The 40,899-nt window shown below is 71.1% G+C and carries 38 protein-coding genes (1 of these 38 running past the window's edge); 13 read left to right on the top strand and 25 right to left on the bottom strand.

Going from position 1 to position 40,899, the window contains the following annotated elements; all coding sequences use genetic code 11:
• Nucleotides 1-105 precede the first annotated feature (105 nt).
• The gene (locus ACFYE1_RS12350) at nucleotides 106-2,052 is read left to right on the top strand and encodes a BCCT family transporter (protein WP_387743151.1); all 1,947 of its coding nucleotides are present in this window, start codon (nucleotides 106-108) and stop codon (nucleotides 2,050-2,052) included.
• A gap of 117 nt (nucleotides 2,053-2,169) precedes the next feature.
• Nucleotides 2,170-3,015 carry an IclR family transcriptional regulator gene (locus tag ACFYE1_RS12345; RefSeq protein WP_387743149.1) on the top strand — a complete coding sequence of 282 codons (846 nt, stop codon included), beginning with the start codon at nucleotides 2,170-2,172 and terminating at the stop codon, nucleotides 3,013-3,015.
• A 127-nt stretch (nucleotides 3,016-3,142) separates the two neighbouring features.
• Here the strand turns inward: ACFYE1_RS12345 and ACFYE1_RS12340 are convergent, their stop codons facing one another.
• Nucleotides 3,143-4,015 carry a hypothetical protein gene (locus ACFYE1_RS12340; protein ID WP_387743147.1) on the bottom strand — a complete coding sequence of 291 codons (873 nt, stop codon included), beginning with the start codon at nucleotides 4,013-4,015 and terminating at the stop codon, nucleotides 3,143-3,145.
• A 220-nt stretch (nucleotides 4,016-4,235) separates the two neighbouring features.
• On the opposite strand from ACFYE1_RS12340, the gene ACFYE1_RS12335 reads away from it, so the two are divergent.
• Entirely contained in the window at nucleotides 4,236-4,910 is a 675-nt protein-coding gene (locus ACFYE1_RS12335) for an SDR family NAD(P)-dependent oxidoreductase (RefSeq protein WP_387743145.1), read from the top strand.
• A 106-nt stretch (nucleotides 4,911-5,016) separates the two neighbouring features.
• On the opposite strand, the gene ACFYE1_RS12330 is transcribed toward ACFYE1_RS12335, so the two are convergent.
• Both ACFYE1_RS12330 and ACFYE1_RS12325 read right to left on the bottom strand, forming a co-directional pair.
• Nucleotides 5,017-6,651 carry an ATP-binding cassette domain-containing protein gene (locus tag ACFYE1_RS12330; RefSeq protein ID WP_387743143.1) on the bottom strand — a complete coding sequence of 545 codons (1,635 nt, stop codon included), beginning with the start codon at nucleotides 6,649-6,651 and terminating at the stop codon, nucleotides 5,017-5,019.
• A 388-nt stretch (nucleotides 6,652-7,039) separates the two neighbouring features.
• On the bottom strand, nucleotides 7,040-8,335 hold the full coding sequence (locus ACFYE1_RS12325) for an MFS transporter (protein WP_387743141.1): 1,296 nt from the start codon (nucleotides 8,333-8,335) through the stop codon (nucleotides 7,040-7,042).
• Nucleotides 8,336-8,520: 185 nt separating this feature from the next.
• Here ACFYE1_RS12325 and ACFYE1_RS12320 point away from each other — a divergent pair, with 185 nt between their 5' ends.
• Nucleotides 8,521-8,676: a hypothetical protein gene (locus ACFYE1_RS12320; protein WP_387743154.1), complete on the top strand. Its 156-nt coding sequence runs from the start codon at nucleotides 8,521-8,523 to the stop codon at nucleotides 8,674-8,676.
• A gap of 27 nt (nucleotides 8,677-8,703) precedes the next feature.
• Here the strand turns inward: ACFYE1_RS12320 and ACFYE1_RS12315 are convergent, their stop codons facing one another.
• From ACFYE1_RS12315 to ACFYE1_RS12285, 7 genes are all read right to left on the bottom strand, one after another.
• Nucleotides 8,704-9,669, bottom strand: coding sequence for a C-terminal binding protein (locus ACFYE1_RS12315; protein ID WP_387743139.1), 966 nt, complete (start codon nucleotides 9,667-9,669; stop codon nucleotides 8,704-8,706).
• A 19-nt stretch (nucleotides 9,670-9,688) separates the two neighbouring features.
• Nucleotides 9,689-10,963 (bottom strand): TRAP transporter large permease, encoded by a 1,275-nt coding sequence (locus ACFYE1_RS12310; protein ID WP_387743137.1) that lies wholly within the window; start codon nucleotides 10,961-10,963, stop codon nucleotides 9,689-9,691.
• A 3-nt stretch (nucleotides 10,964-10,966) separates the two neighbouring features.
• Nucleotides 10,967-11,512, bottom strand: a complete 546-nt coding sequence (locus tag ACFYE1_RS12305) for a TRAP transporter small permease (protein ID WP_387743135.1) — start codon at nucleotides 11,510-11,512, stop codon at nucleotides 10,967-10,969.
• A complete protein-coding gene (locus ACFYE1_RS12300; RefSeq protein WP_387743133.1) occupies nucleotides 11,509-12,519 on the bottom strand; it encodes a TRAP transporter substrate-binding protein in 1,011 nt (336 codons plus the stop codon). Before ACFYE1_RS12300 ends, ACFYE1_RS12305 begins: the two co-directional genes overlap by 4 nt.
• Before the next feature lie 430 nt (nucleotides 12,520-12,949).
• Complete coding sequence (locus ACFYE1_RS12295; protein WP_387743152.1) at nucleotides 12,950-14,761, bottom strand: IlvD/Edd family dehydratase; 1,812 nt, start codon at nucleotides 14,759-14,761, stop codon at nucleotides 12,950-12,952.
• A 1,379-nt stretch (nucleotides 14,762-16,140) separates the two neighbouring features.
• Entirely contained in the window at nucleotides 16,141-16,803 is a 663-nt protein-coding gene (locus ACFYE1_RS12290) for a GntR family transcriptional regulator (RefSeq protein WP_387743131.1), read from the bottom strand.
• A gap of 18 nt (nucleotides 16,804-16,821) precedes the next feature.
• Entirely contained in the window at nucleotides 16,822-17,280 is a 459-nt protein-coding gene (locus ACFYE1_RS12285; RefSeq protein ID WP_387743130.1) for a WYL domain-containing protein, read from the bottom strand.
• Between the two features lie 27 nt (nucleotides 17,281-17,307).
• Here ACFYE1_RS12285 and ACFYE1_RS12280 point away from each other — a divergent pair, with 27 nt between their 5' ends.
• Together ACFYE1_RS12280 and ACFYE1_RS12275 are read left to right on the top strand one after the other, a co-directional pair.
• A complete protein-coding gene (locus tag ACFYE1_RS12280; RefSeq protein ID WP_387743128.1) occupies nucleotides 17,308-18,357 on the top strand; it encodes an ABC transporter ATP-binding protein in 1,050 nt (349 codons plus the stop codon).
• Nucleotides 18,354-19,175 carry an ABC transporter permease gene (locus ACFYE1_RS12275; protein ID WP_387743126.1) on the top strand — a complete coding sequence of 274 codons (822 nt, stop codon included), beginning with the start codon at nucleotides 18,354-18,356 and terminating at the stop codon, nucleotides 19,173-19,175. Before ACFYE1_RS12280 ends, ACFYE1_RS12275 begins: the two co-directional genes overlap by 4 nt.
• 31 nt (nucleotides 19,176-19,206) lie before the next feature.
• On the opposite strand, the gene ACFYE1_RS12270 is transcribed toward ACFYE1_RS12275, so the two are convergent.
• From ACFYE1_RS12270 to ACFYE1_RS12245, 6 genes are all read right to left on the bottom strand, one after another.
• Nucleotides 19,207-20,223, bottom strand: a complete 1,017-nt coding sequence (locus ACFYE1_RS12270) for a magnesium and cobalt transport protein CorA (RefSeq protein WP_387743124.1) — start codon at nucleotides 20,221-20,223, stop codon at nucleotides 19,207-19,209.
• 257 nt (nucleotides 20,224-20,480) lie between these two features.
• Nucleotides 20,481-22,043, bottom strand: a complete 1,563-nt coding sequence (locus ACFYE1_RS12265) for a molybdopterin-dependent oxidoreductase (protein WP_387743122.1) — start codon at nucleotides 22,041-22,043, stop codon at nucleotides 20,481-20,483.
• A gap of 13 nt (nucleotides 22,044-22,056) precedes the next feature.
• Entirely contained in the window at nucleotides 22,057-23,097 is a 1,041-nt protein-coding gene (locus ACFYE1_RS12260; RefSeq protein ID WP_387743120.1) for an ArsA family ATPase, read from the bottom strand.
• Complete coding sequence (locus ACFYE1_RS12255) at nucleotides 23,088-23,363, bottom strand: cory-CC-star protein (RefSeq protein ID WP_387743118.1); 276 nt, start codon at nucleotides 23,361-23,363, stop codon at nucleotides 23,088-23,090. The genes ACFYE1_RS12260 and ACFYE1_RS12255 overlap by 10 nt, the downstream gene beginning before the upstream one ends.
• Nucleotides 23,364-23,367: 4 nt before the next feature.
• Complete coding sequence (locus ACFYE1_RS12250) at nucleotides 23,368-25,074, bottom strand: carbon starvation CstA family protein (RefSeq protein WP_387743116.1); 1,707 nt, start codon at nucleotides 25,072-25,074, stop codon at nucleotides 23,368-23,370.
• Nucleotides 25,075-25,207: 133 nt separating this feature from the next.
• Nucleotides 25,208-26,005, bottom strand: a complete 798-nt coding sequence (locus tag ACFYE1_RS12245) for a VOC family protein (RefSeq protein WP_387743114.1) — start codon at nucleotides 26,003-26,005, stop codon at nucleotides 25,208-25,210.
• 257 nt (nucleotides 26,006-26,262) lie between these two features.
• Between ACFYE1_RS12245 and ACFYE1_RS12240 the strand changes: the two genes are divergently transcribed.
• Nucleotides 26,263-26,784 (top strand): glutathione peroxidase, encoded by a 522-nt coding sequence (locus ACFYE1_RS12240; RefSeq protein ID WP_387743112.1) that lies wholly within the window; start codon nucleotides 26,263-26,265, stop codon nucleotides 26,782-26,784.
• Nucleotides 26,785-26,790: 6 nt separating this feature from the next.
• Here the strand turns inward: ACFYE1_RS12240 and rocD are convergent, their stop codons facing one another.
• Complete coding sequence (gene rocD / locus ACFYE1_RS12235; RefSeq protein WP_387743110.1) at nucleotides 26,791-28,056, bottom strand: ornithine--oxo-acid transaminase; 1,266 nt, start codon at nucleotides 28,054-28,056, stop codon at nucleotides 26,791-26,793.
• Nucleotides 28,057-28,191: 135 nt separating this feature from the next.
• On the opposite strand from rocD, the gene ACFYE1_RS12230 reads away from it, so the two are divergent.
• Nucleotides 28,192-29,058, top strand: coding sequence for an alpha/beta fold hydrolase (locus tag ACFYE1_RS12230; RefSeq protein WP_387743108.1), 867 nt, complete (start codon nucleotides 28,192-28,194; stop codon nucleotides 29,056-29,058).
• A gap of 371 nt (nucleotides 29,059-29,429) precedes the next feature.
• Nucleotides 29,430-30,413: an aldo/keto reductase gene (locus ACFYE1_RS12225; protein ID WP_387743106.1), complete on the top strand. Its 984-nt coding sequence runs from the start codon at nucleotides 29,430-29,432 to the stop codon at nucleotides 30,411-30,413.
• Between the two features lie 152 nt (nucleotides 30,414-30,565).
• On the opposite strand, the gene ACFYE1_RS12220 is transcribed toward ACFYE1_RS12225, so the two are convergent.
• Nucleotides 30,566-31,342, bottom strand: coding sequence for an SDR family NAD(P)-dependent oxidoreductase (locus ACFYE1_RS12220; protein WP_387743105.1), 777 nt, complete (start codon nucleotides 31,340-31,342; stop codon nucleotides 30,566-30,568).
• Nucleotide 31,343: 1 nt separating this feature from the next.
• On the bottom strand, nucleotides 31,344-32,105 hold the full coding sequence (locus tag ACFYE1_RS12215; protein WP_387743103.1) for a FadR/GntR family transcriptional regulator: 762 nt from the start codon (nucleotides 32,103-32,105) through the stop codon (nucleotides 31,344-31,346).
• Between the two features lie 189 nt (nucleotides 32,106-32,294).
• Here ACFYE1_RS12215 and ACFYE1_RS12210 point away from each other — a divergent pair, with 189 nt between their 5' ends.
• Both ACFYE1_RS12210 and ACFYE1_RS12205 read left to right on the top strand, forming a co-directional pair.
• Nucleotides 32,295-33,800, top strand: coding sequence for a GntP family permease (locus tag ACFYE1_RS12210; RefSeq protein ID WP_387743102.1), 1,506 nt, complete (start codon nucleotides 32,295-32,297; stop codon nucleotides 33,798-33,800).
• A 123-nt stretch (nucleotides 33,801-33,923) separates the two neighbouring features.
• Entirely contained in the window at nucleotides 33,924-35,129 is a 1,206-nt protein-coding gene (locus ACFYE1_RS12205; protein WP_387743100.1) for an MFS transporter, read from the top strand.
• A gap of 99 nt (nucleotides 35,130-35,228) precedes the next feature.
• On the opposite strand, the gene ACFYE1_RS12200 is transcribed toward ACFYE1_RS12205, so the two are convergent.
• From ACFYE1_RS12200 to ACFYE1_RS12180, 5 genes are all read right to left on the bottom strand, one after another.
• Entirely contained in the window at nucleotides 35,229-35,798 is a 570-nt protein-coding gene (locus ACFYE1_RS12200; RefSeq protein ID WP_387743098.1) for a hypothetical protein, read from the bottom strand.
• Between the two features lie 186 nt (nucleotides 35,799-35,984).
• Entirely contained in the window at nucleotides 35,985-36,662 is a 678-nt protein-coding gene (locus tag ACFYE1_RS12195) for a class F sortase (RefSeq protein WP_387743096.1), read from the bottom strand.
• Nucleotides 36,663-36,690: 28 nt separating this feature from the next.
• Nucleotides 36,691-37,197 (bottom strand): excalibur calcium-binding domain-containing protein, encoded by a 507-nt coding sequence (locus ACFYE1_RS12190; RefSeq protein WP_387743095.1) that lies wholly within the window; start codon nucleotides 37,195-37,197, stop codon nucleotides 36,691-36,693.
• A 176-nt stretch (nucleotides 37,198-37,373) separates the two neighbouring features.
• Nucleotides 37,374-38,174 (bottom strand): glucosamine-6-phosphate deaminase, encoded by an 801-nt coding sequence (gene nagB / locus ACFYE1_RS12185; RefSeq protein WP_387743093.1) that lies wholly within the window; start codon nucleotides 38,172-38,174, stop codon nucleotides 37,374-37,376.
• Between the two features lie 67 nt (nucleotides 38,175-38,241).
• The gene (locus ACFYE1_RS12180; RefSeq protein WP_387743091.1) at nucleotides 38,242-39,153 is read right to left on the bottom strand and encodes an aminoglycoside phosphotransferase family protein; all 912 of its coding nucleotides are present in this window, start codon (nucleotides 39,151-39,153) and stop codon (nucleotides 38,242-38,244) included.
• 269 nt (nucleotides 39,154-39,422) lie between these two features.
• Here ACFYE1_RS12180 and ACFYE1_RS12175 point away from each other — a divergent pair, with 269 nt between their 5' ends.
• Nucleotides 39,423-39,848 (top strand): hypothetical protein, encoded by a 426-nt coding sequence (locus tag ACFYE1_RS12175; protein WP_387743089.1) that lies wholly within the window; start codon nucleotides 39,423-39,425, stop codon nucleotides 39,846-39,848.
• 199 nt (nucleotides 39,849-40,047) lie between these two features.
• On the opposite strand, the gene cspE is transcribed toward ACFYE1_RS12175, so the two are convergent.
• Nucleotides 40,048-40,254, bottom strand: coding sequence for a transcription antiterminator/RNA stability regulator CspE (gene cspE, locus ACFYE1_RS12170; RefSeq protein ID WP_035923571.1), 207 nt, complete (start codon nucleotides 40,252-40,254; stop codon nucleotides 40,048-40,050).
• 293 nt (nucleotides 40,255-40,547) lie between these two features.
• Here cspE and ACFYE1_RS12165 point away from each other — a divergent pair, with 293 nt between their 5' ends.
• Nucleotides 40,548-40,899, top strand: partial view of a 5-oxoprolinase subunit PxpA gene (locus ACFYE1_RS12165; RefSeq protein ID WP_387743087.1) — the beginning only. Its footprint extends 413 nt past the window's final position; only the first 352 of its 765 coding nucleotides appear in the window; the start codon lies at nucleotides 40,548-40,550; the stop codon falls past the right edge of the window.

Here is a 40,899-nt window from a genome sequence, read left to right as displayed (position 1 = left end):
CGTCCCCTCCGAACACCACATCGGCGCCTTCCACGACTGGATCACCGACACCCTCAGCGACACCACCCCGGGGCAGACCGGTCCGAAGAGCCAGGAGAAGATCCATTGAGCAACGACGGCTCCCACGTCGGCCCGGCGCCCGCCGAGGGGCCCACACCACCGCCCGCAACACCGCCCGTGGACGACACCACCCTGCTGCACGAGGCGGAGGCCGAGGAGGCCGCGATCCTCGACGAGCTGAAGGTCGGTGTCGCCGAGCGGCGCAAGTCGTTCCGCGCCGGCCTGGAAGGTCTCGACCGGACCATCTTCGTGGTCACCGGAGCTCTCGTGGTCGCATTCGTGCTCTGGGGGTTCCTCAACACGGAGAGCCTGTCCAACGCCTCGACGGCGGCGCTGGGCTGGGTGCTGCAGAGCACCGGATGGCTCTTCGTGCTGCTGGCCTCCCTGTTCGTGGTCTTCGTGCTCTGGCTGGCCGTCGGCCGGTTCGGCAACATCCCGCTGGGCCAGGACGGTGAGCGCCCGGAGTTCCGGACGGTGTCGTGGATCTCGATGATGTTCGCCTGCGGCATGGGCATCGGCCTGATGTTCTACGGCGTCGCCGAGCCGCTCTACCACTACATCGCGCCGCCACCGGCCACGGCCGACGCGCAGACGGCCGAGGCCATCGAGGCGGCGATGGCCACGTCCCTGTTCCACTGGACGCTGCACCCGTGGGCGATGTACGCGGTGGTCGGCATCGCCATCGCCTACGGCACCTTCCGCCTGGGCCGCAAGAACCTGCTCTCCGAGGCCTTCATCTCGATCTTCGGGCGCAAGGCCGTGGACGGAGTGGGCGGCAAGATCATCAACATGCTCGCCATCTTCGCGACCGTGTTCGGGACCGCCGCGTCGCTCGGCCTGGGCGCGCTGCAGATCGGCAGCGGCCTGCAGTTCAACGGCGTCATCGCCGAGGTGACCACCCCGATGCTGGTGGCCGTCATCGTCGTGCTGACGTTCTGCTTCGTGGCCTCGGCCGTCTCCGGCATCGCCCGCGGCATCCAGTTCCTCTCGAACACCAACATGGTGCTGGCCCTCCTGCTGGCGATCATCATCTTCGCGGTGGGTCCCACCGTCTTCATCCTCAACCTCGTTCCCTCCGCGGTCGGCTCCTACGCTCAGATGCTGCCGGAGATGTCCGCCCGCACGGAGGCCGTGGGCGACGAGGGGATGCGCGAGTGGCTCTCGGGATGGACCATCTTCTACTGGGCCTGGTGGGTCTCCTGGACTCCCTTCGTGGGCATGTTCGTCGCCCGGATCAGCCGGGGCCGGACCATCCGCCAGTTCGTGGTGGGAGTGCTCGTGGTGCCCTCGCTGGTGTCCCTGCTGTGGTTCGCCGTCTTCGGCGGCACGGCCATCGACATCCAGCGCCGGGCCGACGCCACGCCGGACCCGGGCGACGGCATCGCCACGGTCGTGGACGGGACCCCGACCATATCCTTCGACAGCGCGATCTACGACATGTTCACCGGCCTGGACCTGCCGCAGGCCGTCACCGTCGGCCTCGCCGTGCTGGCCATGGTGCTCACCGGAATCTTCTTCGTCACGGGGGCCGACTCGGCGTCCATCGTGACCGGCTCGCTCAGCTCCCGCGGCAGCCTGGAGCCCTCCCGACCCGTCGTCGTCTTCTGGGGTGTGCTCATGGGCGGCGTCGCCGCGGTGATGCTCCTGGCCGGCGGCGACGACCCCGCCGCCGCCCTGGGCGGCCTGCAAAGGATGACGATCGTCTCCGCTCTGCCGTTCATCCTGGTGATGTTCCTGCTGTGCTTCGCGCTGGCCCGGGACCTGCGCCAGGACCCGATGTGGCTGCGCAAGCGCCTGTCCGACTCCGTCATGAACCGTGCGGTGCGCAACGCGGTCGACGAGTACGGGCACCAGAAGTTCACCCTGGTCACCCGGGAGAGCACGGACCCGAACACGGCCGAGTTCCGGGCCGTGGACGCCACGGCCGCCGGTCAACCGATCTACGCCCAGGAGAACGGCCAGGTCCGGAAGAAGGGGGCGACTCGCTCATGACGGCCGTGCTGGGGCGGGGCGCGCCCGGCCCCAGCACGCACGTTCCCGGGCACCCGGCCTGCCGGACCCGCAGGCCTCGAACGGAGGGTGACAGTGACGAGTGACTACCATGGGGTCATGTCCCCAAACACCCCCAGATCTTCGCTCGCCCCCGACCCCGCAACGGAGCAGAACGGCTCCGACGGGGTCACCCCTGGCGGCGTCCAGTCCGTCGACCGGGCCATCACGGTGCTCGAGGTCCTCGCCCGGACCGGTGGTTCGACGGTGACCGAGGTGGCCGCCGAGCTGGGAGTGCACAAGTCCACTGCGTCGCGACTGCTCAGCGCCCTGGAGCTCCGGGGCCTGGTGCACCATCCGAGCGACGGCAGCAGGTACCAGCTCGGTTTCGGCATCCTGCGGCTGGCTCACGCGATCCCCGGCCGGCTGAGCGTGGTGGCCGAGGCCCGTGACGAGGTGCGCGGTCTGGCGCGGACCCACTCCGAGACGGTCAATCTGGCGGTCCTCCGAGAGGGCCACGCCGTCAACGTGGACCAGGAGATGGGCCCCTCCTCGGTCGCGACCCACGACTGGATCGGGAGCCTGACCCCCCTGCACGCCACCGCCAGCGGAAAGGTGCTGCTGGCGGGACTGCCGTCCGACGAGAGAGCCCAGATCCTCCGCACCCACGGCCTGCCGGCGCTCACCGGGCGCACGATCACGTCGAGGAAGCAGCTGGAACGCCAGCTGATCGATGTGGTCGCCCGGGGCTACGCCACCGTGTGCGAGGAGTTCGAGATCGGGCTGAACTCCGTCGCCGTGCCCGTGCGGGACCACCTCGGCACGGTCATCGCCTCGATCAGTGTCTCCGGACCGGCCTTCCGGTTCTCGGAGGAGACGATGGCCGACCTCGTCGAGGACCTCAAGGAGGCCGGCCTGCGGGTCAGCCGGCGCATGGGGTACGCCCCCCTCGACGACTCCGAGTAGGAGACTCCGCCCCCTCCCCCTTCTCCGCGAACTCGCCGGTTCCACCCGAGCCGACAGCACATGCCCTGTGTGTCAGCCATGCGATCGCCCGGCGCACCGGGGACCCCCGGTGGATTCCCGCGGACCTCTAGGCGCGGAAGGAGGCGATCATCGCCACGACCTGCCGGTGCTGCTCCGACCCGGCGTACTCCCGGGCGGCATCGAGCGTGGGGAAGTCGTGGACCGAGCTGAAGATCACCGTCCGGTAGGTGATGCCGTTGGGCGCGACCACCCCGGTCTCGACCATTCCCATCCCGTACAGGACGTGCGGCAGCATCGCGGTGGGCGGAGGGAAGTCCGCATCGGTCAGCGAGGTCACGAGACGCACGGCGTCCGGCCAGCCGTACGCGTTGCGCAGTTCGGGCGCGGACGTCAGATCCATGGCCACGGAGCGCACCACGAACTCCCCGCTGCTGGACAGTGGCACGCCCCCCGGGACGTCCCCGAGGTGGGCCACCGGCGGCATCGAGCAGTCGGGGCCGCACTCGGCGCCCCAGGCGATGAGGACCGACAGGTGGCCGACGGGCGCACCGTCCGGCCCCAGCACCGACACCGTGCCGCCGACGTCCGAGAACTCCCCGTCCACCCTCCACGTCGCCGGCAGCTCGAAGGCGAAGGCCGCGTCGGCGGCCGTGCCCGCGTACGTCACGAGCTCCACCGGAGCCGGGGTCGGACCCGAGGTCGGGCTCGCCGTGGGCGTGCCGGTGGTGGGTGTGCCGGACGGGTCCTCCGTCGGCCCGGTCGTCGAGCCCCCGGTGGGACCGGCGGTCGGCGACGGGGAGTCCGTGGCCGGTGCCGAGCCTGCCGGGGACTCCACCACCGTGGTGGCCGGTGCCGCGGCGGGGCTCGTACCCTCCCCGGAGGGGCCTCCGCCGTCCGGGGAGCCGCAGGAGGCCAGGAGGAGCAGGGCCGCGGCGGCCGCGCCCAGTGCCCGGGTCGACGGCGACGTGGTCGGTGACATGTGGACGGCCCCCGATCGCGGAGCACCAGCGCCACGGGCGTCCGCCCGGCCCGGCCCCGAGGACTGCAATCTACGCCTGCCGGTTCGCACTCGGCAACGGTGGGAGGCGGGCGCCCCACGATCGTTGTGGAACGGCACACCGCTGGGCGCTGTCGGAGAGCCTGGGTACGCTCGGAGCACGGCTTCGCTCCGGGGCCGCACCAGGGACAGGAGTGGGGCCATGGACCTGAACGGCGCGAGGATCCTCGTGGTGGGGGCGACCGGCGTGCTCGGGCGGCGGCTGTGCGAACGGCTGAGCGAGCGCACCACCGACATCGTGGTGACCGGCCGCTCCGCCGCGGGTGCCGAGGAGCTGCGGCGCGGGCTCGGCCTGCGGGCGGCCCACGCACTGGACCTCGTGGACCACGACCAGGCCGCGGCAGTGGTGCGCCGGGCCGTCGAGGAGCTCGGCGGGCTCGACGCCGTGGTCATCGCCACGGGGGTCGCCGCTTTCGGCCCGGCCGCCGACGAGGACGAGGCCGTCGTGGAGGAGCTGTTCGAGGTCAACGCGCTCGGCCCCATGGCCGTCATCCGGGCGGCCGTGCCGCACGTCGCGGACGGCGGCGCGATCGCCGTCCTCACCGGAGTGGTCGCGGAGCTGCCGCTGGCCGGGATGGCCGGCTACGCCGCCAGCAAGGCGGCCATGGCCTCGTGGCTCGGGTCGCTGCGGCGGGAGCTGCGCCGCCGTCGGATCGCGGTGATGGACGCGCGGCTGCCGCACATGGACACCGGGCTCGTGGACCGGGCGCTGACCGGTCTGCCACCCCGGCTGCCGCCCGGTCACAACGTGGACGACGTCATCGCCGCGGTGGAGCGCGGTCTCGAGCGCGGCGTGCACGAGCTCCGGATCGACTGAACCCTGTGAGCCGGGCCCGCCGCGCCCGGACCGGGACGGTGCTCACCCGACCTCTGCTCCGCGGTCCAGGGTCGGCTCCCGGCCTGCCCTCCGCCCAGTTCGGGGGTCACAGCCTCAGCCGCGGCCAGCCCTTCGTGTCCCGCAGGAGCTGCCGGTCGTGGGTGGTCAGCACCACGGCCGCGGCCGTCGCGGCGAGGGCCTCGGTGAGCTCGTCCACGAGGGTGATCGAGAGGTGGTTGGTCGGTTCGTCCAGCAGCAGCACGTGCGGCCGGGACGCCAGGACCACGGCGAGCTCGAGGCGCCGCCGCTGCCCGGCGGACAGCTCCGCCACCGGGCGCCCGCGGTCCCGCGCCGTCAGCAGACCCAGGGCCTCCAACGGAGCCACTTCGTGCTCGGCCAACCGGCCCGCGAGCACGAGCCGGACGAGCTCCTGCTCGTACACCTCCTGGGCGGAGCGCGCACCGTGCCGGACCCCCTCCTGCAGCAGGTGCCCGATTTGCACCCCGGGAGCGGCGGTGCACCGCCCTGTGCCGGGGTCCAGCGCACCGGCGAGCACCTGCAGCAGGGTGGACTTGCCCGCCCCGTTGGGGCCTCCGACCACCAGCCGCGCCCCGGACCCCAGCACCACGTCCACGGGCCGGAGCAGCCGACCCGTCACCGTGACGCCCTCGGCGCGCAGCAGCTCCACGCCGGGCAGCGCCGGCAGCTCCGGCACCGACAGCACCAGCGGGGGCTCGGGGACGTCCACGCGGTGCCGCTCGAGGTCCTCCTGCCGGCGGTGCACCGATCGGACGAGCCCCGGTGCGCGGGTGGCGCGGGTGTGCTTGCCGGTGCCCTTGTCCGGGCGCCATCCGTCGACCAGACGGGATCGTGCGCGGTCGAGGTCGCCGGCCAGCCGGGCGTGCTCGGCCTGCTGCTCCCGGTGGTCGTGGATCCACCGCGAGCGCTCGGCGGTCCGGCCGGCGCGCCAGCCCGCCACCCCGCCGCCGTACCACCGCGGGCGGCCGTCCCGGCTGGGGTCCAGGTCCAGGACGGTGTCGACCACCTGGCCCAGCAGCCGCCGGTCGTGGCTGACCAGGACCACCCCGCCGCGGAACTCGCGCAGTGCCGCGCCCAGGTGGGCCAGACCCGCGGCGTCGAGGTGGTTGGTGGGCTCGTCCAGCAGGAGGAGGTCGTGGACGGTGCCGAGCAGACAAGCCAGGCGCACCCGGTAGCGCTGGCCCACCGAGAGGGTGCCGAGCACCCGGGAGCGGTCGGTCACGGCGTGCAGGGCCTGCAGGGCCAGGTCCACCCGCCGGTCGGCGTCCCAGGCGTCGAGGGCCTGGGCGACCGTCAGGGCCTGGGCGTACTGCTCCGCGGCGCCCGGCTGCTCCGCCGCGAGAGCGCGCGCGGCGGCCTCGACCTGCGCCACCGCGGTGTGCTCGGCGGTGAGCTCGAGGTCCAGTAGGTCCCCCACGGTGCCCTCGGGCGGCACGGGCAGCTCCTGGTCGACCACGGCGAGCGTGCCGGTGCGGCGGACGGTGCCGGCGTCCGGGAGGAGCGCGCCCGAGAGCACCTCCAGCAGCGAGGTCTTGCCGCGGCCGTTCTCCCCCACCACGCCGAGACGGGTGGTGGGGGTGATCGTGAGGTCGAGCCCCTCCAGGACGGTGCGGGTCCCCCGGACCAGGCGGATTCCGGCGGCGGTCAGCTGGGCGTGCTCACCCGCGGGCACGGCGGGGCGGTGGGCGGGAACGGTGGACATGCTTCCTCCGGGTGCGGAGCGGCGGCGGGACGGCCGGGACTCCTGACGAGGGGACGGGTGGACAGGACGACGGACCGCCGCGGCGGATGTGCTGCGCGGCGGGATCCGGAACCCGTCAGAGGAAGAAGTGGTGGAGCATGGTCGCTCCAGGATAGCCCGGACCGCCGTCCCGGGGTGCTCGGCTCGGACCGGCTGGCCGCGAAGTGATCGAACCGTCCACCGACGGCGCCGTCGAGTCCTCACCGACCTCCTTCGTCGACGTCGTCACCCCCTTCGCCGTGATCTCCCCGCTGATCGGCACGCAGGAGCTCGCCCTCGTCGACATCCCGGTGATCCTGCTGGGCATGGGGACCCGGCGCCTGCTGGGGAGCGGGCGAGAGCCCCAGGGTCAGGGGGTCGGGCGCTCCCGCAGGACCCCGGCCATCAGGGCCGCGACGAGCGCGAAGACGGGGACCACGAGCAGCGCCGCCCGCAGTCCCACGGCGTCGGAGAGCACCCCGACGGCCGGGGACAGGCCGAGGAAGCTGATCCGCATCAGCCAGCTCACCAGGGCCAGGCCCGTCCCGGCGCGCAGCCCGGGGATGTCGTCGGCGGCGTGGAAGGCCGCGGGCACGAGCGTGGCGCAGCCGAAGCCGGCCAGTGCGAAGCCCACGACGGCCAGGACCGGCGCCGGGGCGAGGACCACGAGCAGCATCCCGGCCGCGCTCAGGGCGGCACCGGCGCGGACCACGGCGGCACGGCCCCAGCGGTCGGTCATGGGGTCGCCGAGCATCCGGCCCACGAACTGCGCCGCCATGAGCGCCACGAGCCCGAGCCCCGCGGTGGTCAGCGGAGCGCCGAGCTCGGTGTTCAGGTACACCGCCGACCAGTTCTGCCCGGCGTCCTCCACCATGACCCCGGCCATCGCGATCACGGCCACGGGGAGGAGGCTGACGACGACGATGCGCCCCGTGGCCCGGTGCCCCGTTCCGGCGCGCCCGGGACCGGGGTCCGGCCGGGAGCTGGTGGCGCCGGCGTCCGTCGTCGTGCCGTCCGGCAGCGGGGCCTCCGAGCGGACCGTGCGCAGCTCCTGGCCCTCCGCCGGGCTCAGGGCGGAGCGCAGCGCCACGAGGGCGACCGCGCTCCACACGAGCCCGCTCGCCGGCAGGTGCCACCCCAGGGGCACGCCGAGGGCGAGCGCCGCGGCGCCCATGAGCCCGCCGACCACGGCGCCGAGGCTCCACAGGGCGTGCAGGGAGTTGATGACGGAGCGGCCGCGGGCGCGCTGGACCTCCATCCCCTGGGCGTTCTGGGCGGTGTCCACGTGGGCGTCCAGGGCGCCGCCGAGGAACATCGCCGCGAGGAACACCCCCACGCCCAGCCCCGTGCCGGCGCCCAGGCCCGCCCCGGCCCCGGCGGCCGCGAGGCACACGGACAGCAGGACCGTTCCCAGCGCCGCCACCCGGCCGGAGCCGAAGCGGCGGATCGCCCGGGCGGGGAGGGCGCCCACGAGGATCGCCCCGAGCGGGAACGCCACGACCACCAGGCCGTAGAAGGTGTTGGAGAGCCCGAACGCGTCCTTGACCTCCGGCAGGCGCGGCAGCAGGTTGGCGTAGAGGGCGCCGTTGGTGAGGAAGAACGCGGACACCGCGATCCGGGCGCGCCGGACCCGGGCGGGGTCGAGGGCGGTGGTCCGGACGGTCACGCCCACGACTCTAAGGGCTGGTTGCCCCGGCCTCCGCACCCGGTCCCCCGGAAGGCGGAGGAGGCAGGCCGGCCAGGGCGTCGCCGAGCCGATCCCGGAAGCCGCGCAGGGCCTCGGAAACCTCGTCCGAGCAGAGCAACCGCGGGCCCGGCGGCCGGACCGTCGAAGCGGTGCGTGACCTGACCATGGACGTGGCACCGGGCACACTCACCGCGTTCTTCGGACCCAACGGCGCGGGCAAGTCGACCGTAGTGGATGGTCTTTGCCCGATTCTCGCCGTCGGGTCCAGGGTGCCGGGTCCCCGGGCTGCGCAACGGGCTACAGGCGGGATGTCGCTCTGAACGGGATCCATCCCAGGTCGGGACCGGCTACAGCCCAACCTCACAGCGCAGTGCTTCGCCGCGGCACGCCCTAACGGCTTCCTCCGCCGCGTAACGCTGCATGTTCCGCTGCGACCGTTCCGAGTAGAAGGCCGAGTGTGGGGTGAGCAACGTACGCGGAGCGTTCCTGATCGGGTGGGAGGGCTCGAGGGGCTCGGTCTCGAACACATCGAGGCCGAGACCGCCGAGCTTGCCGGCGTGCAGTGCTTCGGCCGCAGCGACGGTATCGAGCAGAGGCCCACGAGACGTATTGACGAGGGTGACTCCGGGCTTCATCGAGGCAAGCTGAGCATAACCGATGATGTGCCGCGTTTCCGGGGTCAGCGGCGCGTGCAGCGAGATCATATCCGCACGCTGCACCAACTCATCTCGACTGACGAGTTCGATGCCGAGCTCGTCCATGGCTGCCGGATCCACATACGGATCTGCCGCGATCACCGTCGCGCCGAATGCCTGCACCCGCTTCGCTACGAGGCGCGCGATCTGCCCCGACCCGACGAGTCCGTATGTCGCATCTGCCATATCGAGCAACGGCCCGAAGTCGATCGCCTGCGCCCATCCATCTTCGCTTTTCGTGATGGCTTGATGCTGCTCCCGTACTTTGCGGTGCACCGCGAGCGCCAGCATCACGGTGTGGTCGGCAACAGTGCTCGCGCCATAATCGGGGACGTTGCATGCGCGCACCCCGAGCTCTCGCAGTGCACTGACGTCGATGTTGTCGTAGCCGATGCCAGCACGGATCACGACGGCTCCAGGCGCAAGTCCCTCCGCCACGTCACGATCCACCGGGGCATAGTCGATGAGCACCACATCGGCCCCGCGAGTGACTTCGAGCACCGACAACTTATCAGTGACGTTGTTCACTTCAAGCACGGCATCGGTTTCCGAGATGATTTGTTCGATTTCTTCGAGGGACTTGAACTCGTGGTCCGTAATCACGATTCGCTTTGACATGCGCGTGTGCAGCACCTTTCTAAGAAGAAATAAACACCATCGAGAGCCATGGCACGAAGCTGACGATCAGCGCTACCCCGATGAGCAGCAGGAGCCCGGGCACGATCGAGACCAGGACCTTCTCGCTGGACACCTTCGCCGTATCGGCCGCGATGAACACGTTGGGTCCGAATGGTGGGGTGATGAATCCGATCGCAAGGAGCACGACGACCACGACACCGATGTGGATCGGATCCATACCGATCTCTGCAAGCACCGGCACGAGTACCGGCGAGGTCAGAAGAATCGCGGGAATGGTATCCATGAAGGTGCCGATCAGGAGGAGCAGCAAGACCGCGAGCAAGATGATGACAGTCGGGTTGTCGCTGACGCCGCTGATGGATGAGACGAGGGTTTCGGGCACGCCCTCGATAGTGAGGAAGTGTCCGAACACGACGGCTGCGGCCACAATGACCATGAGTCCACTGGTGGAGATCGCAGACCGACCGAAAGTGCCGAGGATCTCGTGGACCGTGCTCTCACGGTAGAAGAGGAGGCTGACGACGAGACCGTAGACCACCGCGACAACCGCGGCCTCGGTCGGAGTGAATACTCCGCCGTATATTCCACCGAGGATGATGATCGGCATGAGCAATCCGCCGATCGAGCCTCTGAGAGCTTGCAAGCGCTCGAGGCCGGTACTTCGGGTGCTGGCTTGGATGTGGTTGCGCCGAGCATGGACGATGACCCAGCCCATGAGCGCGAGGCCCATAAGGATGCCCGGGATCACCGCGGCGATGAACAGATCGCCGATGCTCGTGCCGGTGACCACGCCGAACAGGACGAGCGGGATGCTCGGCGGCAGAACCACCCCGATCGCGCCGGAAGCCGCAATCAGTGCTGCAGAATACCTCCGTGTGTATCCGACTCTGACCATTTCGGGGATCATGATGTGCCCGATGGCAGCCGTCGTGGCGAGCGCCGATCCAGAGATTGCGGAGAAGAACATGGCGGTGAGCACGGCCGCGACTCCAATACCGCCAGGCAGGTGCCCGACCAAGGCATTCGCTAGTGCGAAGAGACGCTTCGAGATGCCGCCTCTACCCATGATGAAGCCGGCGAGAATGAAGAACGGCACGGCCATGAGCGGGAACGAATCGACGGCAACCGTCATCGACTGCGCCATGAAGGTGAACGAGATGCCGGTGTCTGCGAGCAGGATTGTGATGGCGGCAGCAAGCAGGAACGAATAGACGATCGGTATCCCGAACGCCAGACTGACGAGCAGGACGAGGGTGAGCAGGAGTGTAGCCATGTGTCAGGCCCCCACTTCTTCGTCATCGACGAGGTCGTCATTCTCAGGATTGGGCCGCCAGATGGCGATGCTTGTCTGAACGGTGCGCACCGTGGCAAGCAGGAGACCGACTGGCACGGCTGCGTAGACGAGCCACATGGGCATCTGCAACGCTGCCGAAAGTTGCCCGAGATCGGCCACACGGAGCACGAGGATCATCCCGTAGACGATGAGGAAGATGTTGAGCGCAAGGATGATGACTTGAATCGCCTGCTCCCAGCCTCGCCTCATACCCTCGGGAAGCCGCGACACCACAGCATCTACGGTGATGTGCTGAGCATTCAAAACGACAGCGCCGAGGGTCACATAGATCAACCAGATGAAGCAATAGCGTGCAAGCTCTTCGCTCCAGGCAAAAGAATCACCGAACACATAGCGGGCGATGACCTGCAGAAAGACCACGACCACCATGACGCCGAGCAGGACGCCCCCGAGGTACTCCTCGATGGAGTTTCGCTTCCACCAGACGTTCGGCTGACTTCGACTGATCCAGTTCGTTCCCAGGCTCATCGCCGCTCCTCCTCGATCGCGGTCTCAAGGTGGTCGACGACGTCGTCACCGACGAGGTCCCGCAGTTGCGGAAGCGCTGCTCCCTGCATGCTCTCGCGGAACTCGTCACGCCCCTCGTCCGAGATCTCGTCGATCTCGACGCCGGCCTCCTCGATGACCGACGCGGACTCGGCTTCTGCCTCTGCGGCAAGTTCCCGATTGAACTCGATGCTGTCGAGTGCGGCCTCAGTGACGATCTCCTGCAGATCCACAGGCAAAGAGTCGTAGAACGTCTTCGACATGACGAGGGGGATCGCCGAGTACACATGTCCAGTCAGCGTGACTCGATCCTGCACTTCGTAGAACCGCGCGTCGACGATCACCGAGAGCGGGTTCTCCTGAGCGTCTATCGTGCCCTGCTGCAGGCCCGTGTACACCTCGCCGTAGGCCATCGGCGTCGGGTTCGCGCTCGTGGCGCCCCACGCTGTGAGTTGCAGCGGATTCGGCTGCACACGGAGTTTCACCCGGTCTAGATCGTCGGGTCCGTCCACCTCTATGCCCTTCGTCGACAAGTGGCGGACGCCGTTCTCCCAGTAGCCGAAGCCGATGAGGTCGACCTCCTCCAGGCCTTCGAGCAGCTCCTGCCCGAACTCACCGTCGAGCACACGATGCGCGTGCTCGACGTCGTCGAACAGGTACGGCATATCCCAGACGTTCTGATCCTTTGAGAACTGCCCGAGCACACCCGCTGTGGGTGAGGTCATCTGAATGCTGTTGAGCTGCACAGAGGTGACCAACGACGTCATGTCGCCGAACAGTTCGTTCGGCACGACTTTGACGCCGATCCGACCGTCGGAGCGTTCCTCGACCTGCTCCTTGAAGCGCAGGTAGGTCTCGTGATTGAAATGAGCGGTCTGATCCTCATGGCCGATCACGATGGAGTGCTCCGGCCCACCGATCGTGGCCTCACCATTGCTGCACCCGGCGAGCAGTGGAAGTGCCAGCCCGATCCCAAGTGCGGAAAGCATCCGCCGTCTCGTCCTGCGTTGGTGTGTCATAGACGCCCTATGCTCGCAACGAAATACCATTCAACCGTCAACAGTTAACCGTTATCGGTATTTTTTCAGTCAACCATTCTGCTGTCTTCAAGTCAAGCATTCCCACGGTTGACTGTTACCAGAGCCGGACCGTGCTCACTGTTCATGGCCGAGAAGACTTTCGGCACCTGCAGTTGCGCCTGCGCCGCGTACGGCGTCGTGCTCACCTCGCGGAAGGTCGGCGTCGATGCCGATGGCCTCCGCCCCAACACCTTTCAGTCGAGGAGCAAGCAGCCATCGCCGCTCTCGAGTCGACGCTCCATGAACACGGCTCGAGCCTCGCCAAGCTGATCCAGGTATTCCGACTCCGAATGGGTGAGGTCCAGCCACCGCGGTGGCTGGGCCTCACCCATTCACGGTTTCAGAAGATGAAGCTGTGACGCGGCACCGGGTGCTTCGAGAACACCCGCTGGTATTTCACTGCCTCTTCGATCACCATTCCGCCATCGTGCTGACCGACCGTGGCACGGTGGATCTCCTGCCAGGGGGTCTGCGACTCCGGGTACCGATAGCCTCCCTGCGCCTCGAGTTCGCCGGAGCGCCGCTCGACTTCCTCATCAGAGAGGATCGCATCGACGCGCCCACCACGCAGATCCACACGGATCCGGTCTCCGTCCCGCAGCAGCGCCAGCCCGCCGCCCGCTGCGGCCTCCGGTGCAATGTTGAGGATCGCGGGCGTACCCGAAGTGCCGGACTGCCGGCCGTCCCCGATGCAAGGCAGCGACTGCACCCCGGCGGCGATGAGTCGCGCGGGCGGATCCATGTTGACAACCTCGGCCGAACCCGGGTACCCGATTGGCCCAGTTCCGCGCATCACGAGAATGCTGTACTCATCGATTGGAAGATCCGGGTCGTTGATCCTTTCGGTGTAGTCCTCAGGCCCATCGAAAACGAAGGCAGTGCCCACGAAAGCCTCTGGGTCGTCCGGGTTGGAGAGGTAGCGACCTCGGAAGTCATCGGATATCGCGGAGACCTTCATGATTCCGGATCGGAAGAGATTGCCCGTAAAGACGCGGAACCCTGCCCGCTCGAGCATGGGTTCGGCGCAGGAACGGATGACCTCGCCGTCGGCCTCTCGAGCGTGCTCCTCGACATTCTGAGCAAGCGTGCGGCCGTTCACCGTCAGCGCATCTCCGTGCAAGAGCCCTGCGACGAGGAGCTCGCGCAACACGGCGGGGACACCGCCTGCATGATGAAACTCCTCTCCGAGGTACTTGCCCGCCGGCATCATATTCACGAGCAGAGGGATGTCCTCTCCCACGCGCTGCCAATCGTCGAGCGTGATATGGACGCCGGCATGTCGCGCCATAGCGGCGAGGTGGATGGGCGCGTTGGTCGACCCACCGATCGCCGAGGTGAGTATGATCGCGTTCTCGAAGGCCTCCCGAGTCAGAATGTCCGAGGGTTTACGGTCGGCACGCACCATCTCGACGATCTGGCGACCCGTCTGGTAGGCGATCGATGATCGCTCTCGATAGGGTGCGGGAATCGCGGCGCACCCCGGCAGGCTCATGCCGAGTCCTTCCGCGATCGAGTTCATAGTCGTCGCGGTCCCCATGGTGTTGCAGTGACCTACCGAAGGTGCACCGCGGGAGACCGTGTCCAGATACGTTTCTTTGCTGATCAGCCCGCCCGCGAACTTCTCTCGCGCCTTGAAGAAGACCGTCCCAGTACCGACACGCTCTCCGTCGAGCCACCCGTTCAGCATCGGCCCGCCCGACAGCACGATTGCCGGGATGTCGACCGTCGCCGCTGCCATGATGGCGGCCGGAGTGGTCTTGTCGCACCCGGTTGTCAGCACCACGCCGTCCAGCGGGTACCCGTGGAGGATTTCGACCAGACCGAGATAAGCAAGGTTGCGATCCAATGCCGCTCCCGGTCGCCGACACGATTCCTGAATCGGGTGCATGGGAAACTCGAAGGCGATACCGCCCGACTCGCGAATGCCCTCTCGTAGACGCTTCGCCAGATCAAGATGGTGGCGGTTGCATGGCGAGAGATCGGATCCCGACTGGGCGATGCCGATGATCGGCCGTCCGGACTGCAACTCTTCATGGGTGAGTCCGTAGTTGATGAGACTCTCGAGATAGAGCACACCAGCTCCCGGCTCGCTGGGGTCGTTGAACCAGCTCTCCGAGCGGAGCATACGACGTTCGCCTTGATCCGGAGTGATTCCCGGTTCAGCTCCGGCGGGGCTCCTCCGACGGCCCTCTTGATCGATTGACATTGGGCTCTGCCCCGTCCCTCTCTTCATTGATCAGAGTTCCAGACCTCGACTGTTGGCACCCTCGAGCCGAGTCGCCCTCAGAACGGTTGACTGTTGACCGTTTTTTTCAGTCAATCAGTGGGACGTGGGGAAGTCAAGGTGACCCCGGGCAGCCCGCGCCGGTGTCAGGGCGTGATCGCGCACGGGAAGTCCATCACCCGCGGCCAGCGAGGGCTCCGTAGTCGACCTACCTGGACGCCCGGCGGGTGGGACCATGGCTCATGGCAAACCAGCCTGTGGACCTGCTGCTGTTGCGGCAGGGCGACCGGGACAAGTGGCAAAGGCTCGTGCGATTCACCTCGGTGCGGGCTGGAGTGGCGCAGCGGGCAAGGATTGTGCTGCTGGCCGCCGAGAGCATCTCCAACACCGAGATCGCGGAGAGAGTCGGGACCACCCGCACGACAGTGATCGTCCGGCGAACCGCTATGACGAGGTCGGCACCGAGGGGCTGGCTGATCACGATCGGTCGGGCCGTCCGCGGTGGATCGGTCACCGGGCGATCGTGGCCGCGACGCTACGGCGACCGCTGAAGAAGCTGGGGGTCACGCACTGGTCCTCCCGGGTGCTGGCCGCCCGGTGGGGAATCGATCACATCACGGTGCCCAGGCATGGCGGAGGGCGGGGTGGCGCCGTGGCGGAAACAGATCTTCAAGGTTCCCACCGACCCCGAGCTGGTGGCCAAAGTCGTCGACGTCGCGGGGCTCTACCCGGCCCCGCCCGAGAACGCGGTCGTGGAGGTGCATGGACAAGTAGTCCCAGATCCAAGCGCTCGAGCGCACCGCACCGGGTCTGCCGATGCAGTCTGGTCAACCAGCTCGGGACACCCACGACGACATCCGCCACGAGACCTCCACGCTGTTCGCGGCCTTGGAGATCGCCACCGGCCACGTGACCGCGCCTGCAAGCCCAGGCTCCGGCGTCGGGAGTTCCTGGCATTCCTGAAGCAGGTCGCCCGGGCCTACCCCGAGGGGCAGCTGCACTGGGTGGTGGACAACCACGCCGTGCGAAAGATCCCGAAGTGAGGCAACGACTGGCCGAGAAGCCCGGGATCCGGGTGCACTTCACCTGACCTCGGCCTCGTGGCCCGCCTTGGTCGAAGTCTGGTTCGGAATCATCGAGCGCCAAGCCCTGCACCGAGCCGATGTGGCCTCGGTGGCCGTACTGAACAAGCTCATCCGCGCGTTCGTCACCGGTTGGAACGACCCCTGTCACCCCTTTGTGCGGACCAGGATCAGCGCCGAAAGACTCAAGAAAGCCAATCGACCAACCACCTTGAGGACGGGCCACTAGTTCGCATCGTTGCGTCCCCATTGCTCACCGAAGCGGTTCAGCAGGAGTTGCAGGCCTGCGTAGAGCTGCTGCCGCAAAAGATGTCTCCAACGCTTGTCACCTGTCTCGATGGCGTTCAGGAGTTCCTCGTGCTCGTTAGCGGTACTCACCGCATCGTCTTCGAGGAGTTCCGGGTTCATTTCGAGAAGAGTCTCGAGCGTCCGTCTGAGCGTGCGGTAGGTCTCGTTGAGTCGCCTTTGCGGGGTTGCCTCGATCAGCGCAGTGTGGAAGGCCAGATCGGCATAGGCAAATGCTTTCGGGTCGTTGACGTCAGCGGCGGCGTGCATCGCGGCCACGGCGTCGCGCGCCGCCGACCAATCCGGGTTGCGACCCATCGCGCGCTCAACAGCGAGCATCTCCAATGCCATCCGCACATCGACGAACTCCATGATGTCTTCTGCCATGACCGCACAAACGCGGTAGCTGCGTCCGACTGGCTCGATGAGCCCCTCCTGCTTCAGCTGTTGGAACGCGTCTCGCACTGGCCCACGACTAAGCCCGTACTCCTCGGAGAGCGTTTTTTCGATGAGCAGCTCGCCGGGCTGACGCGTTCCCGAAAGGATCCCCCGGCGCAACTCCCTCGCGAGCTGATCGCCCAGCGGCTCATTCTTAATCATCATGGAAGGGTCCTTTGCTGATCACGGCGTGTCGCCGCACGACGCACAGAGTACTCGCCTCGGGGTACACGCGTCATCTCGCCACCTGCACCAGGCGGCGCGGTCGGCGTCCCAGGCCACGTGGTACCACCACCGGTCCCACAGGACCAGGGACTGCGGCTCGACCAGGCGGGCGCTGGTCCGGCCCCGCCGGTCGACGTAGTGGAAGCGCTCGTGATCTCGACAGGCCAGGGTGAGCTGAGCGAGGACCTCGGTGGCCACCTGCGCGCCCGTGCGGGCCACCGGGGACCGTGTGCGCCTGCGGCGCGACGCCCCGGCGGCGCAGGTGCCGCGGCAGCACCTGCTGGACCTTGGCCAGGGCGCTCGGCGAGCTCGGAACCGGCCCAGCAGGGGTGGGACTGCAGCAGGGACAGCAGCCGGAGCACCCGCGACGCCGGATCGGACATGTCCTGCAATCCACGCCCCCAGCGGACAGCTCATGACCTGAATGCGCTCTACCGTGGACCCATGAGCACCCCACCCATCATCAGCGCCCGCGGGCTGAGCAAGAGCTTCCGCGGGTCCGGCGGCCGGACCGTCGAAGCGGTGCGCGATCTGACCGTGGACGTGGCGCCGGGCACGCTGACCGCGTTCCTCGGGCCCAACGGCGCGGGCAAGTCGACCTCGCTGCGCATGCTCACCACCCTGCTGCGACCCACCGGCGGCACCGCCACCGTGTGCGGGTTCGACGTCGCCCGGCAGCCGGCCGAGGTGCGCGCCCGCATCGGCTACATCGGACAGAAGAACGGGGCCGGTCAGTACCAGCGGGTCCGCGACGAGCTGCTCAGCCAGGGCGCCCTGTACGGACTGAGCCGGGCGGAGACCCGACGCCGTGTGGACGAGCTCGTGGAGGCCCTCGGCCTCGGCGACCTCGTCCGCCGGCCCACGCTGAAGCTCTCCGGCGGTCAGCGCCGCCGCGTGGACATCGCCCTGGGACTGATCCCCGGACCCCAGCTGCTCTTCCTCGACGAGCCCACGACCGGTCTGGACCCGCAGTCCCGCGCGCACCTGTGGGAGCACATCCTCGAGCTGCGCCGGCGCTACGGGACCACCCTGTTCCTGACCACCCACTACCTCGACGAGGCCGACCAGTTCGCCGAACGGGTCATGGTCGTGGACCGGGGACGCATCATCGCCGACGACACCGCGTCCCGGCTCAAGACGGACCTGGCCGGCGACCGGATCACCCTCACCCTGGAGGCCGACCCGGCCGCCGCCGTGGCGGCCGTCCGGCGCGCTGCCGAGGCGGCGGGGGCCGGCGGCGCCGAGCCGGAGGCGGTCCCGGCCGGGGAGGTCACGCGCGTGGTCGTCGCGGTCGAGCACGGCGAGCGCGTGCTGCCCGTCCTGCTGCGGGAGCTCGACCGGGACGGCCGCACCGTGCGGACCGCGGAGCTCGCCCGCCCGACCCTCGATGACGTCTTCCTCCGGCTCACCGGCCGGAGCCTGCGGGAGGAGCGGACGGACGCGTCCGGGACCGGTCCGGCCCCCGAGGCCTCGAGCGTGGGAGCACCCCGATGACCACCGTTCCGACCACCCGCGAGTCGCCCGGGGAAGGCACCGGCGGCACCGACCGGGCCCGGCCGGCCGGGATCCTGCACGACTCCGTCAGCGTCTTCGTCCGCGAGCTCCGGCCCGTGATCCGGGACCCCTTCAGCCTGGTCTTCTCGCTCATGCAGCCGCTGATGTTCCTCGCCTTCTTCGGCCCGCTCCTGGGCGGGATGACCGGGCTCCCCCTCGACCGGGCGTTCCAGTGGTTCGTGCCGGGCATCGTCGTGATGATCGCGCTGTTCGGCACCGCGATGACCGGCTCGAACCTGCTGTTCGAGATCCAGTCCGGGGCGCACGAGCGGATGCTCGTGGCGCCGGTGACCCGCTCGGCGCTCATGGTGGGGCGCGCGTGCAAGGAGATGGTGCCGCTGGTCCTGCAGGCGCTGGTGCTCTCCGGGGTGGCCGCGTTCTTCGGCTTCCGCCCGTCCCTGTCCGGCATGGCGGTGGGCCTGGCGATCCTCGCGGTCTTCGGGGTGGGGCTGGGGGCGCTGAGCTACGCCCTGGCCATCGTCTCCCGGAACCGGGACTGGATGTTCTGGACCGTGCAGCAGGGGCTGCTGTTCCCGCTCATGCTGCTGTCCGGGATGCTGCTGCCGCTCGAGGCCGGTCCGCGGTGGATGCAGGTGCTCTCACGGTTCAACCCGCTCACCTACATGGTCGACGCCGAGCGGGCCCTGTTCAACGGCCAGTTCGGCGACCCGGCCGTGCCGGCCGGCGCCCTCGCCGCGGTCGTGCTGGCCGCCCTGGGCCTGGCCGTGGGGATCCGGGCGATGCGCAACAGCATCTGAGCGGCCCGCCGGGGAGGTCGCCCGGCGCCGCTCAGAGCCACCGCTTCCACTTGAACACCCCGTAGAGGGCCACCCCCATGCCCAGCATGGCCAGCAGCGCGAGCGGGTAGCCCAGCGGCCACGCGAGCTCGGGCATGTGCTCGAAGTTCATCCCGTACACCGTGCCCACCAGGGTGGGGGCGAAGAGGATCGCCGCCCAGGAGGAGATCCGCTTGACCTCCTCGCTCTGGGCGAGGGCCGACTCGGTGAGCCGCTGCATCTCGTCGTTCTGCCGCTGCCCCACCAGGGTCGCGTGCACCGTGAGGGCGTTCTGCAGGAGCAGCCGGAACGCGTCCGCGCGCTCCCCCACCCGGATGGCGTGGTCCTGCACGTCCCGCAGCCGCTGCTGCAGCTCGAGGTCGAGCCCGTACTTCTCCGCTCCGGCCTGCAGCGCCTCCAGCATGGCCACCAGCGGGTGGACGGCGCGCTGGAACTCGATGACCTCCCGGGAGAGCTCGTAGACACGGCGGGAGACGTCCCGGTCGGCGCCGAAGATCTGGTTCTCGATCTCGTCGATGTCGTTCTCGAGCCCCGCGACCACGGGCGCGTAGCCGTCGACCACCTCGTCGAGGATCCCGTACAGCACCGCCTGCGGGCCCGTGCCCAGCAGCGCCGGCGAGGCCTCCAGCCGGCGCCGGACCGCGGCCAGGTCGGGGGACTCGGCGTGGCGGACCGTCACCACGAAGTCGCGGCCCACGAACACGTGCAGCTCCCCGAACTCGACCTTCTCCACGTCGTCCAGGTAGCGGGCCGGGCGCAGCACCACGAAGAGGGTGTCCCCGAAGCGCTCCAGCTTGGCGCGCTGGTGGCCCTTCAGGGCGTCCTCCACCGCCAGGTCGTGCAGCCGGAACTCCGCGGCCACGGACTGCACCTCGGCCGGCTCGGGGCGGTAGAGACCGATCCAGGCCATCCCGCCCCGCCCGCGCAGCGCCGCGTAGGTCTCGTCGAGGTCCTCCGGGGTCGACGCGCGCCGGCCCTCCACGTACACCACGTTGTCCACCAGCGTCACCGCGTGCTCCCTCCCGTCCTGCCCGTCGTTCGTCCCGCCCCAAGGTTGGTCCCGCCCCATCATGGCAGGACCCGCCCCGGGCCAGGGACCGTCCCTCGCCGCACCCCGTTCCGCGAGCTCACCGGTTCTGCCCGGGACCGGCGCACACCGGCCGCGGTGCCGGTGGGGTCGGCGGCAGGGGCGGTGCGTGCAGCACGGCGGGGAGCGGTGGGTGCTGCGGGCGGGGAGCGGTGGGTGCTGCCGGCGGGGCGGGGCGGTCAGGCCACCGTGAAGGTGCGCTCGTGCCGCCCCGAGGCGCCGTCCGGGGCCGGCGTGGCCTGCTCGGCGGTCTGGACGGTCCCGTCCCGGTCGACGGCCCGCACCCGCGCGGTGTGCCGGCCGCTCGGCAGCCCGGTGCGCAGCACCCACTGCCGCCAGGTGTCGTCCGTGCCCGCGGAGCCCAGCTCGGCGTCCTGCCACGGCCCCTCGTCCACGCTGACCTGCACGGCGGCGATCCCGGTGTGCTGGGCCCAGGCCGTGCCGGCCAGGACCACGGGGTCCGGCTCCGTGCGCCCGCCCTCGGCCGGCACCTCGATGCGCGAGGACATCTTGATCGGCCCCCGGGCCGACCAGCCCCGCGGCGTCCAGTACGCCTCCGCCCGGTCGAAGCGGGTGACCTCGAGGTCCACGACCCACTTGGTGGCCGAGACGTAGCCGTAGAGCCCCGGGACGACCATCCGCACGGGGTAGCCGTGCTCGAACGGCAGCGGCTCCCCGTTCATGGTCACCGCGAGCAGGGAGTCCCGGCCGGGATCGGTCAGGGCCTCCAGCGGGGTGCTCGCCGTGAACCCGTCCTCGGAGGTCGAGAGCACCATGTCCGCCTCGGCGGAGGGCCCGGCCTCCGCGAGCAGGTCCCGGATCGGCACGCCGGTCCACACGGCGTTGCCCACGAGGTCGCCGCCCACGGGGTTGGACACGCACGCCAGGGTCACGATCCGCTCGAGCAGCGGCCGGGCCGTGAGGTCGTCGAAGCCGAGGGCCAGCTCGCGCTCCACCATGCCGTGGATCCGCAGCTCCCACGCGGCCACGTCGATGCGCGGGACGGACAGGGCGGTGTCGATGCGGTAGAAGTCGTCGGCGGGCGTGAGCCAGGGCTCCACGTCCGCCACGCCGAGGTCGGCCCCGGCGGGGACCGGGTCCCGCACGGCGGGAGCGGGGATCCGGAGCAGGTCCCGGGCGGCGGGCATCCGGGCGGCGGCCGCGGACGCCCAGCGTCCCGCGACGCCGGCGGCGGCGCCCAGCACGGCGGTGGCCGCGGAGAGCCGGACGAAGCCGCGGCGGTCGAGGGTCGCCACGGACCGGGCCGACGGAGCGGTGCGGCGGGTGAGCACCGTCAGGAAGATCGCCCCGGCCCCCGTGCCGACGACGACGGGCACCGTGTCCGCCACGGTGGGCCCCGCCCGCGTCAGCACCCCCAGGAGCCCGAGGAGCCCCAGCACGCCGAGCAGCACCACACCCATCGGCGGCGCGGCGCGCTGCGCCGCCCCGATGCCCGCACCGACCGCCACGAGCCCGGCGGCCATGACGAGCAGCAGCACGAGCTTGTCGGCGGTGCCGAACAGGGCGATCGCCGCGTCCTTCACCGGGCCGGGCACCGCGTCCACGATCACCCCGCCCACCGCCGTGAGCGGCGCGCCGACCGGCCCGGTCACCCAGGCCAGCAGCTCGGCCAGGCCCACGGCGAGAGCGGTCGCGGCGACTCCGGCGAGGAGCCACGGCCCGAGGTCGGCGGGGGTCCGTCGTCGTCGCCCGGTGTCCGGACGGTCCGCGGTGGTGGTCATGCACCTCAGCGTGTCACGTGGCCCTGAGATCCGCCTGGGCGAGCGCGTCCCCGAACCGCTCGAGCGCCTCCTGCCCCACCACGTCCCCCGGCAGCAGGGGGACCTGCAGCACCGGGACCTCCGGGAGGGCGCCGCGGAGGGTGGCGACGTGCACCTCCTCCAGCGCGCGGCGCTCGGCGAGGAAGTCCCCCGCATCCGCCGGGGAGCGCTTGTTGATCACGAGGGCCCCCACGTGCACACCGGCGCGGAGCAGCTGCTCGTGCAGCTCGACGGTCTCGAGGACGGGCAGCCGCTCGGCCGCGAGGACGATGACGAAGCTGCAGCGCTCGGCGTCCACCAGCACCTCGCGCAGCGCCTCGAAGCGCTCGCGGCGGCGCAGCAGGATCCGCCGGATCTCGAGGTCCCGCTCCTCCCGGGGGTCCCGTGGCCGCCCCGTGCCCACGATGCTCTCGCTCGCGGCGTCCCGGTCCTCGAGGCCGCGCAGGGCGGCGCCGAACTTCTCCGCCTTCCCGCGCCGGCGCAGCAGCCCCTCGGTCCAGGCGGACATGATCTCGGGCAGGGCCATGAGCCGGGCGGTGTGCCCGGACGGTGCGGTGTCGAAGACGATGAGGTCGTAGTCGTCCAGGCCCGTGTCCACGAGCTCGGCGATCCGCTCGAGCACCGCCGACTCGTGGGTGCCGGGCGAGTCGCGAGCGAGCTCCATGTGCTTGTCGACCTCGGCGGCGAGGTGCTCGGGCATGAGCCGGCGGATGGTGGCGCCCACGGCGGCGAGGTGGGCGTCGGTCGTGGCGACCGGGTCCACCTCGATGCCGTCGAGGAGACCCGCTCCGGCCCCGGCACCGCCCGGGTCCTTGGCGAGGGAGGTGATCCGGTCCCCCACGTGGCGCTCCCACAGGTGCCCGAGGTTGTGGGCGGGGTCGGTCGAGACGACGAGCACCCGGCGGCCCGCTCGGGCCTGGGCGAGGGCGGTGGCGGAGGCGACGGCGGTCTTGCCGACGCCCCCCTTGCCGCCGACGAACAGGACCCGGCGGGTGGAGGCGAGCTCTAGCAGCATGCGATGTGCTCCAGGGGCGAGCGCTCCATGCCCATCCGCCGGTGCCAGTCGTGGAACCGGTCGTAGACCACGGGCAGCAGCTCCACGGTGTAGTAGCTGGCGGGATTGGGCACGCCGAGAGCCTCCGAGAGGACCAGCATCATGAACAGGTCCTCCTCGTCGCGCTGGGCGCGGGCGAAGGTGCGCCGGTAGGGCGCCACGTAGAACTCGTGCAGGCCCGCACCGAGGCGGGCCTGCACCGAGCGCAGCCGGTCGAGGACGCTCACCGGCTCACAGCCCGCGGACCTCCCCGGGCGAGGTGCTGACGGCCTCCTCGTCGAGCTCGGGCGGGTTCTTCCGGGCCGTGTTCATCGCGGTCACGGACTCGACGATGACCCACAGGGCCGCGATCAGGATGATCACGTCGAGGACGAGCAGGAACCAGTTCTCGGCGGCGTAGAACTGTCCCAGCTGGACGATCAGCGCGTAGACGGACATCAGGAGCAGGAACACCAGGGGGACCAGCACTGGCAGCACCGGACGGCCCTTGCGCAGCAGGATCACCGCGATCATCGACAAGGTGAGGCCGGCCAGCAGCTGGTTGGTGGTGCCGAACAGCGGCCAGATGAGCATGCCCCCGGAGCCGTCCGCCCCCGCGCTGAAGGTCAGCCCCACGCACACGACGAGGACGACGAGCGTGGCGATCGCCTTGTTGAGGGTGACGCCCATGATGTGGGCCGCCTCCTGGACCACGAAGCGCTGCAGGCGGATGCCGGTGTCCATCGTGGTGGCCGCGAAGAGCACGGCCATGGTCGCGAGGATGGTCGCGCTCAGCGACGCGGGGATGCCCAGTCCGGAGTTGACGACCGAAGCGCCGCCCTGGACGAACGCGGCCACGCCGCCCTGGCCGAACGCGGTGTACACGGCCTCCCAGTCGGCGAGCGTGCGGAAGCCGGCGGTCGTGGCGATGATCGCGCCGAGCGCCAGGAGGCCCTCGCCGACGGCGCCGAAGTAGCCGACGAAGCGCGCGTCCGGCTCCTTGTCCAGCTGCTTGGAGGACGTCCCCGAGGCCACGATGCCGTGGAAACCCGAGATCGCACCGCAGGCGATGGTCACGAACAGCAGGGGCACGAGGCTCGGCGTGCCCTCGGGCACGGAGTCGTTGAAGGCCGGGGCGACGACGGTCGGGGAGGAGATCAGCACCGCGCCGTAGAGGATGCCCAGGGCGATGAACAGCTGCAGGCCGTTGATGTAGTCGCGCGGCTGCAGGAGCATCCACACGGGCAGCACGGAGGCGACGCCGGCGTAGGCGAAGAGCACCACGATCCAGAACGCGTTGGCCGGCAGGCCCAGGACCGTCTCCGGCAGGATGACCGGGAAACGGTCGCCGATCAGGATGAGGGCGTACAGTGCCACGACGCCGACGACGGACACGACGGCCAGGTTCCACTTGTAGCGGTAGACCGCCTGGCCGATGAGCAGGGCGACGACGATGGCGCCCCACGTGGGGATCACGGCGGTGGGCGTGCCGACCAGCAGGTTGGAGATCACCACGGCGAACGCGGCGTTGACCATGAGCAGCACGAGGAAGATCACGACCAGGAACAGGTTGCGGCCCCGGTGGCCGATGTACTTCCCGGACAGCGACCCGATGGACTTGCCCTGGTGCCGGTTGGACGCCCACAGGGCACCGAGGTCGTGGACGCCGGCGAAGAAGACGGTGCCGAGGGTGACCCAGAGGAACGCGGGCATCCAGCCCCAGATGACGGCGATGGCGGGGCCGACGATGGGGGCCGCGCCGGCAACGGAGGTGAAGTGGTGGCCCCACAGCACGTACTTGTTGGTGGGGACGAAGTCCACGCCGTCGCCCAGCTCGTGGGCGGGGGTGACGAAGGAGTCCTGGAGCTTGTAGATCCGGCGGGCCACGAACTTCGAGTACAGGAGGTACCCGAGGATCATCATGGCCACACCGACCACGGCGAGGACGATGGAGTTCATGTCGCTCCGATCTCTGTGGAGGTGGCGGTGGGGACGGCGAGGGATGTTCGCCGGGTCACCATGCTACCGCCGGGTGACCCCTGTCACGGCGTGCTCCCGCGCCGTCGGGGACGCGCTGCAGGGACGTCCCCGACTACGTGCCCGTGGCCTGCACGGTCGCGGGCGTCATGATCGCGAAGGACTCCCGGTCCGGACCGGCCACGACCGCCAGCCGCCCGTACTCGACGTCGAACGGGTCCTCCACGACCGATCCGCCGGCGTCGCGCACGCGCTGGACGGCGGCGCCGACGTCGTCGACCTGGAAGCAGACCGACCAGGCCGCGGGCGCGTTCTCCGCCGCGGGGTCGGTCATGCCGATGCCGCCGGCCGGTCGGCCTCCGTGCGGCACGGTGAAGGTGGCGTAGGGGGCGTCGTCCTCGCCGACGTCCTCGTAGTGGTAGCCGAAGACCTGGGCGTAGAAGTCGCGGGCGGCGTGGTGGTCCGGGGTCATGAGGTCGCACCAGGCGACGCTGCCGGGCACGTCGACCACGGCGAAGCCGATGTGCTCCCCGGCCTGCCACATCCCGAAGGACGCCCCGGTGGGGTCCTGCCAGAGGCCCATCCAGCCGAACTCGCCCACCTCGACGGGCTCCATCAGCTGCGTGCCCCCGGCGGCGAGGACCCGCTCGGCGCAGCGGTGGATCCGGTCCGAGGCGAGGTACACCTGCCACACGTGCGGGACGCCCCTCAGGTCCGGGCCTGCCGGGTAGAGCCCGGCCACGGGTCTTCCACCGATCAGGGCGTTGCGGTACCCGCCGTGCTCCGGCCGCGGCTCGCCGTACTCCCAGCCGAGCACCTCCCGGTAGAACTCCTGCGTGCGGTCCGGGTCGGAGGCGATCAGATCGGCCCAGCAGGGCGTTCCGGCGGGCCACGATTCGTTGCGCTGTGTCATGAGGGGCTCCTTCCGACACGGCCAGGGTACGCCGCGCCCCCGCGGCCCGTGGGACCCCTCCGCGGGATCGTTACCCACCTGCACCCCGCCCCGGCCCCTCCGCTCTCCCCTCCCTCCTTCCGCGAGGTGGCGGCTGCCGGCCACCGCGCCCGGCTGCGTGGCCGTGGTCCGCGACCACGGCGCTCGCCCGGACACCGGCGGGGCTCCCGCGGCATGATGGGAGCAGACCGCCGTCCTCGACCGCCCCGGAGGCTCCCATGACCACGCTGCACGACTTCACCGCCACGACCCTCGACGGGCGCGAGCAACCGCTGTCCGAGTACGCCGGGAAGGTGGTGCTCGTGGTCAACACCGCGAGCGAGTGCGGGTTCACGCCGCAGTACGAAGGCCTCGAGCAGCTGTGGCGGAACTTCAAGCGGGACGGCCTCGTGGTCCTGGGCTTCCCCTGCAACCAGTTCGGGAACCAGGAGCCGGGCAGCGAGGAAGAGATCGCCGAGTTCTGCAGCCGCAACTACGGCGTCACGTTCCCCATGTTCGAGAAGGTCGACGTCAACGGCCCCGGCGCCCACCCGCTGTGGTCGTGGCTGCGCGAGGAGCGGGGCGGGATCATGGGCGACGCCATCAAGTGGAACTTCACCAAGTTCCTCGTGAGCCGGGACGGCCGGGTGATCCGCCGCTTCGCCCCGAAGACCTCGCCGGCGCAGCTCGCCGGCAGCATCGAGTCGGCACTGGCCCACGGGGAGGAGTCCACCGGGGCGGAGTCCGACGGGGCGGGCTGAGGCAGGTCAGCGGCGCGCCATGGCCCGCAGCACGTCCGCGAGCGCGGCCAGTCCCCGCTCCAGCTCCTGGTCGGTGATCACCAGCGGCGGGCTCAGCCGGATGGTGGAGCCGTGGGTGTCCTTGGCGAGGACCCCGTGGGCCACCAGCCGCTCGCAGCACTCCCGGCCGGTGCCGAGCCGCGGATCGATGTCGATCCCGGCCCACAGCCCGCGCCCGCGCACCTCGGCCAGGCCCAGCGGCACCAGCTCCGCCAGGCCGGCGTGCAGCTTCTCCCCCATGACCCGCGCCCGCTCCTGGGGCTCCCCGGTGGCGAGGAGGGCGACGACGGCGCGGCCGACGGCGCCCGCCAGCGGGTTGCCGCCGAACGTGCTGCCGTGCTGGCCGGGCCGCAGCACCGACAGGACATCCGCGCGGCCGACGACCGCGGACACCGGCAGCACCCCGCCGCCCAGGGCCTTTCCCAGCAGGTAGAGGTCCGCCTCCACGCCCTCGTGCTCGCACGCCAGCGTCCGGCCGGTGCGGCCCAGCCCGGACTGGATCTCGTCCGCGACGAGCAGGACTCCGCGCTCGGCCGTGCACCGCCGCACGCCCTGCAGGTACCCCGTCGGCGGCACGATCACGCCGGCCTCGCCCTGGATGGGCTCCAGCAGCACCGCGACCGTGTCCTCGGTGACCGCCGCCTCGAGGGCGGCGAGGTCCCCGAACGGGACGGTCACGAAGCCCGGCGTGTAGGGGCCGTAGTTGCGGTGCGCCTCGTCGTCGTCGGAGAAGCTGATGACCGTGGTGGTGCGGCCGTGGAAGTTCCCCGCCGCCACGACGATCTGCGCCCGGTCCGGGGCCACCCCCTGGCGCTCGTAGCCCCACTTCCGGGCGACCTTGATCGCCGACTCCACGGCCTCGGCGCCGGTGTTCATCGGCAGCATCATGTCCTGGCCGAGCAGGGCGCACAGGTCCCGGGCGAAGGGGCCGAGCTGGTCGTTGTGGACCGCGCGGCTGGTCAGCGTCACCCGCTCCAGCTGGGTCCGGGCCGCCTCCAGGACCGCCGGGTGGCCGTGGCCGAAGTTCAGCGCCGAGTAGCCGGCGAGGAAGTCGAGGTACTCCCGGCCCTCCACGTCCGTGACGGTCGTGCCCTGGGCCCGGGCCACCACCACGTCCAGCGGGGAGTACGTGCGCGCGGTGTACCGCTCGGCGGTCTCCACGAGCTCCCCCGAGCTCGCGGCGTGGCCGGCCGTGGCCGCGGGGTCGACGAACTGCGTCGTGGCGTGGTTCATGGGGTTTCTCCCGGTTCCTCGCTGGTGTTGTCTGGTGCCTGTGCGGTCCAGCCCATCACGTACAACGTCGCGGACCCTGCATTCCAGTCCCGGGCCCCGCGCCGCGCGGCCCGTCCCCGATCCGCAGGAGGAACCGTGTTCCCCGACTTCACCGCCCACGACGTCCCCGTGGCCGACGGCACGATCCACGCCCGCACGGGCGGCGACGGCCCGCCCGTGCTCCTGCTGCACGGCTTCCCGCAGACCCACGCCATGTGGCACGTCCTGGCTCCCGTGCTGGCCGAGGAGTTCACGGTGGTCGCGGCCGACCTGCGCGGCTACGGCCGCTCGCGCACGAGCAGCGAGGACCACACCTTCCGGGCGATGGCCGCCGACCAGGTGCAGCTCATGCGGGCGCTGGGCCACGACCGGTTCTCCGTTGTCGGGCACGACCGCGGCGCCCGGACCGCCCACCGGATGGCGCTCGACGCCCCCGGCGCGGTGGCGTCCGTGGCCCTGCTGGACATCCTGCCCACCCTGGAGGTGTGGCGGTCGATGGACGCGTGGCTGGCCCAGCCGTACTACCACTGGACGTTCCTCGCCCAGGGCGAGGGCCTGCCGCAGACGCTGATCGGCCACGACCCCGTGTACTTCGTGCGCCGGACGCTCCAGGGGCTCAGCGGCACGCAGGTGCCGTTCCACCCGGCCGCGCTCGCCGCCTACGAGGACGCGGCACGGGATCCCGCCGTGGTCGACGCCTGGTGCCGCGACTACCGCGCGGCCGCCGGCCCGGACGTGGAGCTCGACGAGGCGGACGAGCACGAGCAGCGGGACCTGCCCGCCCTCGTCCTGTGGGGCTCACGAGGGCGGGTCGGCGCGCGCGAGGACCCGCTCGCCCTGTGGCGGCGGCAGTTCCCGCAGGCGACAGGGCACGCCCTGGACGCGGGCCACTTCCTCGCCGAGGAGCGGCCCGAGGAGGTCGGTGCCGCCGTCCTGGCGCACCTGCGCGCGGCGACGCCCTGAGCCCGGTCCGGCGGATCCGCGCGCCTCGGGACCGCCCGCCGCGGGCGACGGCGGTGACGTTCCGACCGGGGAAGGCACCGCAAGATTCTTCAGCCCACTTACCTTTTGCCCGGACAGCCCGTAGCGTGGACCGAGCACGCCAACCAGGCACCACGGCACAGAAGGAGCACCAGCATGCGAAGGATCCTGTTCATGGTCGGCACCGCGGTCTTCGGCCGCATCATGGCGAAGCGGCGCGAGAAGAAGGCCGGCGGCCGCTAGCGCCCGGGCGGCAGCCGGCCGAGCCTCCGCCGCACCGGACCACCAGGCACCCCCGGGACGTCCAGGCGCACCGGGGGTTCCGCATCGAGCACGAGACGAGCGAGGGACGCATGGAACGACGCACACTCGGCAGGACCGGGTGGAAGGTCTCCACCGTGGGCCTGGGGACGTGGCAGCTGGGCGCGGACTGGGGGGAGGTCGACCCCGTCGAGGCCACCGCCGTGCTGGAGGCCGCCGTGGAGTCGGGGGTGACGTTCTTCGACACCGCCGACGTCTACGGCGACGGCCGCAGCGAGCAGACCATCGGCGCGTTCCTGCGCGAGCGCCCCGGCCTGGACATCACCGTGGCCACGAAGATGGGCCGCCGCGTGGACCAGGTGCCGGAGAACTACACGCTCACGAACTTCCGGCAGTGGGTGGACCGCTCGCGCCGGAACCTGGGCACCGACACCCTCGATCTGGTCCAGCTGCACTGCCCGCCCACGCCGGTCTACAGCGACCAGGAGGTCTACGACGCCCTGGACACCCTGGTCGAGGAGGGCGCCGTCCGCCACTACGGCGTCAGCGTGGAGCGCACCGACGAGGCGCTCGAGGCCATCGCCCGCGGCAGCACCGCCACCGTCCAGATCATCCTCAACGCCTTCCGGCTCAAGCCGCTGGACGCCGTGCTGCCGGCGGCGCAGGAGGCCGGGGTGGGGATCATCGCCCGGGTGCCGCTGGCCTCCGGGCTGCTGTCCGGGAAGTACACGGAGGACACCCGGTTCGCCGCGGACGACCACCGCAACTACAACCGCGGCGGCGACGCCTTCGACGTCGGGGAGACGTTCTCCGGGGTGGACTTCCAGCGCGGCCTCGAGGCCGTCCGCGAGTTCGCCGGGCTGCTCCCGGACGGGGTGACCACGGCACAGGCCGCGATCGCCTGGATCATTGCCCAGGACGGCGTCAGCACCGTGATCCCGGGGGCCCGCAACGTGGAGCAGGTCCGCGGCAACGCCTCGGCGGCGGACACCGGGGACCTGGGCCGCGAGATCGACTCCGGGGTCCGCAGGATCTACGACGCCTTCTTCCGGGCGGACGTCCACCCCCGCTGGTGAGCCCTGCCGGGCCCGTCCGCAACAGTGCCGGGAGGACCCTGGACGACGACGGGGGCGGTGTCGACGCTGCACCACCCCCGTCACGGTTCCCGGCGGCGGCCGGTGCGGCTCCGGGGATCAGGACGGCCGCCGCGACCGGAGGATCGGGGTGACTAGGAGATCTGCAGTCCGCCGTTGATGTCGTACGTCGCCGCGGTGATGAATCCGGCGTCCTCCCCGACGAGGAACGCGAGCAGGGCGGCCATGTCCCGCACGGTGCCCACGCGGCGGACGAGGATGTCCTTGGACATGTCCGCCTTGCGCTCGTCGCTCAGGGTGCCGCCCATGATGTCGGTGTCCACGGGGCCCGGTGCGATGCAGTTCACGGTGATCCCGTGCTCCCCCATCTCGCGCGCCACGGCGCGGGTAAAGCCGATGATCGCGGCCTTGGACGCGCTGTAGGCCACCTTGGAGTAGGTCCCGCCGCCGCGCTGGGCGGAGATCGAGGAGACGCTGACCACGCGGCCGACCTTCCGCTCGATCATCCCGGCCAGCACGCGCTGGGTCACCATGAACGTGCCGGTCATGTTGATGGCGAAGACCCGGTCCCAGGCCTCCCGGGTCTCCTGCATGAACTCCGTGGGCGAGCTGATGCCCGCGAGGTTGACGAGGGCCACGATCGGCGGGAGCTCCGCCTCGACCCGCGCCACGGACTCGTTCACGGAGTCCTGGTCGGACACGTCCGTGCGCAGCCCGAGGGCCTGCACCCCGTGCCGGCCGGCGATGTCCTGCGCGGCCTCGGCGGCGGCGTCGCCGTCGACGTCGAGGACGGCGATGTTCCAGCCCTGGCTCGCGAGCAGGTCGGCGGTGGCGCGGCCGATGCCGCGCTCGGACGCGGCGCCGGTGAGCACGGCGGTGCGCTCGGCGGGGAATGCGGTGATCTCGGTCATGTCAGTCATCTCCTGTGCTGTCGAGAACGGATCCGGGTGCCGGATCAGGACCGCCGGGTGCGGCCCCGTGGACGATGTAGTGCTCGTAGTCGGCGTGGGTCTGGTCGAGGTGGGCCTCCATGGCCTTGCGCGCCGCCTCGGGGACCCGGGTGCCGATGGCCTCCAGGACCAGCCGGTGGTGCTCGATGGCGTGCCGCTGGACCTCGGGGAAGGCGGAGGTCGCCCGGCGCTCGGCGTAGAGCAGCTGGGAGAGCTGGGCGAGCAGGACGGGGACGAACGGATTGCCCGAGGCCCGGAGCACGGCGTCGTGGAAGGTCATGTCGGCGCGGGTGACCTCGTCCAGATCCTGCGCCTCGTGCGCGCGCTCGAGGTCCCGGACCGCGGTCTCCATCGCGGCGAGGTCCTCCGGGGTGACGTGCACGGCGGCCAGTTCCGCGGAGCCGGTCTCCACCATGCGCCGCACCTCCAGCAGCCGCAGCGCCACCTGGTGGGAGGTCGCCCCCCGGGAGGCCGCCTTCAGGATCGCCTCGAGACCGGTCCACGCGTCGGGCGGGTTCACGTAGGTGCCGAGCCCGCGCCGCACGTAGACGATGCTCTGCGCCTGGAGGGCCTTGAGGGCCTCGCGCACGGTGAGCCGGCTGACGTCGGACTCCCTGGCGATCTCGGCCTCGGGGGGAAGGGGCTCGTGCGGTCCCACCTCGCCCCCGAGGATGCGTTCGAGCAGGTCCTCGGCGACCGCCTCGACCAGCGACTTCCTAGCCATCGGCGCGCCGTTCCACAGCGGTCCTCCCCGCGGGAACGGCGCGCACGTCGGGGTCGGGGCTCACGGCGCGCACCTGCCTCTTGTCAGACGTCATATGTGTGACTAGCCTCACATGCAGCGCCGGTCCCGTCAATTCCCGCGGCCGGACCGCACACCCGGCCGCACCACGTCCCCGAGGAGCCGATCACCGTGGATCTGCAACTACTCCTGGCACTCGTGCTGGGCATCGCCACCATCATCGTCCTGGTGCTCCGCACGCGCCTGGACGCCTTCGTGGCGCTGCTCATCGCCGCCCTCGTCACCGGCCTGGTCGCCGGCCAGCCGGTGCTCGACATCGTCTCGGCCATCACCACCGGCTTCGGCAACACGCTGGCCTCGATCGGCATCGTGATCGGCCTCGGCGTGGGCATCGGCAAGATCCTCGAGGTCTCGGGGGCCGCCAACGCGCTCGCGCTCGCCTTCCTCCGCGTCTTCGGCCACGGCCGTGAGCCGTGGGCGATGGGCAGCGTGGGCGCCCTGGTCTCCATCCCCGTGTTCTGCGACTCCGGCTACGTGATCATGAACCCGCTCGCCCGGTCCATCGCCCGGGTGAAGCGGGCCGGCTACGTGACCCTCGCCCTGGCACTGGGCTGCGGCATGACGCTCACCCACCACCTGGTGCCGCCCACCCCGGGGCCGCTGGCCGTGTCCGGCATCCTCGGCGCGGACCTCGGGGCCATGATCCTCGCCGGCCTGGCCTTCACCGTGCTCCTGCTGCCCGTCGTGGTCCTCTACGCGCGCTGGATCGGCCCCCGTCTCGAGCCCAAGGTCGAGGAGCACGTGCGCGAGGCCGTCTACGGCACCGTCGCCACGGCCGGCGTCGGGGGCGGCGGCGCCCACGCCTCGAGCGCGCCCCTCGACGACGCGCCGCGGGACGGGCTCGACGACGAGGCCGCGCAGGGCCCCACCGCGGACCCGGCCTTCGACCTCGGCCAGCCGCCGGCCGGCGCCAAGCCGCACAAGGTCGGCGCGTTCGTCGCGTCCCTCCCGCTGCTCATCCCGCTGCTGCTGATCATCCTCAACACGGTCACCGGCGCGATCGACCAGAACGCCCAGGGCGTCATCGGCGGCGGCGAGTACGAGCCCTCCTCGTGGGCGATCCCGTTCGCCTTCATCGGCAACCCGGTGGTGGCCCTGATCATCGGCATGGTGCTGGCTCTCTACGTGCTCCTGCCCCGGTGGACGCCCCGCAACAAGGCGCACGGCTGGTTCGCCGAGGCCGCGGCCTCGGCCGGCCTGATCCTGCTCATCACGGGCGCCGGCGGCGCGCTGGGCCAGGTGCTCCGCAGCTCCGGCGTGGGCGACGCCCTGGCCGAGGCCATCGCCTCCACCCCGCTGCCCGCCTTCCTCGTGCCGTTCCTGATCGCCACCTTCGTGCGCATCGCCCAGGGCTCCGGCACGGTCGCGATGATCACCGCGGCCTCCGTCTCGGCGCCGCTGGTGACCACGCTGGGTATCGACCCCGTCGTCGCCGCCCTGGCGTGCACCGCGGGCTCGATGGTGTTCAGCTACTTCAACGACTCCTACTTCTGGGTGGTCACCCGCTTCACGGGCCTGCAGGGCACCGACGCGCTGAAGGGCTGGTCCGGCATCACCACCGCCGTCTGGGCCGGGTCCATCCCGCTGCTGTTCGTGCTCAACCTCATCCTCGGCTGACGGCTGCGGGGCCCCTGCAGCAGCGCTGCGGGGGCCGGTCGGAACGGGGCGGCGTGCCGGGGCGCGCCGCCCCGTCTACGCTGTCCGGAGATCCTCCGTCCTGCCTATGTGAAGGGGTGCGCCGTGCTCACCAATGCGTCATCGGTCACGGGCCGGCGGGCCCACCTCGGCTTCGGCTTCCTCGGTGTGGTGCTGATCGCGGTCAATCTGCGCGTCGGCTTCGTGACCGTGGGCCCTCTGCTCGAGGAGATCAGCCGCGACCTCGGCATCTCGGCGGGCCAGGCCGGGCTGCTGACCGGGCTGCCGCTGGCCATGTTCGCCGTGTTCTCCCCCGTGGCCCCGGCGGTGGCCGCCCGGACGGGCCTGGACCGGGCCCTGTGGCTGTCGCTGCTGCTGGTCGCGGCAGGGATCGCGGGGCGCTCCGCACCGGTCGAGGGCGCGGTGTGGGTGGGCACCGCGGTGATCGGCATCGGCATCGCGTTCCTCAACGTGCTGCTGCCCTCGCTGGTGAAGCGGGAGTTCCCGCTGCGCGTGAGCCAGGTGACCGGCGTGTACACCTCCATCCAGGGCGCGCTGGCCGCGGCCGGCTCCGCCCTGGTGGTCCCGATCGCCCACGCCGGCCCGGCCGGATGGCGCCTGGCCCTGGCGGTGTGGGCGGTGCCGGCCGTCGTGGCGCTGGTGGTGCTCTCCCCCGGGCTGCGGACCGGGCGCTCCGACTCGGTGGCTGCTGGAACGGAGCCGGGCCCCTACCGGTCCCCGTGGCGGTCGGCGCTGGGCTGGCAGGTCACCCTGTTCATGGGCCTGCAGTCCGTGGCGTTCTTCGTGCTCATGGCGTGGCTGCCGAGCATCGAGCGCAGCCACGGCGTCTCGGCGACGGCCGCCGGCACGCACATGGCCCTGTTCCTGCTGATCGGGATGGGCTCCAGCCTGGGCACCGGGGCGCTGATGCAGCGACTCGGCGACCAGCGGCCCGTGACCTTCGCGGGCAGCGCCCTGGCCCTGCTCACCTTCGCGGGACTGGCCGCCGCGCCGGAGCTGATCCTGCTGTGGATCGTGCTCGGGTCGATCGGCTGCGGCAGCCTCATCGTCGTCGCGCTGTCACTGTTCAGCCTCCGGTCCACCGACCACCGCCAGGCGGCGGCCCTGTCCGGGATGGCCCAGTCCGTGGGCTACGGGCTGGCCGCGATCGCCCCCGCCGTCTTCGGCGCCCTCTACGACGCCGGGGGTCGGTGGGAGCTGCCGCTGCTGCTCATGGTCGGTCTCATGGCGGTGCTGTGCGTCGTCGCCCTCTTCGCCGGCCGCGACCGCGTCATCGGGCGAGGCGACTGAGCGGGCCGGGCCGCCCGCACGGCGGAACGCCGCCCGGCCTCGACGGCCGGGCGGCGTCCGGTGGGGACTGCCCGGGCACCCGGCGGGCGCCGGCGCGGATCAGACCATGCGGGGCGGGGCGAACCAGTGCTTGACCGGGGCCTTGAACGCGGTCACGAGCCACAGGACGTTCACCACGACCAGCACCAGCCCCACGGCCAGCCCCACGATCCCCAGTCCGCTGAGGCCCATCATGGCGGTCGTCAGCAGACCCAGCAGCACTCCGAGCGAGCTGAGGATCGCCAGGACGATGCCGAGCACGCGCGCCCAGTTCTTGCCCTTCTTCAGGAACACGTAGACCAGGGCGTAGAGCACCAGGGCGACCACGATGACACCGACGGCGACGATCGTCCCCACGCTCTCGGTCTGGGCGATCTGCTCGGCGGACAGACCCGCCTGCTCGTACGAGGCGGACATGTCCGTGCTGGAGGTCGTGATCAGCCCGACCACCTGGTTGAGCAGATAGACCGCCGCCGAGACGAGGGTCAGGGTCAGCAGCCGCTGGACCTCCGGAGGTGCGACACCGGGCCGTCCGCCACCGTGACCGGCTCCGTACTGGTCACCGGTGGCCTGGTACTGCGGCGGGCCGCCGCGGGCGCCCTCGGGCTGCTGAGGATACGGGTTGCTCATGAGGATCTCCTTCGGTGGAACGGCAACGGCACAGGAAGCGCCCTCTCATCTTCTCCCGTGGTGTGCGATCGCACCTCCGTCTGCAGGACGAGGCGTGTCCCCGCGCCGCGTCCGCGAGCGGGCGGACGACGGCGACACCGGCGCCCGTGGTCGCCGGCACGTGCCACCGCGCGGCGGGCAGCGGGGTCAGGCGGCGAGCGTCGCGTAGACCACGTAGTTGTCGTCGAACAGGCCGGTGGCGGGGTCGTAGCCGTCGCAGGTGATCAGGCGCAGCTCCGCTCCCGCGGTGTTGCCGTAGACGGCCCGCGTGGGGAAGGCGTCCTTGGCGTACTGCTCCCCGCGGTCGACGACGAACACCGCCGTGCTGCCGTCCTCGCGCGCGATCTCCACGGTGTCGCCGGGGGCGAGGCTGCGCAGGCCCCCGAAGACGCCGGGCCCGCCGTTGGTGGCGTTGACGTGGCCGAGCAGGACGGCCGGCCCCCGCTCCCCCGGCGTCGGCGAGGACGTGTACCAGGAGGCCGGGGCCCCGGGACGGGTCGGCGGCACCTCCAGCGACCCGTCCGGGCGCAGGCCCAGGTGCAGCAGCTCGGACGAGGCCCCCACCGCGGGGATCCGCACCGACACGGGCGCCGACTCCGGGAGCACCGGCGGCAGCGACTCCGGCGCGGCGGACGGTTCGGGGGCCGGCGGAGTGGGCGCGGCCGTCGGAGAGGGCGCCGTCGTCGCCGGCGCGGCGGACACCGCCGACGACGACGGGTCCGCGGTCTGCGCGGGGGACTCGCCCGCGCAGCCGCTGAGCAGCAGGAGGACGACCGCCGCAGGGACCAGGCGGCCCCTGCGGCGGTCGGCGGTCGGATCCGTCACGGGGATCGGCTCCTCCGCTCGGCCCGGTCTACGCCCGGCCGGTGCCGCGCCGGCGCACCGCCACCGCGGCGCCGGCGGCCGTCAGGGCCAGGACGGCGCCGGCGGCCGCGAGGCCCCCGGAACCGGTGTCCGCGGCGGCACCGGTGTCGGCGCCGCCCACAGGCACCTCGCCCACCTGGGTGTACGGGTCCACCCCGGGCACCTCGCCGGGCTGGGCGTCGGGTCCGGGGCCGGCGCCGGGGATCCAGTCGATGATCGTGACGGTGTACCCACCCGATTCGTTCTCCACGGGAATGCGGGTGGGGTCGTAGGTCCACTCCGCGCTCTCGCACACGATGCCGTCCCCGTCGTCGTCGACGAGGCTCGGGCTGTAGCTGACCGAGCCGACCGGGATGTTGTAGACGCCGTACTGGTTGGCCGTGGCGCAGTCGGTGAAGACCATCGGATCACCCGGTGCGGCCGCCGCAGGTGCGGCCGTCAGGACCGCGAGCCCGATCGCCGCCGCCGTCGCCACGCCCGCTGCACTGTTCTTCATGGTGTCCCCTCGATTCTGGGAGTGCTGGTTTGCACACGCATCGTAAGTGGTTCCCTACTGCAACGTCACGTGTCGAATCGTGATGCTGATCCGTGCGTGGCGCGGCGGGCCGGATCTCCGCCGGAGATCCGGTTCCTGCGCCCTGACTGGGAGTGTCGTGACGTGTTCTGCGCGCTTCATGACGCGGGCCCGGAACCGCCCTGACCTGCCCCATCCCCCCGGCCCGGGACAGGACGGTGACCGTTCTCGAGCGTCAGTCCGCTCGCCGCGTCTTCGTCGAGGACCAGCGTGGCCCGGGGATGGAACTGCAGGACCGACGCGGGGCACCGGGCGGCCACCGGACCCTCCACGGCCGCGGCGACGGCCGCCGCCTTCCGCTCCCCCTGGGCGACCAGGAGCACCCGGCGCGCCTCGAGGATCGTGCCCAGCCCCTGCGTGAGGCAGTGGGTGGGCACGTCCTGGGGCCGGTCGAAGAAGCGAGCGTTGTCGGTGCGGGTCTGCGCGGACAGCGCCGTGACCCGGGTGCGGGAGGACAGCGACGAGACCGGTTCGTTGAAGCCGATGTGGCCGTTCGTGCCGATGCCCAGGATCTGGAGGTCGATGCCTCCGGCCGCGGCGATCGACTGCTCGTACTCCTCGGCGGCCTCCTCCAGGTCGGCCCGGGAGGCATCGGGGACCCGCACCCGCCCCGGGGCCAGGCCGAAGGGTCGGACGATCTCCCGGTCCAGGTAGGCGGCGTAGCTGCGCGGGTGCTCGGGTGCGAGACCGACGTACTCGTCGAGGGCGAAGCACGTGAGGTGCGCGAGGTCGAGCGAGCCCTCGGCCCGGCGCCGTGCCAGCTCCCGGTAGATGCCGACCGGCGACGACCCGGTGGCCACCCCCAGTACGGTGCCCGGTTCCTCGGCGATCCGGTCGGCGACGACGTCGGCCGCGTACGTGGCGACGTCCGCGGCGGTCGGGACGATGACGATGTCCATCAGCTGCTCCTCCCGTGCGCTGGGATGCCCATTGTCCTCGGCCCGGTGGAGGGCGATCCAGGGGAGTTCAGGAGCCCGGAACCAGCTGAGCCACCGCGTGCCGGACCACGGCGCCGAAGTGCGGTCCGGTGTCGGGATGCGCCACCAGCGCCGCGACGTACAGGGCGGCCCAGGCCGCGGCGCGGCGCCACACGTCGTCGTCGTAGCGGCCGGTGGTGTCGACGAGCGCGCGGAAGCCGGAGCGCTGGTCCGCGTCGAAGGCCAGCCACGCGCCGGCGAGGTCGGACGCGGGATCCCCGGCGCAGACGTCCCCGAAGTCGATGAGACCGGCCAGTCGCCCGTCCCGGTGCACGAGGTTCCACGGGTGCGGATCGCCGTGCAGCCAGACCGGGGGCCGTGACCACGGGGCGGCACGCAGGCCGTCGTCGACGATGCCGCGGAGCCGCTCGGTCCGCCGCGCCCCCAGCGCCGCGGCCGTGGCCGGCCAGGAGGGAGGCGCCGTGCGCAGCCGTGCACCGAGCGGAACACCGCGATAGGGGTTGCGCGGGGCGCTCTCCGGTGCCGGCCGGTGCAGCGAGGCCAGCGCCCGCGCCAGGTCCTCCGCGAGCCGGTCCCGACGGGCCGGCGGCAGGGTCGCGACGGCCTCGCCCTCGATCCACCGGACCACCGTCCAGGGCCACGGATACCCGGCTCCGGGCCGGCCGCGGAACACCGGCCGGGGCACGGCGATCCCCAGCGCGGCCAGCGGCGCGGCGGCCACGGCCGTCCACCGCGCCTCGCGGAGGAGGCACGGGACGGCGGCACGGCGCACGGGAAGGCGCACCGCGTGGACGGGGCCGAGCCGGAACAGCGCGTTGTCCCAGCCCTGCGCCACCGGGGACAGCGGCCGGTCCAGGAGCACGCGGAACTCCTCGGGCAGCTGCTCCTCCAGCAGACGGCGCACCTGGGCCGCGGTCGGCTGCACCTCGACCTCGGGCATCGTCGGCTCTCCTCCGCTCATGGTTGTCCCGGCATCGTCGACGGTGCCCTCCCGGAACCGGGGAGGCGGACGCCGCAGCCAGGATAATTCGGAGCATTCGTTCTGGCCTCTCCGAGCCCGTCCGTCGAGAATGGGAGCTGCGCGGCCGGTACGTCCTGCCACGAGCACCGTGCGGGAGACTGCGCGACCCGGCGCCCTCGCCCGTTCCTGGTTCCACGCCGTTCGGGGGAGCGCCCGGGGACGGGCCCGACACGAAGGAAGCGCACACCATGGACACTCCTCGCTACGACCGCACTCCCGGCGACGACGACCCCAGCTCGCCCTACTCCCAGGACCGGCCCCTGCAGGAGCCGGGCCGCCCGGGCGGCTACCAGCAGGGACAGCCACCGCGCTATCAGGGCGGCCACCAGTATGGACAGCAGCCCGGACACCAGGGCGGTTACCAGACGGGACCCGGCTTCGGCCCCGGGTCGGCGCAGGGCGAGAGCCACAAGCGCAACTCCGTGATCATGGGCGTCATCGGCCTCTTCCTCCTCGGGATCGTGCTCGGCCCGCTGGCGCTCTGGCAGGCGAGCAAGGCGGAGGCCCTCGGGGTCAAGGCCACCGCGGGGAAGGTCCTCGGCTGGATCGACCTCGTCTTCGGCGTGCTGGGCCTGTTCCTGGTCCTCGGCGGCGGAGGCGGCATGCCGGTGTGACCCGTGCCGGCGCCTGCGTGCAGCGGGGCGGCCGGACGACGCGGCCGCTGCGCGGGATGTCAGCGGCCCGGGAGGTCGGCGGACGGAAAAGCCCACGGACAGAGACATCGCCACCCGGCCGGAGCCGGGTGGCGATGTCAGGTCGACGACGGGGCGTTCAGCCCCGCGCCGGAGATCTCACGAGGAGATCAGGGCGTTCTCACGCAAGCACGGTGATGTTCGCGGCCTGGGGGCCCTTGGGGCCGTCCTGGGTCTCGAACTCGACGCGCTGGTTCTCCTCGAGGGAGCGGAATCCGCCGGAGTTGATCGCGGAGAAGTGCGCGAACACGTCCTTGGAGCCGTCCTCGGGGGTGATGAAGCCGAAGCCCTTGTCGGCGTTGAACCACTTCACGGTGCCAGTAGTCATGGGGAACCTGTCTTTCTGAAGAAACGGAGCGTCCCCGGCGATCGGGGTGCTCGGGCGTTGCGATGCCTGCCAGAACGTCTTCTCAGAAAAACTGCTGCGCCCGGGTTCGGGCGAACTGCTTGAAATGCGAAAAACGAAACTTCAACAACTGGTCATGACTCTACAGGTGTTCGGGGAAAAGCACAGTGACGGGCCCCACATGCTCCGGGATCGGCCCAGGACCGCCCCGCGATCGCCCGGGGGATCCCTCCGGGATCATTCCCTCGGGCCCATCGCGTCCCTAGGCTGTGACCATGGCCACACCTGGAACCCCCACCCGGCCCACCGTCAACTCGGACATGGGCGAGGGGATCGGCCTGCACCGCTTCGGCAACGACCCCGAGCTGCTGCAGGTCGTGGATCTCGCCAACGTCGCCTGCGGCTTCCACGCCGGGGACCCGGACACCATGTCGGCGACCGTGGCCGCCGCCGTGGCCCACGACGTCGCGATCGGCGCCCACCCGTCCCTGCCCGACCAGTGGGGCTTCGGCCGCCGCGCCATGGTGCTCACGCCGGAGGAGGTCGAGTCCCTGGTCCGCTACCAGGTGGGCGCTCTCACCGGCTTCCTGCTCCAGCACGGGGCGGACCTGCACCACCTCAAGCCGC

Origin of the sequence: Kocuria nitroreducens (assembly GCF_042879195.1) — a bacterium.
GTDB classification, from domain to species: domain Bacteria; phylum Actinomycetota; class Actinomycetes; order Actinomycetales; family Micrococcaceae; genus Kocuria; species Kocuria nitroreducens.
Note: the sequence above shows the minus strand (reverse complement) of the source record. Positions and strands in the feature narration are given on the sequence as shown.

Bases quoted from the DNA above. Each gene is read 5' to 3' on its own strand.
- ACFYE1_RS12310 (WP_387743137.1), bottom strand. From the start codon at position 10,963: ATGGCTACACTCCTGCTCACCCTCGTCCTGCTCGTCAGTCTGGCGTTC.
- ACFYE1_RS12290 (WP_387743131.1), bottom strand. From the start codon at position 16,803: ATGATGATTAAGAATGAGCCGCTGGGCGATCAGCTCGCGAGGGAGTTG.
- ACFYE1_RS12300 (WP_387743133.1), bottom strand. From the start codon at position 12,519: ATGCTTTCCGCACTTGGGATCGGGCTGGCACTTCCACTGCTCGCCGGG.
- ACFYE1_RS12200 (WP_387743098.1), bottom strand. From the start codon at position 35,798: ATGAGCAACCCGTATCCTCAGCAGCCCGAGGGCGCCCGCGGCGGCCCG.
- nagB (WP_387743093.1), bottom strand. From the start codon at position 38,174: ATGGACATCGTCATCGTCCCGACCGCCGCGGACGTCGCCACGTACGCG.
- ACFYE1_RS12225 (WP_387743106.1), top strand. From the start codon at position 29,430: ATGGAACGACGCACACTCGGCAGGACCGGGTGGAAGGTCTCCACCGTG.
- ACFYE1_RS12285 (WP_387743130.1), bottom strand. From the start codon at position 17,280: ATGAGCTGTCCGCTGGGGGCGTGGATTGCAGGACATGTCCGATCCGGC.
- ACFYE1_RS12260 (WP_387743120.1), bottom strand. From the start codon at position 23,097: ATGCTGCTAGAGCTCGCCTCCACCCGCCGGGTCCTGTTCGTCGGCGGC.
- ACFYE1_RS12275 (WP_387743126.1), top strand. From the start codon at position 18,354: ATGACCACCGTTCCGACCACCCGCGAGTCGCCCGGGGAAGGCACCGGC.
- ACFYE1_RS12320 (WP_387743154.1), top strand. From the start codon at position 8,521: ATGGACGTGGCACCGGGCACACTCACCGCGTTCTTCGGACCCAACGGC.
- ACFYE1_RS12250 (WP_387743116.1), bottom strand. From the start codon at position 25,074: ATGAACTCCATCGTCCTCGCCGTGGTCGGTGTGGCCATGATGATCCTC.
- ACFYE1_RS12215 (WP_387743103.1), bottom strand. From the start codon at position 32,105: ATGGCTAGGAAGTCGCTGGTCGAGGCGGTCGCCGAGGACCTGCTCGAA.
- ACFYE1_RS12180 (WP_387743091.1), bottom strand. From the start codon at position 39,153: ATGCCCGAGGTCGAGGTGCAGCCGACCGCGGCCCAGGTGCGCCGTCTG.
- ACFYE1_RS12315 (WP_387743139.1), bottom strand. From the start codon at position 9,669: ATGTCAAAGCGAATCGTGATTACGGACCACGAGTTCAAGTCCCTCGAA.
- ACFYE1_RS12345 (WP_387743149.1), top strand. From the start codon at position 2,170: ATGTCCCCAAACACCCCCAGATCTTCGCTCGCCCCCGACCCCGCAACG.
- ACFYE1_RS12280 (WP_387743128.1), top strand. From the start codon at position 17,308: ATGAGCACCCCACCCATCATCAGCGCCCGCGGGCTGAGCAAGAGCTTC.
- ACFYE1_RS12330 (WP_387743143.1), bottom strand. From the start codon at position 6,651: ATGTCCACCGTTCCCGCCCACCGCCCCGCCGTGCCCGCGGGTGAGCAC.
- ACFYE1_RS12175 (WP_387743089.1), top strand. From the start codon at position 39,423: ATGGACACTCCTCGCTACGACCGCACTCCCGGCGACGACGACCCCAGC.
- ACFYE1_RS12240 (WP_387743112.1), top strand. From the start codon at position 26,263: ATGACCACGCTGCACGACTTCACCGCCACGACCCTCGACGGGCGCGAG.
- ACFYE1_RS12220 (WP_387743105.1), bottom strand. From the start codon at position 31,342: ATGACCGAGATCACCGCATTCCCCGCCGAGCGCACCGCCGTGCTCACC.
- ACFYE1_RS12340 (WP_387743147.1), bottom strand. From the start codon at position 4,015: ATGTCACCGACCACGTCGCCGTCGACCCGGGCACTGGGCGCGGCCGCC.
- cspE (WP_035923571.1), bottom strand. From the start codon at position 40,254: ATGACTACTGGCACCGTGAAGTGGTTCAACGCCGACAAGGGCTTCGGC.
- ACFYE1_RS12190 (WP_387743095.1), bottom strand. From the start codon at position 37,197: ATGAAGAACAGTGCAGCGGGCGTGGCGACGGCGGCGGCGATCGGGCTC.
- ACFYE1_RS12265 (WP_387743122.1), bottom strand. From the start codon at position 22,043: ATGACCACCACCGCGGACCGTCCGGACACCGGGCGACGACGACGGACC.
- ACFYE1_RS12335 (WP_387743145.1), top strand. From the start codon at position 4,236: ATGGACCTGAACGGCGCGAGGATCCTCGTGGTGGGGGCGACCGGCGTG.
- ACFYE1_RS12245 (WP_387743114.1), bottom strand. From the start codon at position 26,005: ATGACACAGCGCAACGAATCGTGGCCCGCCGGAACGCCCTGCTGGGCC.
- ACFYE1_RS12305 (WP_387743135.1), bottom strand. From the start codon at position 11,512: ATGAGCCTGGGAACGAACTGGATCAGTCGAAGTCAGCCGAACGTCTGG.
- rocD (WP_387743110.1), bottom strand. From the start codon at position 28,056: ATGAACCACGCCACGACGCAGTTCGTCGACCCCGCGGCCACGGCCGGC.